Annotated in this window: 58 protein-coding genes and 1 pseudogene; 6 read left to right on the plus strand and 53 right to left on the minus strand. The window is 41.0% G+C overall.

The genetic code is table 11. The features are described 5' to 3' along the window. From L1765_RS10080 to L1765_RS10175, 20 genes and pseudogenes are all read right to left on the minus strand, one after another. Positions 1-309, minus strand: a pseudogene (locus L1765_RS10080) (RNA-guided endonuclease InsQ/TnpB family protein); the annotation flags it as partial. A 104-nt stretch (positions 310-413) separates the two neighbouring features. Beyond that, positions 414-773 (minus strand): ASCH domain-containing protein, encoded by a 360-nt coding sequence (locus L1765_RS10085; protein ID WP_236406858.1) that lies wholly within the window; start codon positions 771-773, stop codon positions 414-416. Between the two features lie 149 nt (positions 774-922). Beyond that, positions 923-1,504 (minus strand): hypothetical protein, encoded by a 582-nt coding sequence (locus tag L1765_RS10090; RefSeq protein ID WP_236406860.1) that lies wholly within the window; start codon positions 1,502-1,504, stop codon positions 923-925. Between the two features lie 77 nt (positions 1,505-1,581). After that, positions 1,582-2,055, minus strand: a complete 474-nt coding sequence (locus L1765_RS10095) for a DUF488 family protein, N3 subclade (protein ID WP_236406861.1) — start codon at positions 2,053-2,055, stop codon at positions 1,582-1,584. Positions 2,056-2,058: 3 nt separating this feature from the next. Then, on the minus strand, positions 2,059-2,415 hold the full coding sequence (locus L1765_RS10100) for a hypothetical protein (RefSeq protein WP_236406863.1): 357 nt from the start codon (positions 2,413-2,415) through the stop codon (positions 2,059-2,061). Then, positions 2,412-2,936 (minus strand): hypothetical protein, encoded by a 525-nt coding sequence (locus L1765_RS10105; protein ID WP_236406865.1) that lies wholly within the window; start codon positions 2,934-2,936, stop codon positions 2,412-2,414. Before L1765_RS10105 ends, L1765_RS10100 begins: the two co-directional genes overlap by 4 nt. Beyond that, on the minus strand, positions 2,937-3,842 hold the full coding sequence (locus tag L1765_RS10110; protein ID WP_236406867.1) for an AAA family ATPase: 906 nt from the start codon (positions 3,840-3,842) through the stop codon (positions 2,937-2,939). Continuing rightward, on the minus strand, positions 3,842-5,140 hold the full coding sequence (locus L1765_RS10115; protein WP_236406870.1) for a P-loop NTPase family protein: 1,299 nt from the start codon (positions 5,138-5,140) through the stop codon (positions 3,842-3,844). The genes L1765_RS10110 and L1765_RS10115 overlap by 1 nt, the downstream gene beginning before the upstream one ends. Positions 5,141-5,152: 12 nt before the next feature. Further along, complete coding sequence (locus L1765_RS10120) at positions 5,153-5,560, minus strand: hypothetical protein (RefSeq protein WP_236406872.1); 408 nt, start codon at positions 5,558-5,560, stop codon at positions 5,153-5,155. Beyond that, positions 5,547-7,391 (minus strand): peptidoglycan DD-metalloendopeptidase family protein, encoded by a 1,845-nt coding sequence (locus L1765_RS10125; protein ID WP_236406875.1) that lies wholly within the window; start codon positions 7,389-7,391, stop codon positions 5,547-5,549. Before L1765_RS10125 ends, L1765_RS10120 begins: the two co-directional genes overlap by 14 nt. A gap of 2 nt (positions 7,392-7,393) precedes the next feature. Beyond that, positions 7,394-9,865 (minus strand): hypothetical protein, encoded by a 2,472-nt coding sequence (locus tag L1765_RS10130; RefSeq protein WP_236406878.1) that lies wholly within the window; start codon positions 9,863-9,865, stop codon positions 7,394-7,396. Positions 9,866-9,869: 4 nt separating this feature from the next. After that, on the minus strand, positions 9,870-11,714 hold the full coding sequence (locus L1765_RS10135) for a VirB4 family type IV secretion system protein (protein WP_236406880.1): 1,845 nt from the start codon (positions 11,712-11,714) through the stop codon (positions 9,870-9,872). Further along, entirely contained in the window at positions 11,698-12,276 is a 579-nt protein-coding gene (locus tag L1765_RS10140) for a ubiquinone biosynthesis protein COQ9 (protein WP_236406882.1), read from the minus strand. Before L1765_RS10140 ends, L1765_RS10135 begins: the two co-directional genes overlap by 17 nt. A gap of 349 nt (positions 12,277-12,625) precedes the next feature. Next, on the minus strand, positions 12,626-13,006 hold the full coding sequence (locus tag L1765_RS10145) for a hypothetical protein (protein WP_236406885.1): 381 nt from the start codon (positions 13,004-13,006) through the stop codon (positions 12,626-12,628). Positions 13,007-13,133: 127 nt separating this feature from the next. Beyond that, positions 13,134-13,394: a stage V sporulation protein S gene (locus L1765_RS10150; protein ID WP_236406886.1), complete on the minus strand. Its 261-nt coding sequence runs from the start codon at positions 13,392-13,394 to the stop codon at positions 13,134-13,136. A 105-nt stretch (positions 13,395-13,499) separates the two neighbouring features. Then, the gene (locus L1765_RS10155; protein ID WP_236406888.1) at positions 13,500-13,955 is read right to left on the minus strand and encodes a metal-dependent hydrolase; all 456 of its coding nucleotides are present in this window, start codon (positions 13,953-13,955) and stop codon (positions 13,500-13,502) included. A 203-nt stretch (positions 13,956-14,158) separates the two neighbouring features. Further along, positions 14,159-15,178 (minus strand): RRXRR domain-containing protein, encoded by a 1,020-nt coding sequence (locus tag L1765_RS10160; protein ID WP_236406891.1) that lies wholly within the window; start codon positions 15,176-15,178, stop codon positions 14,159-14,161. Between the two features lie 207 nt (positions 15,179-15,385). After that, positions 15,386-15,823 carry a DUF5348 domain-containing protein gene (locus L1765_RS10165; RefSeq protein ID WP_236406894.1) on the minus strand — a complete coding sequence of 146 codons (438 nt, stop codon included), beginning with the start codon at positions 15,821-15,823 and terminating at the stop codon, positions 15,386-15,388. Positions 15,824-15,843: 20 nt separating this feature from the next. Further along, positions 15,844-16,677: an HNH endonuclease gene (locus tag L1765_RS10170; protein ID WP_236406897.1), complete on the minus strand. Its 834-nt coding sequence runs from the start codon at positions 16,675-16,677 to the stop codon at positions 15,844-15,846. Then, the gene (locus L1765_RS10175; protein ID WP_236406899.1) at positions 16,584-17,231 is read right to left on the minus strand and encodes an HD-GYP domain-containing protein; all 648 of its coding nucleotides are present in this window, start codon (positions 17,229-17,231) and stop codon (positions 16,584-16,586) included. The genes L1765_RS10170 and L1765_RS10175 overlap by 94 nt, the downstream gene beginning before the upstream one ends. A gap of 146 nt (positions 17,232-17,377) precedes the next feature. Here L1765_RS10175 and L1765_RS10180 point away from each other — a divergent pair, with 146 nt between their 5' ends. Then, a complete protein-coding gene (locus tag L1765_RS10180) occupies positions 17,378-17,890 on the plus strand; it encodes a hypothetical protein (RefSeq protein ID WP_236406902.1) in 513 nt (170 codons plus the stop codon). A gap of 74 nt (positions 17,891-17,964) precedes the next feature. On the opposite strand, the gene L1765_RS10185 is transcribed toward L1765_RS10180, so the two are convergent. The 9 genes from L1765_RS10185 to L1765_RS10225 all read right to left on the minus strand — a co-directional run bounded on the left by L1765_RS10185 (position 17,965) and on the right by L1765_RS10225 (position 24,410). Further along, on the minus strand, positions 17,965-18,366 hold the full coding sequence (locus tag L1765_RS10185) for a hypothetical protein (protein ID WP_236406904.1): 402 nt from the start codon (positions 18,364-18,366) through the stop codon (positions 17,965-17,967). A gap of 98 nt (positions 18,367-18,464) precedes the next feature. Next, entirely contained in the window at positions 18,465-19,046 is a 582-nt protein-coding gene (locus tag L1765_RS10190; RefSeq protein WP_236406905.1) for a MarR family transcriptional regulator, read from the minus strand. 332 nt (positions 19,047-19,378) lie between these two features. Further along, entirely contained in the window at positions 19,379-20,041 is a 663-nt protein-coding gene (locus tag L1765_RS10195) for a helix-turn-helix domain-containing protein (protein WP_236406908.1), read from the minus strand. Continuing rightward, the gene (gene recD2 / locus L1765_RS10200; RefSeq protein ID WP_236406910.1) at positions 20,019-22,244 is read right to left on the minus strand and encodes an SF1B family DNA helicase RecD2; all 2,226 of its coding nucleotides are present in this window, start codon (positions 22,242-22,244) and stop codon (positions 20,019-20,021) included. Before recD2 ends, L1765_RS10195 begins: the two co-directional genes overlap by 23 nt. Then, entirely contained in the window at positions 22,193-23,095 is a 903-nt protein-coding gene (locus L1765_RS10205) for a transcription termination/antitermination NusG family protein (protein WP_236406912.1), read from the minus strand. The genes recD2 and L1765_RS10205 overlap by 52 nt, the downstream gene beginning before the upstream one ends. A 73-nt stretch (positions 23,096-23,168) precedes the next feature. Next, positions 23,169-23,555 (minus strand): hypothetical protein, encoded by a 387-nt coding sequence (locus L1765_RS10210; RefSeq protein WP_236406914.1) that lies wholly within the window; start codon positions 23,553-23,555, stop codon positions 23,169-23,171. Between the two features lie 87 nt (positions 23,556-23,642). Then, positions 23,643-23,909 (minus strand): DUF771 domain-containing protein, encoded by a 267-nt coding sequence (locus tag L1765_RS10215; protein ID WP_236406916.1) that lies wholly within the window; start codon positions 23,907-23,909, stop codon positions 23,643-23,645. Between the two features lie 68 nt (positions 23,910-23,977). Further along, the gene (locus L1765_RS10220; RefSeq protein WP_236406919.1) at positions 23,978-24,148 is read right to left on the minus strand and encodes a hypothetical protein; all 171 of its coding nucleotides are present in this window, start codon (positions 24,146-24,148) and stop codon (positions 23,978-23,980) included. A 13-nt stretch (positions 24,149-24,161) separates the two neighbouring features. After that, a complete protein-coding gene (locus tag L1765_RS10225; protein WP_236406921.1) occupies positions 24,162-24,410 on the minus strand; it encodes a helix-turn-helix domain-containing protein in 249 nt (82 codons plus the stop codon). 152 nt (positions 24,411-24,562) lie between these two features. Here L1765_RS10225 and L1765_RS10230 point away from each other — a divergent pair, with 152 nt between their 5' ends. The 5 genes from L1765_RS10230 (at position 24,563) to L1765_RS10250 (ending at position 28,122) form a co-directional block, all read left to right on the plus strand. Further along, positions 24,563-24,913 carry a helix-turn-helix domain-containing protein gene (locus tag L1765_RS10230; RefSeq protein ID WP_236406924.1) on the plus strand — a complete coding sequence of 117 codons (351 nt, stop codon included), beginning with the start codon at positions 24,563-24,565 and terminating at the stop codon, positions 24,911-24,913. A 164-nt stretch (positions 24,914-25,077) separates the two neighbouring features. Continuing rightward, on the plus strand, positions 25,078-25,680 hold the full coding sequence (locus tag L1765_RS10235) for an ImmA/IrrE family metallo-endopeptidase (protein ID WP_236406926.1): 603 nt from the start codon (positions 25,078-25,080) through the stop codon (positions 25,678-25,680). Then, complete coding sequence (locus tag L1765_RS10240; protein WP_236406929.1) at positions 25,677-26,048, plus strand: hypothetical protein; 372 nt, start codon at positions 25,677-25,679, stop codon at positions 26,046-26,048. Before L1765_RS10235 ends, L1765_RS10240 begins: the two co-directional genes overlap by 4 nt. Then, entirely contained in the window at positions 26,045-27,667 is a 1,623-nt protein-coding gene (locus tag L1765_RS10245) for a recombinase family protein (protein ID WP_236406931.1), read from the plus strand. Before L1765_RS10240 ends, L1765_RS10245 begins: the two co-directional genes overlap by 4 nt. Before the next feature lie 62 nt (positions 27,668-27,729). After that, positions 27,730-28,122: a magnesium chelatase subunit ChlI family protein gene (locus tag L1765_RS10250; RefSeq protein WP_236406933.1), complete on the plus strand. Its 393-nt coding sequence runs from the start codon at positions 27,730-27,732 to the stop codon at positions 28,120-28,122. A 33-nt stretch (positions 28,123-28,155) separates the two neighbouring features. Here L1765_RS10250 and L1765_RS10255 read toward each other — a convergent pair whose 3' ends face one another. The 24 genes from L1765_RS10255 to fabG all read right to left on the minus strand — a co-directional run bounded on the left by L1765_RS10255 (position 28,156) and on the right by fabG (position 48,420). Further along, complete coding sequence (locus L1765_RS10255; RefSeq protein ID WP_236406934.1) at positions 28,156-28,530, minus strand: YraN family protein; 375 nt, start codon at positions 28,528-28,530, stop codon at positions 28,156-28,158. Beyond that, positions 28,520-28,798: an EscU/YscU/HrcU family type III secretion system export apparatus switch protein gene (locus tag L1765_RS10260; protein WP_236406936.1), complete on the minus strand. Its 279-nt coding sequence runs from the start codon at positions 28,796-28,798 to the stop codon at positions 28,520-28,522. Before L1765_RS10260 ends, L1765_RS10255 begins: the two co-directional genes overlap by 11 nt. Then, on the minus strand, positions 28,795-30,399 hold the full coding sequence (locus L1765_RS10265; RefSeq protein WP_236406938.1) for a hypothetical protein: 1,605 nt from the start codon (positions 30,397-30,399) through the stop codon (positions 28,795-28,797). Before L1765_RS10265 ends, L1765_RS10260 begins: the two co-directional genes overlap by 4 nt. A gap of 121 nt (positions 30,400-30,520) precedes the next feature. After that, positions 30,521-31,216: a ribonuclease HII gene (locus L1765_RS10270; RefSeq protein ID WP_236406941.1), complete on the minus strand. Its 696-nt coding sequence runs from the start codon at positions 31,214-31,216 to the stop codon at positions 30,521-30,523. Next, complete coding sequence (ylqF, locus tag L1765_RS10275) at positions 31,209-32,087, minus strand: ribosome biogenesis GTPase YlqF (protein ID WP_236406943.1); 879 nt, start codon at positions 32,085-32,087, stop codon at positions 31,209-31,211. Before ylqF ends, L1765_RS10270 begins: the two co-directional genes overlap by 8 nt. Positions 32,088-32,101: 14 nt before the next feature. After that, a complete protein-coding gene (lepB, locus tag L1765_RS10280; protein ID WP_236406946.1) occupies positions 32,102-32,725 on the minus strand; it encodes a signal peptidase I in 624 nt (207 codons plus the stop codon). Positions 32,726-32,785: 60 nt separating this feature from the next. Then, positions 32,786-33,133: a 50S ribosomal protein L19 gene (rplS, locus tag L1765_RS10285; RefSeq protein ID WP_236406949.1), complete on the minus strand. Its 348-nt coding sequence runs from the start codon at positions 33,131-33,133 to the stop codon at positions 32,786-32,788. Positions 33,134-33,383: 250 nt separating this feature from the next. Next, positions 33,384-34,127, minus strand: coding sequence for a tRNA (guanosine(37)-N1)-methyltransferase TrmD (gene trmD, locus L1765_RS10290; RefSeq protein WP_236406951.1), 744 nt, complete (start codon positions 34,125-34,127; stop codon positions 33,384-33,386). Between the two features lie 19 nt (positions 34,128-34,146). Continuing rightward, complete coding sequence (rimM, locus tag L1765_RS10295) at positions 34,147-34,662, minus strand: ribosome maturation factor RimM (RefSeq protein WP_236406953.1); 516 nt, start codon at positions 34,660-34,662, stop codon at positions 34,147-34,149. Between the two features lie 132 nt (positions 34,663-34,794). Then, positions 34,795-35,022 carry a KH domain-containing protein gene (locus L1765_RS10300; protein WP_236406955.1) on the minus strand — a complete coding sequence of 76 codons (228 nt, stop codon included), beginning with the start codon at positions 35,020-35,022 and terminating at the stop codon, positions 34,795-34,797. Positions 35,023-35,046: 24 nt separating this feature from the next. Next, positions 35,047-35,316, minus strand: a complete 270-nt coding sequence (rpsP, locus tag L1765_RS10305) for a 30S ribosomal protein S16 (RefSeq protein ID WP_236406956.1) — start codon at positions 35,314-35,316, stop codon at positions 35,047-35,049. 24 nt (positions 35,317-35,340) lie between these two features. After that, on the minus strand, positions 35,341-36,690 hold the full coding sequence (ffh, locus tag L1765_RS10310) for a signal recognition particle protein (protein WP_236406958.1): 1,350 nt from the start codon (positions 36,688-36,690) through the stop codon (positions 35,341-35,343). A gap of 13 nt (positions 36,691-36,703) precedes the next feature. Next, the gene (locus L1765_RS10315) at positions 36,704-37,036 is read right to left on the minus strand and encodes a putative DNA-binding protein (RefSeq protein ID WP_236406960.1); all 333 of its coding nucleotides are present in this window, start codon (positions 37,034-37,036) and stop codon (positions 36,704-36,706) included. Positions 37,037-37,121: 85 nt separating this feature from the next. Then, entirely contained in the window at positions 37,122-38,081 is a 960-nt protein-coding gene (ftsY, locus tag L1765_RS10320; RefSeq protein WP_236406961.1) for a signal recognition particle-docking protein FtsY, read from the minus strand. Positions 38,082-38,145: 64 nt separating this feature from the next. After that, entirely contained in the window at positions 38,146-41,712 is a 3,567-nt protein-coding gene (gene smc / locus L1765_RS10325; RefSeq protein ID WP_236406963.1) for a chromosome segregation protein SMC, read from the minus strand. A 69-nt stretch (positions 41,713-41,781) separates the two neighbouring features. Further along, positions 41,782-41,955 (minus strand): hypothetical protein, encoded by a 174-nt coding sequence (locus L1765_RS10330; protein ID WP_236406966.1) that lies wholly within the window; start codon positions 41,953-41,955, stop codon positions 41,782-41,784. Between the two features lie 31 nt (positions 41,956-41,986). Then, positions 41,987-42,490, minus strand: a complete 504-nt coding sequence (locus tag L1765_RS10335; protein WP_236406969.1) for an NUDIX hydrolase — start codon at positions 42,488-42,490, stop codon at positions 41,987-41,989. A gap of 38 nt (positions 42,491-42,528) precedes the next feature. Beyond that, positions 42,529-43,281, minus strand: a complete 753-nt coding sequence (locus tag L1765_RS10340) for a (S)-benzoin forming benzil reductase (RefSeq protein ID WP_236406972.1) — start codon at positions 43,279-43,281, stop codon at positions 42,529-42,531. Positions 43,282-43,495: 214 nt separating this feature from the next. Then, complete coding sequence (locus L1765_RS10345; protein WP_236406973.1) at positions 43,496-44,305, minus strand: ABC transporter permease; 810 nt, start codon at positions 44,303-44,305, stop codon at positions 43,496-43,498. Then, positions 44,302-44,946: an ABC transporter ATP-binding protein gene (locus L1765_RS10350; protein WP_236406986.1), complete on the minus strand. Its 645-nt coding sequence runs from the start codon at positions 44,944-44,946 to the stop codon at positions 44,302-44,304. Before L1765_RS10350 ends, L1765_RS10345 begins: the two co-directional genes overlap by 4 nt. Before the next feature lie 242 nt (positions 44,947-45,188). Next, a complete protein-coding gene (gene rnc / locus L1765_RS10355) occupies positions 45,189-45,896 on the minus strand; it encodes a ribonuclease III (protein WP_236406976.1) in 708 nt (235 codons plus the stop codon). Between the two features lie 133 nt (positions 45,897-46,029). Then, entirely contained in the window at positions 46,030-47,271 is a 1,242-nt protein-coding gene (fabF, locus tag L1765_RS10360) for a beta-ketoacyl-ACP synthase II (protein ID WP_236406978.1), read from the minus strand. Between the two features lie 104 nt (positions 47,272-47,375). Next, complete coding sequence (acpP, locus tag L1765_RS10365; RefSeq protein ID WP_236406980.1) at positions 47,376-47,609, minus strand: acyl carrier protein; 234 nt, start codon at positions 47,607-47,609, stop codon at positions 47,376-47,378. A gap of 70 nt (positions 47,610-47,679) precedes the next feature. Beyond that, on the minus strand, positions 47,680-48,420 hold the full coding sequence (fabG, locus tag L1765_RS10370) for a 3-oxoacyl-[acyl-carrier-protein] reductase (RefSeq protein ID WP_236406982.1): 741 nt from the start codon (positions 48,418-48,420) through the stop codon (positions 47,680-47,682). Positions 48,421-48,716 lie beyond the last annotated feature (296 nt).

Below are 48,716 nucleotides of genomic sequence, written 5' to 3' on the forward strand. Positions count from 1 at the left end.
GGGCTGAGGCATCGCTTTATACTTATTTGGGTTCTTCCTATAGTCTTCCAACGCTTTAAAATAGCTTTTCCAATTTTGTTCGAGAACTTTTAGACATTGTTGATAGGTATGCGAATGGAGATATTCCCTATGCCAATTGGATTTCAGTTCCCTTTCGAGCGCATGGTATGATTTATATTGGTTTTCACGGTTTTGATGGTTGGCAATGTTGTATAGTTTAGTGGTATGAAAGGATAATTCTTCGATGATTTGTTCTTGTTGACCGGTCCATCGTGGGTAGAATTTAAGCGTTAGTTTCAATCGTTTCACCTCCTCTTCCTATGATGATTATATCATAAGAAAAGGCGTTATGGAACATTTGTTTGTAATCAGTCAGCATTCATCTCCCACTTATAGAAGATGGGAGTCTTCTGCTAAGTATTGATAAACGATTGTGGAGCAAAATTGATACCAAAATCAGATAGTTTCACTGGTTCTTGGTATTTTTTTATTTCTCCTAATTTATATACTACCGCCTTATCTTTTCCCCGATAATACGAGTCAAAGAAAGTCTTATCTATACCAGAGTAATCCGCTGTCATTTTCCATACTTTTTCTGGTTCATCTTCAATGATACCTACTATTTCAGCCTCGCCAACAATCCTTTGAACTGGAGCAGTAGAATATATAATCATTTTCTCTACATCCGAACGGAAGCGGACCTTTCTGAATTCATATCGTTTTTTTCCGCTAAAGATTTTCTCGACATACTCTGGATTAATCGATATTAACATTTTGCACATCTATATCACCCATTTCTAAAATAGTTTAGAGATTATTTGTTTTTGTTCCACGAAAGGTCCCGGTGCATATTCGGTATAATTGACAGTCTCAAAATAGTACAAAAGACCGCCCATAAGCAATAACACCAAAAATATTTTCTTTAAAATTTTCCTCCCCCCCTGTCCAAATAATATGTCTCCCACTGTTTTGGCGGACTAAAACCGATCCTACCAGTGGTAGAAAAAGTGGCCGCCACCCATTGGAGCAGATTCATTTCTACCCAAGGATCAGCACAGTCATAGCTTGAAATGAATCGAAAATACGGTTTAGAAGTTTCTTCCCACAGTTTCGCCATCTTGGGATGAGTGGTGGTGAATATGAACACGTTTCGTTCTTTTGCCCAAGAATCCAATTTTTCGTAGTCCTCTTGTAATTCTTTTTTCATCTTTTCAATGATCTGTCGTTTCGGTTGGAAGGCATATTTGAATCCTGTGAGAAAACTTTGGGGCTGATGATGAAGTTCATAAGATTCATACCCCTCCTTTTGGATTAAATCACTTTCAAAAATGATAATTCGTCTCAAACCTATCTTTTCGGAAATCCTCTTTCCGTTTTGTCTCCATTTTTTAAAACGCCTTTCCGTCCAGATGGTGGCAAACAATGCAATTCCTCCGAATAACACAACAGACAATTTTAAGGTATTAAGAATAACAGACTCTTCTTTCAGCAAAGATAAAATCATGTAAAGTGCCTCCATTGTCAGAACGAAATAAATCAACGTATATATTCTCCTTTGATACTTATGCAAAACCGCACTGTTCACCCATAATTCCTCCCCTCGAACGCATCAAATATAGAAAGTTGTCCATCGGGAACAATGGCTCTTGCTTCCCGTTTTGGACGAATATCTCTCCCGTGAATGATCTCGATTCCAAAAGCAGAAATCCAATCGCCAACCAGGAGCTTATGACAATAATCTTCATCGTGGCAATAACATCCGACTGCCACGTTTTTTCCTTCCATTAACCGTTTCAAAAGTCCTTTCAGGTACCGTTCGGTTGATGGATTTTTAAGCCCCTGGATATATCTTTCTTTATACTCATTCCATTTCTTTCTTGGCCATAATTTCTCCCATTGCCATCTCAAAAAGTCGTTGTAAAGGGCTGGATCGGGGGCGAGTTCAGGCACATGTATCCAGCCAGGAAGGGTCTTTTGGGTTCGAGTGATTAAGAGATTTACATCCTGATTCGGCGGGTCCTTGTACACGTTGTAAAGAAACAGACTTCCAGCCAAATTCTACACCACCTGCTCCAATTTTTTCTCAATCACACTAAGTTCTTTTGAAAACTGCATGAATTCTTCTAACGAATCCGGCTTAACGCTACAAGTGAGAATAATTCGGTCATCCAGCCCTTCCAGGGACAAAAAGCGATAAAGCCGGTTCACCGTGAGTACAAACCGTTTGGTCTCCGGGTGATCTTTTTGAATCTTGTACTCTTTTATCATTTCGGCTGATATCGTCTGTCCAAACTGTGTTTTTAAGACATAGCGACCGTTCCAGTTGGCTAAAAGTCTCTTGATGTCTCGGTCTTCAAACTTCTTTTTCCCTTTTGCTTCACTTTGATTTTCACTTAATTTTTGAGATAAATTCACAAAGACGCACCCCCGCTTATCAGAAAGTAATAAAAAAGACTCCCAAGAGCAATTGTGATGGCTCCTGGAAATCTCTCAACAACCTTTTCATTGCTTAAAGGCAAACCTAAAACCATCGCCTTTAAGTTAAGAATTTGGCTTCTCAAAGCATATTTGAGTCCTTTCTTTTTTATCAGCGAAATATAAGAGAATACAAAGAAAAAAGACAAATGAAAAAGAACCACTCCCAATACCACCCGGTAAACCGATAGACTTGGGAAAATGGTCCCTATCCATATTGCACTGACGATCAGCATTTTTGTATCCCCTGGAGAGGAAAACTTCATCCCCTCAAAGATCAGTCCTAAAAGCAAAGTGATGATGGCTCCAACCCATGGCCGCCACCAGATGACGGAGGGCTGGAAGTAATATGCCCCCATTCCAATCAGAAGAAAGAGTAAATGCCACATGTTTTTCGTTTTTCGATATCTCACATCCGTCCACACATTAAACAGATGATACACTGCCAATCCGAAAATCAATTACCTCCCCCCAATCCAACTAAACAACCCTTTCCTTTTTGGGTATAAGGACAAGGGTTGATCCACTTTGGGAGAAATATCTTCTACCAACTCCAATAATGTTTTCACGTATGGATGGTTCTTCTTTTTTAAAGCAAGAAAAAAGCCTTTATCAGTCATTTCCGGCATTTTTTCGACGTACGGCAAAAAGGATATATTGGAGATCCCCGTCAGTCTTTGAACACTGTGATAAATTCCGTTGCTCTTTTTCTTCATTTTGTTGACAATGACATTGATTTTATGAGGGTCCCCATTCTTTTTTTTGAATTCTTCTTTTCCCCGGTATATGTTGTTTAGAGCAGGTTCATACAGCTCAGTGACAAAAAGGATATCTGTAGATAGCAACAATACTTCCAATGTCATTGGCTCCAGATTAGGTCCCGTATCTACCACGATCACATCAAATATTTTCAAATGGTCCATCAGCTTTCTCACAAATTCGGGACGATTCACTTTTTCTTGTTCCTCTATTGCCCGAATAGAGGGCAGTACTTTTAAATCATTTGCAGAGTTTAACAACAAATTATGAATCTGGTGCTCATTCAGATTTTTGGGCACTCCCACCCAATCCGTCAGACAACGCTCATCGGATAATTTCAGCATCGTTGCAATATCACCATGAGGAATATCCATGTCTACCAACACAGTACGTTGATTCCGCTCTTGAAAAAGCATTGCAAGTTGCACAGCTACTGTTGATTTCCCAGTCCCTCCTTTTCCGGAACTTGCGACCGCCACGATTTTCTTTCTGTTTCTACTATAGTTTTGGTGTGTTTTTGGCGGCTCAGCAAACTTTGGCAAATTTACTTCTTTTAGTTGGAAGGTTTGACTTTTTTGGGTATCCTGTAATCTAAACTTTACACTCATCAGGAAATTTCCTCCATTTCTAAATTATTTTCCTGCAATCTTTTATATACATTAATAAACACCGAATCTAATTCACTGTCTGACAAAGGACGGCCCTTCATCATCGCTTTGATATTTGACTCAAAATAAGGGATGGTCACAAAAGGACGGATGGGGATTTCCTCAATGTTCACTGCTTTTCCCCACATGTTCCCAATAAACAGCAATCTTCTTTCGCCAATCCGTTCAATGATATGATCAAGCGTTTGTTTTCTGTATTCCTGCGCTGCCAAAAACGCTGGATTCGGATGGGAAACAAGCCATACTTCATCACATTGCCGTAAAGTCGTTTGTGATACGACATCCCCCCAATCATGAGAAAGATCCACGAAAAGCAAAGGACTCTGCCTTGCCAAGTGGATCAATTCCCTGGCATGTTCAATGGTAAACGAATCCTTCTTGACTCCCTTGTGCGGGATAAAAAGCGTTTTTCCGATATACCAGTATTGCGGTTTCATAATGGCCTGCCCGTTTTGAACGGATTCATGCCAACTCATCCACTCTTCATGAGGCTTTTTTTCACGTTTTACGATGTGGTACCACGTTTCTTGATCATCCAACGATTCAAGAATTGCACTGGATAATTTTTGCTTGGATAACCACCTGGTGAAATTGTAGAGAAAAAAGCTTGAACCCGCTCCAGGATGCAAGCTTCCAACGGCGATGATTTTGGGCTGGACAAGGGTAGCGGGGGCATATTTGGCCAGTAAGTGAAATGGTATCTTAGGCATTGTGATCTTCGGCATAGATATATTTATTTTGGGCAATATTTTCTTCTTTTCTTCCTTCTGCTCTTCGATTTTTATTTCTTTTGCCCGGTATTTGTCATCAGACACTTGTTCTTTTTCCACGATTAAATGCTTGACATCTTTTCTTGTTCGGGGATTCCGTATAACTTCTTCAATTTCTTCAATGCTGACCGCCTCACCCATAATTAAATCAAACACTCCAAGGTTGATTAATTTTTCCAAAAAGGGGTGCCCAGTGGGCCTTTCATTCAGCAGCATGATCACCCGAATATGTTCATCCCGTAATTGCTCAATAACCTTTATGATGTTCGTTTCAGCCCCAACGTTTTTTTCTCCTTTTATTCTCGAGACCGGCAACGTTTCAGAATACATGACTGCTTCCGCTTTGGTTTCTTGCGCCAGCTTAGGGATCTGTTCGGCGTGGATCGCCTTTCCCGTGACTTCAATATCTTTAAATTCGCTTACCAGTTGGTCCAACTCTTCATAACCGGTAGCTAACAGCAGTCGCATTGAACTCCCCCCTTAAGACTGTATCCATTTAATAAAGGTTTGCAAAAGCGGTACTCCGTAAAAAGTGAGAAATACCCCCAAAGAGGCCAACGCTACCATCGAAAAAATAATTTTTAATATCTTCTTGGCTCCAATGGCAAACAAAATTAAGGATACAATCGTTAATGCCGGGCCACCAATGCCCAATAATTTCGGTGCTACAGTTGAAATAAACTCTTGCCCAAAAGCGGTTAGCTCCGTTAACTTTCTGTCTATCCACTTTAAAAAGTCGTCAGGTTTCACCTCTTGATTAAACAGCTCGGAAATATTCACTTGCGGTTTGATTTCTGTCCCACCTATATTACCTGTCCCTTCCGCATATACGCTTCCTGAAACTAACAGTAACAATAGAAAAACAACCAAAATGTTAATCCTCATCATCAATACTTCCTCCTTCAAACGTTCCTTGTTCACGGTAAATATCGATCACCCCGTCAGATTTAATCAACTCAATCCAATTCAGGGGATCTCTTGGTTCTCCGTCCACCCACACTTCCATGTGCATGTGGGGACCGGTACTTCTTCCGGTGCTTCCAACAAAGCCAACGATCTCCCCTTGGTTTACCCTGTCACCTTCTCTAACAGCAAGGGCTGACATGTGCAAATAGCGAACTTTGATGTCTACCTTCCTGTTTCCTTCTATCGCTTTGGTATCCAGCAGGATACGGACGAATTTCCCTGCTGTCTGTGAATTTCGTGAGACTTCGACAATCCCTGAATTGATCGACAAAATAGGAATGCCGATAGGAAGTCCCCAATCCTGTCCGGCATGAAATGATCTCTCTCCTGTAAAAGGGTCTTCTCTGTAACCAAATCCGCTGGTAACAGGCCAAGTGCTCCCGTCAAAAAAAATTTCCCCTGCTGTCTCCATTTGCGGCATCGGTACCTCATAATCGGGCGGGAAAATGTATGCCTCACTTTCGGCATACAGCGTTTGCCAAAACCGTCCAATCTCCACCTGGGCTTTTCTAAGCTTGTCAGGTTCATATTCGTCTGAATCTCCCATAAAGAGATAAACCACATCATCTTTGTTTGTTCCTACTACGGAATCATAAAACCAATCGGCTAGAGCCGGGAAAACAGAGATAAAACTGGCGATTTCTTCACCTGTTGAATCCTCAATGAGTCTATCTCGAATGTTTTCGCTATATTCTTCTACTACCCCATACCCATAGCCGGGGATATATAATTTCATTCCCAAATCAAGGCCATAAGGGTTATTTTTTGATACCGCCAAGGTCCCAAATCGGAAATTGCTCCCCCGGCGTGGTAGCGTTCCTATTTCTGTTCTGTCTTGATCGACTCTCCACGACTGGTCATAGGCTTGAATGTTCACGTTTAGTTTGTCGATATATCCTGTTGGCGTTTGCCGGGGCAACACCGCATATAAGTCAATGCGGCCTTCCAGGTTTCGTGGCGCAATCCCGAACGGCGACCGGGCTACCAGGCTCCACATGGATTTTGGGAGCAATGTTTTTACTTTCGGGTCCACAAGATTTTTATCCAGTGCGTACGCCTGAAAAATGACAATATCTACATTAGTTTCACTTTCCAAGCCATAATACTTCAATGCCTCTTTAACCTTGCTATAGTTCACGTCAGATTCAACTGTATCTAATACTTCCTTTTTTGTCGTTGTGTTCCCGGAAGTTTCAGTCATCCATTTGTAATAGTACTTGTATGTGCCAATATACGTTTCTGCACGGGTAATCAACCGGATCGTTTCGGTATCTGTTTCTGTAACCCTATTTCCCTGTTCGTCAGTTGTAACTGTTGTAGTCGTAATGGTTGAGTCTTTAAACTCAAATATTGGCTTAACAAACTCATATGTCCTATTTAGATATTCCTCTCTTTTGGATTCATCCTCAAAGTTATAGGCTAGCTTATCTATAGCCGCCGGGACTGCCCATGACAGATCATGGTTATATTGATAGACCTGTTCTATTTCTTCTTCTGTCAGCCCCTCCTTCCATTCGTCTGCCTTGACTACGTACATGTTCTTGATTTCCTGACCAATGGTGATATTGAAATTATCTCTGCCTGTGAAGTTCAATGCCCCAGTTTGATTAAACATAGAGTCAAGAATCAGGAAAACAAAAATAGAGAGAATAATAATTGGAATCATACTGCTGATTAGAACAAAAAACATACGGGCAATGTATCGCAAAAGTAATTTCGCAATCCATTGCCCAACTTTTTTTATTTGATCCATATTTATCCCTGCCATTTCTTCTGACCGGAAATATACAGGTGGGCTTCCCCCTTATTTTTGACTGTATTTGAAGGTATTCCCATGGTTTTCAATGTATAGGACTGTTTGTCTGTAACGGGATCGGAAAACCAGGCTGGGTCTATCTTTTGATTGCTTTTCTCTATAGAGTGTTCTTTGACCAAAGACTTTCTGTTACCTTTTTGTGTTTGTTGTTGATTCACTGGTGAATGGCTTTCCGAAGGAAGAAATACCGGTTCCAAACGATAGTTTTTGATGGGTACAGACTGGCGATTTACGCTTGGAATCTCTATTTTCCTTCCGACAATCTGCTCAACCTCTGTTTTCCTTTGGCTTAGATCAGCCTGTTTAACAGCAATCTGATGAAAGTCGCTGACGGCATCATTATAGGATTGCTCCAATTGTTCATAGGTTCCGTATCTTGATTCAGCCTCTTGAAGATGGAATTTTGCCTGTTTTACTTCAAAATCCGAATCCAAATACCGTCCGATCGGGGTGTGATATCGGTAGCCGTCCTTGGTCATGGCTTGCAACCCTTTATCCTGATAAACCTGATTCAAATTTTGTTTTTGTGCCTGCATCTCTTTATACGCCCCAACAAGTTGCTTTTTGGCCATCTGTTTTTCCGGTGCATGCTGAGGCAGAGCGTTATAGTTTTTTAAGCTTTTAGCATATTTGGCTTTTGCATCTCCGTACATGCTATGAGCATTTAAAAGAGTGGGTCTAACTCTTTTGTACGTTTCGCCATGTTTTTGCAGTATATCTTGGGCCTTCACTCTGTCGAACGCTTCTGTTGTATTTTCTGCTGCATCCAGGCGGCTTTTCGCTTGTGAGTATTCTTGCTTTGCTTTAAATACAGGATTTAAACGTCCATCCAAACTCCTAAGTTTAGCTACAGATTGTTCTTCATCCTTCTGTCCTTGGACAAACTGTTCAGGGAGACTTTGAAAGTCTTTAAACACCTTTGCCCTTTCCCTGTGGTAATCCTGGTTTAAAAAAGGTAATCTGGACAATGTTGTATGGACTTTTTCCTGGACAGCAGGGGAAGAGACCACTCCATCGATTTTTTTGGTTGCAAAATTAGCAAGTCCCTTTCCTGTCATAAGGCCTCCCTTTGCTCCAGACATTCCCCCAAGCCCTATTCCAGCCAATGCACCGACTGCCCCCGCACTAAAATTCAATCCTCTACGCAAAGTGGTTCCAAAACCCGATTGAGCGCCCGTTTGAGAATAGGCAAGATTGTTTGAGTATACATCTCTTGCCCCCTGAAAGGTATGCTTTGCTAATTTCCCGGTTGCCAGCATTCCTGTGATTCCGAGACCCCCAAGAAACATTGACTTTAACCAGCCTGCCCCTTCTTGGGCCATGCTGTATGATCCAAATACTTCCCTGACGATGGCTCCAGCCGGTATAACAGCTAGCAAGATGATGATTGAATAACCGATTTTTTCATTGTCGGAGGCGTTTGTAAGAAACAGAAATCCAAAACTGTACATGAACGCATGAACGGGCTGGATGAAGATATTGGCCAACATCTCCCGATTCCACATGCTGAATAGGTGGCGTTTTGACGGGAAGTTTTGAAGGGCTGCAATGATAGGAAACAACGAGAAGAGACTGAGAATAGCAACCGCCCGCATAAAGTAGATGAAGAATATCATCCCCATCTGGGAAAGTGCAATCAACTTCACAATTGCTTGAGTAAGTCCGTCTTGCAATTCATTTGCATACCCCAAAATTCCCATTCGTGCCAGCTCTGGATCAACCATATTCGCAAAAAGAGCGGTAAAAAACATGCTGATATCCGTGTATATTCCAATCAAATACGGGATAAAAAAGACAGCCAATCCCGTTAAGACGGCTGTAACAAGGACGCTTGTCGCAGTGATTCTATCCTGTACACCTCTTGGAAACATCAGATGGTTTGCTTGATATATGATGATGATGACTAAAGCCGACCAGAAAATAGCCATCATAAAATAATACGCAACCTTCATTTTTTCCCAAATGCTTTCCGGGAAAATATAAAACGCATATTGATCTTTTCCTTTGAATTCAGCGATCTGATTTCCCTCTGCATCATAGGTGGTTTTATAGTTATAAATCAACTCCTGTGGAGGGGGAATAATAAAACTTAAAAACCCTGCTACCCTTTCAAACACATATCCTAAACTGCTTCCTAAAAAGTTTGCATCATTGAAAAAGATATCCGCCCCTAAAAGTCCGATCGAACCCCACTTGGCGTATGGATATATTTTTTTCACTTTCTCCGACACAGTATTTCCTGTTTCCTTGACCTTCCCAAACCACCCCCCTTTAAATATTTTTCCGATACCGCCAATCTTGCCAAGAAAAGAAAAACCCCCGGCATCGGCTTTGTACACCCCAAAGGAGGCCAAGCCTGCTCCAGTAATCAAAGTGATCAATAGGGTCAACACAATCACCTTTTTTAGCATTCCGTCACCCCCCATGTTCAGGGAAAAAGATTTCTTGTTCCCATGGAGAGAATTGGGTCACACTTCTACAACTGTACTTCGGCTGCTTAATGATCGCATGATGTTCCGTCCCAAGGGATAAAAATTCAACCTCACCTTCTGTGAGATTGAACATCTCAGCACAGTATTTTAAATCACCCTCATGCTGCCCAAATATGATTTTCGTGTCGCTGTTTTGGACAATCGCACGGCCATGCTCATTCTCGTAAAACTTTTGAAAGTTTTGTGTAGCGGCAATGGGTCCGCCTTTACGTTTCCGAAAACGTCTAAAAAATGTTTCCAGGGCTTTGGCTGAATAAGGGTTATCCAAAAATTCCTGACACTCATCGGCGATGATTCTGAATAGGCTCCCTTCATCTTCCGACCGTTTCTTAATAAAGCGATTTTCCAGATACGTCATGACCACAATATTTGCAATGGGACGAAGGAGGGAATTTTTCAACTCTTTCATGCCAAATCCAATACAAGGGGCTTCTGCCAATTCAACATTTGTATAACAATCAAATAAGCCGAGAGTCCCGTCAGCAGTATATCGTTCCAAGGAAATCACTGTTCCTTTCAGCTCCGGGATACCTTCGGCCATTTCACAAAAGATATGATAAAAATCTGAAAAGCGAGGAGGAAGCTTTTTATTTCGCTTGATAAATTTCTTTGTATTCTCATCAAAAAAGCCTTCTTCATACAGGCTGTTTGGATCTTCGGTAATACCTTTTGCAGCGTATGCTTTTCTCCATGCCTTGTCGATGTAGGCTTCAATGATTTTGTCTTCTTTGTTGTCCGTCAGTCCAGCCATAAAGGAAGCAAGATTAGTCATATCCTCTATTTTTCCGTTTAGATCAACAATTGATTTTCCGTATTCATGGTTATATTCTTCTTCAATATCTGCTGGATTGAAACGCAAATCGGTGTGTCGGTTAATTGGAAGGTACACTCCCCCAAGTGTCTCGATGGCTTTGCGAAATTCATTATCCTGATCGAGTACCGCCTGAAATATATCGTATCGCACTTCTCCGGCCAAGATTTTTTTTAACATCGCACTTTTTCCTGTCCCCGATACCCCTATGATTGCAATGCCATAATTCTTGACATGCTCCTTGTTAAATCCATCAAACAAGATAGGGGAGCCCGTGTCATAGTTTAGTCCAATCAGGGGCCCTTTTTCATGGGGCCAATCGGAGATTGTGAAAGGATAGAGATTTGTCCCAGCATCCAGGTTCATCTCTTTCCAAGCATGTTTCGTTTTTATCCCTAGGGGGCTAACCGCCTTCCACATCAAATCATGCTCATCATCTGCCAGTTTCAAATGGTCTTTTGTTCCGCCGAATTTTGCCATGAGGCGATCAACTTTTTTCTCCAATTCATCAATAGATGGAGCCGCTATCGTAACAAAATTATCAAAATAGATTATCCTGTCACGGTTGTTTTCGATGTCTGCCCTCAGCTGGTCAAGGAGTGCCAATTCATCCCTTTTCGCTCGTACTCCACGGCTTGAAACCTGTTTTGCGCGTTCAATCAATTTCGACTCTATGCCCTCGATACGATCTGTCAGCCACCTGATCATTTTTTCTTTTTCCACTGGAGAAATATACTGGGCGAAGTCAATATCCCCGGCGAAGCTTACCAATGGATGAAGGTAGCCAAAATCAATTTCATAGGGCCAACCGTCAATATAGAGAGAACGGATATAACGGTCACCAATGCGAATATGCTTTGGATTACTCAAATCCCCTGTATTGGGAGCCAATGATTCGATAAATTCTGTTACAGGTCTATATTCGTCTTCACGCTTTTCTTTAGCCTTGAACAGCAAAATTGTTCCCTCCCCTTACCCAGAGATTTAAAAAGCCCTGCTCATACATATCTGCACCTGAAATGTACTTGCTTTGGGTCTTATTGCACCAGGCATGCAATATATCGTACACTTCCGGCGTTTTTAATACGTTGTATCTTCTCACAAATCGATGAATATATTGAAAAGACTCTTCTATTCTGTCTGTCAGAAAGTCTTCGGCTTTTTCAAAATTAAAAGAATGATCGTTTAAAAGAAAAATCAGGAAATTCCTCCGAACTGGCAAGTTCCTTGATTCCATCAATTCCAAATTGAAATTTTCTTGATGAATGAGAAATTCTTCTGTAACAGAACCTTGAGCATTATATTTTTTGATCATTGCGATACGGTTTTCCTTTTGCTCTTTCATGACAGCGTCCAGGTCTACCTGCCTGCTTTGAATATAGAGCATGATATCGGTTTCCAATGTGTTCAGAAATTCACGCCATCCAAAATAGACATTCTTCATTTCTTTCTCTGAACAATGGGTGAGCGGTATTGGGTGAATTTCTACATATTTTCGATATCCCCCATTTTTTAGCACAACCATTCCATTTTCAACATCCTCAATTTCAAAATACTCATCCCAATTGATGGTTTTACTTGAGCGTAAAATAACCTCTCACCTCTTTTCTGACGATTTTTTTAGGTCGAAATCTGAATTTTATTTTTCGCCACCATACAATCCATGGTCTTTCACCATTGATTTTCCTGAACATCAAATATCCCCCTGCTATGATAAACAGGGGGATGATCTCATAAAGTCCGCTAGAGGCAGAAATTAAGATACCGATGAAACTGACAATTGAAATAATCCATTGCTCATTCGATAGCCAAAACAATGGAATATCGTTTTTGATTCCTTTTGGGACCTTTGCACGCATGGGCAGCACCTAAAATTTAAGAGCGTTATATACAATTTTAACGATCGTAACCACGCTTGAAATCAGAATCAAACCAATTACAATTCCGCCACCCCAGCTTTTGGCCGTTTCCTTTGATCGTTGCCCGATTGCAACATTCAAAAACATCGCAAGGAGTGCACCGGATAGCACCGCTAATCCCAAGGTTATAACAATAATCCAGTTTAGTGATTTATTAAACCATGTTTCAAAATCAGCTTGGGTATCCCCCTCTGATATTCCAAAAGGGTCTATTTTCAACTCATCTTGGCTATTGTTATGTTCAGCAAAAACTGGAGACGTGAACATAAACATCATGAACAATGCAAACAACATTAATATTGTAATTGGTTTCTTTAGAGATACAGACATTCATTCTTTCCTCCCTAACATTTTTTTAATAGAAGAAGGGTCCGTTTTACCAACTTCAAGGGGAAACGGACCCTTTTTGACGCTCCGCAGGGCAAGCCAACAGGTTTTCTTGGCTAAAAATTTATAATTAGACCGCTTTGACCGTGAATTTCATCGCTGTGCGTTCGTCTTCGTCAATTTTGATGTCTACAAATCCCGGCGTGCAAATCAGGTCAACGCCGCTGGGGGCAATAAACCCACGAGCAATCGCCACTGCTTTGACTGCTTGATTAACTGCTCCAGCTCCAATGGCCTGAATTTCAGCGACTTTGCATTCCTTGATTACACCAACAATGGCACCAGCAACAGATTTAGGGTTAGATTTTGCAGAGACTTTCAGATTTTCCATGGTTTACTTCATCCTTTCATATTTTGATTTTTGTTTGATTATCAGCGACCGAACAACAGGACAGCATTAGGACAGCATTCCTGGTTAACTCATGAAATCACCACCTTAAAATAATCTTTCCAAGAAATCCTGCCAATTGAATGCAAAAAATACACCCATACCCATCAGAAGCAATGCTTCGATGAACACGGGCGGTATTCCCAGTGATATCACAGTCCTTTTTCGATACGGATAAAATAAAAAGACACCCCCTGTCAAAATATCAAGGACCAGGTGAGAAACATACCCGATAATAAACGGCATAAACAAGAATGGATACAGCCAATAAATGCCGATAGACAACAAGAGCACCATCCATATTGAATGGGTGAGCGTTCTGTGTCCAACCGTATTTTCGATTATACGGGGGAGTACAGGAACCGTCCTCCCAATCAGAGAGCTTTTGACATCTATGTCCGGTAGCAAAGATGATATCCCTGCAACAATAAGGGCTGAAGGTGATGTTTGACCGGCATATACTGTGACGGTAATGGCAACTACCAAATGAGTAGGTCCCGTCATGATTTTTTACCCTCTTTAAAGCAACTGATGCAAAGGCCTCTTTTTTCCTCGACCTCAAATGTGGTTAATCTGAGACCACATTCCTTGCATTTCTTTTCTGTCAAAACTAATACCATTTTTCTCACCTTAATCGGTGCAGGAGACTCCGATCCTCTATAGGTCGGAGAGGAATGCACCTTCTCTCCTTTCGTTTCCAAATTTGTCTAACTCACTTTCTTAACAAACCATGTCTGTTGAAATACCTTTTGGCATTCTTCCGGCTTGGCATTTTGCATTACTCGCTTGTTTTCAAAATCAAACGAATGCAAGCTTAATCTCTCTTTGGTTGTGCCACCTGTTCGGTATAGTTTGCCTTTGTACCAAACCACGGTGTTCTTTTTGAATCCCAATGCAAAACTGCCTCCGTATGGCTTGCGTACACCACTTTTTGCGGGTTGAAAGACATGAAGTTGCCGTCTTGCCATCTCTGGTCTACGCCATGCCATGAAGGTTGTAACAACTAGATTCTTTGTCCTCAACAACAACCAACACAACGCCAACCCATCTACCGCTTGGGACGAAAAAACAAGTTCACCCTTCTTGTGGGTCTTTTCCAATCTGTTGATCTCTCTTGCTTTTCTCGTATCCTCCGGGTCATACAAGCAGAGATTGCCACGGGACTTCAAAAAGGCATACAACTTGCTCTTTCCCAGCATCGTCCATGTGTAATACTGCCTACCTTGCTCCCCTTTCAACCGGTTACCGTCTACTTTCATGTCCTCTACGGCAAAATCGGTGATCGGGTAGATTTTTAGCAAGGATTCTATGAGTCGAATTCTCAACTCTACCTTTGCCTTGATCGAAGGCGGCAACCATCCTTCTTTACGAAGGCGATTGGTAAACCGCTTGGGTCTCCTTCTTGTTTTACGAAACCGCCGTGCTCTTCTCATATTTCGTCTTTGCTCCATCTTCTTGGCGATTCTGTTTTTGACCACCAACATCCCTGATAATTGCATTTGTTCTTTGGTAGCGATACAATAGCCGTCATAATGAGCACCGGGGTCTATTCCCATCGCCATTTGCTGTGTATGTTTGCTCGTAGGGGTAGTTAGCTGGATATAGAAAATTCCTGTTTTTGTCCACTTCTTGACCGCTGCTCCCTGTTTTAATAGTTTTCTTGCTTTTGCAGGAGAGCAGGGCATGAGTGGTGTTCCGTCTTGATGTACCACTGGTACTTTTTGCACGGTATTCGTGCCTCCTTTCAGAGTTTCGTGCCCTTCGACAATGCCTGACAGGCTTAGGCTTATAGCCGTGGCATTTAACGATTCTGCCGCATTTCCCCAGACTAGGGCGTGCATCCGGGAGGTGCTTGTAGCCCATCAGGGCGTAGGCTTTCGCCTTTGTCTAGTCAATGCTTTCGCCTGGTATCGTCATCCCAAGCCCCTACTTCTTTAAGTAGGGGTCATTGACCCCCTTTTTCGTACGTAGAGCCCAAGCATCGAAAGTTGAGGGAAATTAACCAAATAATAATCCTCACCGTCATGCTCGACTCTTGTTTTTACCCAATAATTTTCGCCATCGGCATCCTTAATAAGAACCTCAATGTCTGAACCACAAGTAAAGTAAGTGTACTCATCAAGCGCATATCTGCCAGCTTCATTTTTGAACAAAATTCCTTCAGCTGTAACAGACATGTTCACGTATTCCAGAATATGATGTAGAGTCCACAAACGATCTTTTATTTTCTTAATCTGGTTGAATTCAAATCGTTCGTCTGCTGAGAGTATGTTGTAATCCACGTCTTCAATTATTTCTAATTCCTCCAAGGCCGCAGTGAAAACAGACTCTAATTTTTTTATATGGCTTTTCAGTTCCTGAATCTCACTCATTTTTTTATCCCTCCTTTTTTTTACCGCACAAAAATAGCCTGCAACTGTTCTCTTAACCAGTGTGCAGACTCACCACCTTTTGCTATAAACTTTTCCACTTTCTCCAACAGTTTTTTTGCTTCGTTTTGGTCCTTATCTTCTTCGGATTGAGCAGTATCCAATTTTCCCTCATCTTCCAGTATCTTTTTTCTCATCTCTCTTGTTGATAATCCCTCATCATTTGCTATAGCAAGGTATTTTTCAGGGGCTGAAGAGTTGACTGCCACCCGATGATGATACCAGGACAATCCCGGTATGCGCATACCCTCGTTAGGAAACGCTCGATACACCTTGACCAATTCTCTAATTTGAGCTGTACTGATTCCAATTTGACTGGATAGCCAAGTAACTTTCGTCCCGGTATTCAGTACAGCATCCAAAAGCTGACCTTTCGCCCATCGGCATCCCTGTTCCTGCTCTTCCAGTTGTATGTATGCCTGAATTAATTGTTCAATGGGAGGCCGTTCCTCCATCGGTTTGATTTCTTCTGCCTTATCAGGCATCGGCAACTTTAACATATCGTAAATTTCTTCAACGGTTTTTCCCTCACGCTTTGCCACGATCTCTATCAGATGATGACGATCCAGATTGCCATCGTGAAACATTTGATGATGTTCGCCGCACAATTGAATAAGGTTCTCCCGGATATCGCTTCCTCCAGCCCCTCTTGTTCTGATATGATGAGGTTCCCCGGGGGCTTCTTTGTTACACCGCCCACCTGTTACTGGATCAATGTATTCACAAAGGTGTCCCGATTCATTGCGAATTCGTTGAATGACATTGCTGTCCTTGACTCTTTTTTCGATAACCAACATTTTTTACCACCACCTGCTAAACTTTGAATAAACAAACTTCCATATTCGCTGTCAAATTGGGTCCCAAGATTCTCCTCAATAATTTTTACAGCCTTTTCCGTTGACATCGGTCGTCTATATGGCCTATCCGAAGTCATGGCATCAAAGGCATCTGCAATAGACACTATTCTTGCAAGATGAGGTATTTCGTCCCTTTTCAAACCATAGGGATACCCCTTCCCATTCACCCTTTCGTGATGATACAAAATAATCTCTAATACTTCATTGGGCAAGTGAAATTCTTTTGCCATAGTGACACCCGTTTCCGGATGTTTCTTTACTATGCCATATTCTGCTTCTGTCAGTCCGCTGGGTTTTTCCAAGATCACTTTTGGAACAAACAATTTTCCAAGATCGTGAAGCATGGCACCGCATCTCAACAAACCTTGTTCTCTTGCAGACAATCTAACCAATTCTCCAATTTCGGCAGACACTTTGGTTACCCTTAGCGTGTGAAAGTAAGTTTCTGGATCAGTTTCTCTCAACATCTTCAACAGCTTTTTCAAGATTTCCATTTCAGGCACGTCTCCTTTCTAAAGTAAAGTAATTTGATTGATCTACTTCGATTTTTTTGGGGCTGAAGAAGGAATTGGGAATGCTCATGCCGAAAGTTCACAAAGTATGACTCTCTATTCCAGCCCCTAATGAGGAGTTGATGTTCGTGGATGAATCTAAATTTGTGATCGGATGTGTCTCGTGCAATGAGAAAAATTGCCATGTAGGACATAACAAATTCCCGGCTGAAACAGGATTTATTAAGAGCCAACTAACCGATTTCTTTGCCGGATACACATGTCCATTTTGTGGTTCCAGTTATGTTCCAACTGCTTCAATGATGAAAATGATATCTCGATTTTTAGATGGTTTCTCTCATGTTAGAACGACAAGAAAAGGAATTGAAGTTTACGGACGAGACGTAAAAATCAGTTTCCCTGCTGTACCTGAGAACGCTGTACCTCAAAACTTGGATTCAGAATTATACCAGCAATTTAAGAATTTCCTCTTCCAAAATTCTGATGAAGATTTACCAATTCTCCTTGAAGCAATGCAGGATATTGACTTAGACAAATGGTACATTCGAATCGAAAGTGCAAATAATCCTGAACCTCTTCTTCGTGATGACGTTTTGTGGACTGATATCCTTACAGGCGATGTGATAAACAAAGAGGACTAGGGGGCTGGGAAAGGAATAGGGTGACATTATTGCTAAGCACCGGATACCCCTCCCCCTTCCCCCTTCAGCCCCCTTTACACTACATGATGGGTATGCGCATACCTTTCACCAAGAGCACCAACAAACCTGTCAAAGTTATTAATATTAACAACCCCGTAATAGATCGTATCGTGATTGTTAATATGTCTCGAAGTTAGTGCCCCAACTTCCATGTTGTCGAGCCTAAGATCCTGAATCCTTTCAACAAACAATTCCAAATGTTTTTTTGATACCGTGCTCCAATCTGTTTTTTCTGCATCAACGAAAACGACTAATTTATCCTCGTCACAAATAAGCTCCCAAATACTCACATTCTGATCGCCGTTAATCCAAGAATCTTTGTATGGATTAACAACGATATACCCACGCCAACCTTTTTGCTTAAGTTGACTTTTGATCATGCGGAATTTTTCGAGCATCTCGGCAACATTTAGCATAAAAACCCTCCTTTCTTGTCTTGATTTTAGGCTGAAAAGGATTGGGGAGGATAAGGGTATCGAAATTCTACCCTTTTTCCCTCACTTTTAGCCCGACCTTATTTGTCTTTTCTTTTGCTTCTATGCACCAATTTCCCTAATCCTGTTTTTTTATCTAACTTTACTTTCCATACGAAATTGATCCCGTTTTTTTGGATAATATCGTTTTCTAAGAGAAGTTTTACAATAACGGGGTCGAATTTTTCAGCATCCTCTTCTTCACCGAAAAAGGCGATTTCAGGATTAAGAAAAAGAATTCGTTCCTTTCCTTCTTTTGATTGAAATATTATACCCTTCTCAATCAAATGGGTGATATTTCTGCCAGTATTACCTCGATCTTTGTTTAAAAAATTTGCAATATCTGTAACAGTAGCATTAGTTCCATCTTGATTTATGATTTTGTTTGTATGTTTCTCTAACATAAGCGATAAATATAATAATATTGCATATTCAGGAGTGGTTAAATATCTTGTTTTGATCAAAATATCGATGTTGGATGAGATCGCCTGAACTGCTGGACATATTTTTTCTTCCTCTTGAATCATCATCATAATTGGTGCAGGAGACTCCGATCCTCTACAGGTCGGAGAGGAATGCACCTTCTCCCCTTTCGTATGTGTATTAACTAATTTTCTTAACAAACCACGTCTGCTGAAACACTTTCTGACACTCTTCTTGCTTGGCATTCTGCGTCACTCGCCTGTTTTCAAAATCAAACGAATGCAGGCTTAATCTACCCTTCAGGTGGGGGTCATTGACTGACTGCCATTTTTATCACCTTCCAATTTTTGTTATTCGCTCTATATATAATAAGATAAAGAAGAGACTCCGCCCAAAAAAACAGCAGAAAACCTTTCCTATCAAGGGATTTAGGCGTTTTTTAAGCGTGATGATGTCGTCACAGTTGTGTGATGATTTCATCACACATAACCCAAACACTATCCCTACTTACTTAAAGGGTGTGATGTTTTTCCTACACATCCCCTTTAATTGGAATCATTTTTTTTAATTTCAAGTAAGTTTTTCGTTGGTATAATTGACCGTAGTTTGCTTTTGGTTTTATCCAGATTTTCCACGGTAGATAAATTTTGTTTTTTTCTAATTTATCTCTTTGAATAGCTATAACACTCATTGCGTGATTGATTTTGTTTCTGTCCCCAGCATACACAAGCTCTGGATTTAATATTAATATTCTTTCGGATACAACCCTGCCAAAAGTCAAAGTTTCTTCTGGATCTGCGTATTGATGAATTATCCCTTTTTTTATCAGTTGGTTAACGTTTCTGCTTGTTTGTTCACGACTTTTTCCAAATAATTCGGCAATATCAGATACGGACATCGGAACGTTATTATCATCCACAATAATATTGCTGTCATACCGTAAAAGATTTGCGATACTAAGCAGTAAATATCCTTCTGCCACTGTTAAATACTTACTTTTTAGCAAATGAATCATGTTTACGTTATTTAATATTGAGTGTCTAGCCTTGTTGTATTCGTTTCTTTTCACAAGGATATAGCCCGCTTTCTCCGCTTTATCTGCCTCTTTGTTGACTGTCTCTAAATCAACTCCTTTGTTTTGCTCTCTCGTTTTTGCTTTTAATTCCGCAATATTAAAGGCTTTTTCTAAGTTCACTTGCGACACCTGCCTTCTGTTGTTCAAACAAGGACATTATTTTCCTTAGACGATTTGACAACCTAGTATTTCGCTCCACTATCTTGTTATTACTGACCGCTATACTCAACGCTTTTTGCGTTCCAATCAGCACAACTTTTTGTTCGGCTCTCGTTATCCCGGTATAGACGAGATTCCTTGCAAGCATAATATAATGGCTGGTAGACACAGGCATGATGACGACAGGGGCTTGGCCGCCTTGGCTCTTATGGACTGTGATGGAATAAGCTAATTGCAGTTCTTTCAAATCATCTTTTGTATAGATGACCTCTCTCCCATTAAAAGAGCAATATAGCCCCTTCTCATTGGTTGGCTCCCCTTCTTCATCCAACAGGGTATCAATCCTGTTAATCACCCCGATGTCCCCATTGAACACTTCCTTGTTATAGTTATTTTTTGTCTGTATCACTTTATCTCCCACTCGAAAGATCGTCTTTCCGGCTGGTATTTCCTCTTTGTAGAGGGCTGGAGGATTAATCGTTTCTTGCAAGATACGATTCAGTTCCTGAGTGCCGATCTCTCCCTTTTTCATGGGGCTGAGGACAAGAATATCCGATGGTGTATACCCCAGTTGCAAGAATCGTAAAACGCTTTTCCGGATCGTTTCCGCTATCTCTTCCGGGCTTTCCCGATGGATGAAGTAGAAATCGTTTTTCTCAGGGTCAATGGCAAACATCTTCCCTTGATTAACCCGATGTGCATTCATCACAATTTGACTTTCTTGTGCTTGTCGGAATATTTCTGTTAATTTCACGTGGGCAACCCCGGCATCCAGCATATCCTTTAGCACATTCCCAGGATTAACTGACGGGAGTTGATCACTGTCCCCAACCAACAATACTTTGGTTTTGGGGGCAACCGCACTGAACAATAGATCGGCCAACTGGATGTCCATCATGGACACTTCATCTACGATGAGCAAATCGCACGGCAAAAAATTATTTTCATCGAAAACGGGATCTTCTCCAGGACGGAACCCTATCAACCTATGTATTGTACAAGCGTCCACCCCTGTTAATTCAGCTAACTTACGACTGGCTCGTCCGGTGGGGGCTGAAAGAGATATTTCAGCCTTTGGAAATCTCTCACGATATATCTCAATCATCGCTTTGATGACTGTGGTTTTTCCCGTACCAGGGCCCCCAGTAAGAATGAGCAAACTTTCGGTGAATAGCTTTCTGATCGCTTCCCGTTGCCCTTCAGCCAATACCATATTGTTCTTCCGCTGATAATCCCGGATTGCCGGCTCTACCAAAAAAGGCATGGCTTCGCCATTCCCGGAACCATTCAATTTCTTTGAAAGTTTCTGGGCCACTCTTTTTTCGTGTTTGTATAAAAAAGTTGGATAAATCACGCCGTCTTCTATGACAATTCGTTCATTAGCTTCTAGAGCAGCAATCCCCTGCTCCACTTCTGCCCGTGTTATTTGCTCCTTGGCATTGTGATTCAACACCCTTAATGTATCCGCAATCAGTTCATCCTCTGGCAGATAACAATGCCCTATGTTAAAGCATTTTTCTTTCAATACATAATCCACACATGCCTCAATCCGATATCCCGAAGCAGGCGAAATACCAATTCGCTTGGCAATCTCGTCAGCCTTTAGAAATCCTATCAGTTTTAAATTGGTCAACTGATAGGGATTTTTCAAGATGACTTCGGCTGTATTTGAACCGAACTCCTTGTAGGCTTTAACCACCATATTTGCCGTGATTCCGTATGGCAACAACCGCATCAGGATGTTCTGTATCTCAAACGTTAAACGAACACTCTCCACAATCTTGGCAGCCTTCTGTTGTCCAATTCCTTTGATGGGAAGCAGACAGCCTTCCCCATCCTTCATTATCCTGTTCAGCGAATCCTCCCCAAGATGCTGAACAATATCTTTTGCCCGTTTTTCTCCGCATCCCTTGATTAAGGGTGAAGCTAAAAAAGCGATAATCTGACTTTTTGTTTTCGGCAACGGCCGTTCCCAACGGGTGACTTCCAGTTGCTTCCCATACTGTGGATGAGTGACCCATTCCCCATCCACCGTAATTGTTTCCCCACTGTCCACCCCGTAAATTGATCCCTTGATAACATAATCCCCATCACTGGCCTCCAGTTTGGCAATCAGGAAATCCTCTTTTCGGTAAATGATCTTGGTGATTTTTCCGGTGAACATCTCCCCCACCCCCTTATCTCGTTTCGCAAATGTTCTCGTAAATGTTCGACTAAAACGGGGATGATGAAGGTCGGGGTTAGAATTTTTTTCCTTGGGATCGTTTTTCCGTCAGGGTCAATTTTCTTATACACTCTTTCAAAGAATGACATGGGGAACCGGAATGTTTCTTTCTTTCTCTTGTTAATAAAGGCCTGGCACTTTTCTATAAACGTCAGTTTTTCGTTGATTTCTGCTTTTTCATCTGTATTTGCAGTAGATTCTGTTTCAATGTGCTCCATTTGGTCTTGTAATTCTTCCCGAACTTCCTCCAATGTTTCTGCAACTTCTTCAGCTGTAGTTTTTTCTATCGCTTCATATTGCTTCAAATACTCTTTCATTTCTTTTTTGTCATTGGTCGTATTAGCTTTGTGCAAAAGTTCTTTGGCTTCCTTCTTCTGCTTTTCCACGCTGCCAGGGAGGGTAGACTCTATCGTTGCATCACAATCAATGCTTTTGGCAAATTCCCAGAACTCTTCCCCTGTCATTTCATCGTCCAAAATTCTCTGAACGAGCGGAACAGATTTAATGATGTGCCAGATTTTGAAAGGCACATCGGTGACCCTTCCCTTCGTCTTGACGAACTTAGGCTTGTAGTCTTCCGGTTTGTTCATCTCGACAAAAATGTATCCAGGGGTTAGACATCTCAATTGAGGGTCTTTCTCTCGACCTACCAGCTTTTGAGTAAAGCTGGCGATAATATGTACCGCTTTGATTCCAGTTTTCTGCCGTTTCATGAGGTATTCAAGCATCTCTTTCGCCCGAAATTCCATACCAGTCCGCACCTGAACAGTAAAAACTGCTGAATAGTACATTCCTTTTCCCCCTTTGAAATTCCTAATTTCCAGCACACAACTTCCTGCTAAAGAAGCTCTGGGCTGGAAACTGCTAAAATGATTGATCTAACATCGTTTCCAGCACTTTACGAATGGATCTTTCAAAATATTGTTTTGCCTCACTTCTTTGAAAGCCCGTATGCTCTTCTATCTCCTTAAAATTAAGCCTGTTCTGGTACCGCAACAGAAAAATTTCTTTCTCTATCGGCGATAACCGTTCAAGCCACCAAGCTTCTGGCTCTTCCCCTATTCTCATTCCAAGTTTGATATAGCTCTCCCGGCACAAGTTGATATATGTTCGGATTCTTTGATTTCTGAGTCGTTTTAATAGAGAGTTAGGATTTATTTTGTTTGCCAAAATACTTTCTTCTTCGATCATTGTTTGAAGCTGCCGTATATATGCCCGATAACTTGCATGTATCTCCAGCCATTTGGGCATTGCCTAATCGCTCCTTATTAACTAAATTTTCATCCTAATCGGCGCACGAGACCCCGATTCAAGGTGGGGGTTATTGACACGGTTTTATCAACGAGGGCGATGACTCAACCATTGCAATAGAAATTCTTTTGTTTCCTGAGCGGGAAAATACCACTTGTTCCCTACTTTGTACTTTGGGAATCTCGGGTCGAAGAAGAATTCTTTCTGTATCGTGTTCCAGCTCATACAGGTGCGGCGTTTTAATTCTGCAGCATCCCAAAACACCAATTCTGAATCGACTTCTTTGATTTTTTCCTTGAGTTTTTCTAAGTATAGTTGGCGAACCTCTTGCTGGTTAATTTGAATGTCAAGCATTATTCTCCACCTCCAAAAAAATTAAAGTATCAAAAAGGAATTAAGAGGAAAATATAGAATACAAATGATTACCCTGTTAATTTTTCTTTTATTGAATTTGTTTCTTCAGTTGTTGGCTTATCGCTTGAAGGATTGTACTCATGCAGTATCCGAAGAGCATTTACCATTTTTTCCATGTCAGGCTTATAAACAGCTCGGAAAACTATATTTTTTAGGTTTCTTAGTTGATGGTTTCTCACTTTGTAACACCCCCTAAGCTGATGTGGCGGTTTGCTCACTATTACCCGCGTTAACTTCGCGTATCGCATAGCGACTGGGTAAAAAAATTTCATCTTTTTTCTTGTTGTATAAATTAGCGATTTTTTCTGCGCGTTCTGCGCTGACTTGACGCTGACCGTTCTCGATTTGCGACAGATACCCTGCCGGGATGCCAAGCTTGCGTGCCGCTTCTTCGATGCTTAATCCTGTTGCAATACGGGCCTGTTTTGGTAAACTATTCATTTAATCACCTCCATACTTTTCGATATGCGTTGTTCTGACATTAATATACTATTCATTTTGCAAAGTGTCAATGCATTATGCAAAGTTTTTTTAATTTAACTTTTACTTTCGCATAGTGCAAAGTATAATGATGTGTAGAGGAGGTATTTAAGATGCGGATGTTCGGAAAAAGATTGCGCGAACTTAGAAAAAGAGAAGGACTAACCATGAAACAGTTAGGTGAAAAAATCAATCTAGCTGAATCAACCATTTCCGGTTATGAAAACGGAAATCGAAAACCGGATATGGATATAGTTGAACGGTTCGCAGATTTTTTCGGTGAATCCGTTGATTACCTTCTTGGTCGCATAGATAGTCAAAGAACTGAACACACTGAGGGGCTTGCGTTTTATGGTGGAGGAGAAAATTTAACTGAAGAAGAATTGGAGTATTTAAAAGAAAGCCTGGAATTATTCAGAAAGATGAAAGCCAGAAGCAAAGCCAAAGATAAAGCAGAAAAATAAAATGCAGCAAAAAAACGACACTAATTTAGGTTATAGTGTCGTTTTCTTTTTACAGACTGTTGTCGAAAAATGACGATTTATGACAATTATTGTTATATATATTGTAAAATTCGATTCCGAAATATAAAATAGAACATATATTCCTATTTTTACGGAGGTTTGCCATGGATTTTTCTCTATATAAAATGTCACCTTTGGAAGAGTGGATCTATCAAAAATATATGGAAAACGGGATTCAATATGCTTCAGACTTAGAATTAGACCGTATCTCATATATTTTTAATGCTGAAGTTATATGCACTAAAGCTCCGTCCCATGTTCAATGGGATGATGAGTATTGTTTAATATTTATTAATGATGCCTTAGACGAACCAAATAAAAGAGCAGTTTTTTTTCACGAACTTTGCCATCCCGTACTGCATCATGGGAATCAACGATTTATGCCCAGTGCTTTTCGAGAACTACAGGAAATACAGGCCAGCCACTTTCAGCTATATTCTGCAATGCCAATTTACATGTTAAAGCAGTTTCAGAATTTGTCGGCTCCTGCTATTGCTGAGGAGTTTAATTTACCCTTATCATTAGTACAAACAAGGCTTCAGCAAATACATGAGCGTATTCAGCATGAAAAATCCAACCGACAATTCATCGCTAAAATCAAATATTACAATAAAGAAACAAATTCTAAAAATTGGTCACCAGAAACAAAGAGGATTTTGGACAAGCTTTATAAGCAAATATTGAAGAAAGGAGCGGCAAATCAATGAAATACAAAGTTTATTACGATTATCATGAAGGTGAATTAGTACCCATATGGTTTGTAATTAGCTTAGATGGAATTTATTGGTCTGATGATTATCTCTATGTCCCTATTGAGGCTCCTTTTGAATCTTTTCCAGTTGATGAGTTCGATGAAAATATCATGAGCTTCTCTATCTTGATGTCCGACTTAACACGGGTTTACGATAAAACTAATGAGTTTGGTATTTATTTGCCCTATGTAAAGCAACGGGTTTTAGAATACGGTATTGATGTGACGGAGATTGAACAATTTATCATCCAGGTTGCTGATGTTGAGGATGTTCTTCAAATGAGTATTATTCGTGATTTCATACGGAGAGGTGAACAAACATGAGAGTAGCAGTTTATGCAAGGGTGTCATCAGAGGATCAAGCGGAGCGAAAAACAATAGAAAACCAGTTGGAATTTGCCCGCAAATACTGCGACTTGCATGAGTTCGTTCCGGTCGAGTGGTATAAAGACGATGGGGTAACCGGCACTATCCCACTAGAGATGCGTGAGGAAGGTAAACGGATACTTGAAGATGCTAAAGCAAAGCGTTTTGATGTACTTCTGATTTATCGTCTCGACCGATTAGGCCGGTCTGCACGGATTATCTTAAATGCAGTTTACGAGTTGGAACAGTATGGTGTGAAAATCCGTTCCATGACCGAACCATTCGACACCGGCGACCCTAATGGCCGATTTTTACTTACCATTTTAGCCGGAGTTGCCGATTTAGAGAGAGAAACTATCCTGGAACGGATGTGGTATGGAGCCAATAGAGCTGCTAGAGAAGGGAAATGGCTGGGCGGCATAGTGCCCTATGGGTACAGGATCAATGAAGAAGGATATCTGGAGATAAATGAAGATCATCTTCCTGGTATGGATATGAGTGAGGCTGATGTGATCAGATTAATATATCGCCTTATTGCAAATCAAGGTTATAGTACGATAAAAATAGCCGACTATCTTAATGCTTTAGGTGTCCCCCCCTCCTATACCAAAGATGGACGTCAGCTAAAAAGAGGAAAGCGGAAAGAAAATACCGCTGGTATCTGGAGACCTGGGCGAATTAGAAATATGATCATAAATACTACATACAAAGGTATCCATTACTATGGAAAAAGAACCAATAAAAAGCGCGAGCTGATACCACGTGAAGTCCCTGCAATTGTTTCTGAAGAAATTTGGGATAAAGCGCAACAAACTTTAAAAGAGAATCAGCTTGAAGCAACTAGAAATGCAAAAACACATTTTTTGTTACGGGGTCTAATCAAATGCGGATGTTGCGGGCTTAGTTATCACGGCAGATCTTACCCTGATAGAAACAATAAGCGAAAAGAATATTATGTTTGTGGGGGAAAAACGTCTTATAGAGGTCCTTTATATGGCAAATGTCGATCAAAAAATGTACCAAAGGCATGGATCGAAGACTATGTATGGAATGACATTTTAAACTTTGTTAATCATCCAGGAGAATCTATAAAAGAACTTGCAGCAACGATAAACAAAAGAGAATCCCAACGTGAAAACCTAGAAAGTGAAAAAGAGATGATTTCTAAAGCGATCATGGATAAAGAATCTGAAAAGCAATCGATACTTGATCTGTTCAGAAGAAAAATTATAACCAGTAAGGACGTTGAGGAGCAAATCCAAAAGATCACTCAGGAAAAACTAGCACTCCAACAAAGAATTTCAGCATTGGAACGTCAGATTTTAGAAGAAACAAGTTTAGAGCAACAATTTCAATCAGTAGAAGAGCTTTTAAAAGAGATTCGTTTGAAAATCAAGGACACCCCACCATTCGAAGTGAAAAGGGAAATTGTAAGAAGTCTTGTTAAACAGATTACAATAAAAACCGACATCGATAAAGATGGTCGTTCTTCCTCTACAGTTATAGCTGAGTATAATTTTTCAACAGTTGTTACCCACACGGATGTCCTTGCGGATACAGCTTTGAGTCAACCGTAGAACAACCGTGTACCTGTACGATTACTCAAATCCAAAAGTACAGAAATAAATTATCCGGTCCGATGTTGGATCGTATGGATATTCAACTGGAAATGCTAAGGGTACCGGTAGATTCATTTTGGAATACTTCCCATCAGGAAGAAAGTTCCGAAACCATTCGCAACCGGGTGTTGGGAGCAAGGGAAAGGCAAAATTATCGGTTTTCAAAAGAAAATATCGAATGGAATGGGGACATGGATGCCACTCAGGTAAAAAAATATGCCATTTTAACGAAAGAAGCCAATTCTTTTCTTAAAGAAGTATATAAAAAGCTGTCCTTAAGCGGAAGGGGATTGCACCGAATCATAAAACTGGCCAGAACCATCGCTGACTTAGCTCAAAAAGAAAAAATAGAAACAGAACATGTAGCTGAAGCTGTCCAGTATCGGGAACTGGACAGAAAGTTAAGGGTGTAATCTTTCATCAACAACGCATTCTGGGATAGATCATTACAAAGCATTCCGTATATGAACCACCTCAGGGATCATCTCAGGGGATTCATTAGAACGGGGAATAAAAATGGAGATCACATCAAATCGATAATGAACATGGTGCTGGAAATTCTGTGATAAAAAATATTGTCCAAGCTGAACTAATTTCCGTCTCTTAGCATAGGTGATGGATTCAAGTCCGGAACCGAAAGAGAGTGTTGACTTCGTCCTTACTTCCACAAAGATCAGTTCCTTTCCTTCTTTAGCAATAATGTCCAGTTCACCAAGGGGACAGCGGTAGTTTCTTTGAATAATTTTATATCCTTTTTTCAAAAGATATTGAACCGCCAATTCTTCTCCCAAGGCTCCCAGCTTTTTACGATCATGATACATCTCCCCGACACCCTTTATCCAATTGGTAAACAAACACCAAAATTTCTGCTACCACTTGATATAATTCAGGAGGGATTTCCTGATGAATATCAAGTTGGGACAACAATTCAACCAATGAGGAATCTTCCAGGATGGGAATTTGATGCTCTTTTGCCTTTTCAATGATGTTTTCTGCCACTCTTCCCTTCCCCTTGGCGATTACCTTTGGAGCCATATCCTTTTCCTGTTGATATGAAAGGGCTACCGATCTGATTTCATGTTGTTTCATATGCGAATATCCACTCCCCTGTATCTCCTTTGATAGGTCTTCATCTCTTTTTTTTCCTCCACTTTTTCTTCAGGAAAGCTGGACACCTTCATACTAGATAATCGATAGTTATATTTTTCCAGATTAATTGACAAAATCCCTTGAAAAAATTTTGCTACCTTAGTAACCATTGGGTGATTGGTATGAAGCTGAATTGAGATGAGTCGATTGAGAATATTTACGTCAAGTAATGTATCACCCAACTGATCCAATTGAAGAAAGAAAAGTATTCTGCAATTATCCGAGTCTATATGTTTGCCAACCGATGACTTTTTAAATTCCATTTGCAAATACAACGTTCGGTATTCTCCAGAAGCAGTGGAGAAAGGAATCTGAAACAAGTAGTTCACAAAGGGGTGATTTTGGTCATTCCTGGAAAGAATCTGTTGTCCATTTAAATTTTGAATCAATTTCACAGCGGCATCTTTTAGTTGCGTTGTCTCCCGGGGTTGTAATGTCTCGTGAATATCCGCCCGCTCCAGCACAGAAAAAAGTCGCAGAAGTTCTCCTTTTAATGTCTCAGGCACTTGAACAGCGTCAGGCTGGAAGAGAATCTGCTTTACATGTGACTCATAGGCTAAACCAAGTTTACGAATCATTTGTGGTAAAAAGGATTCTGACGGTTTAATCGCTTCAATTGCTGAATGGTTGTTATCCTGATCCATCCTTGGAAACCCTTTTATCAATTCTAACACCCTAATGAGCTGTTGAATCAGTTTATTCACTCCATCATTCACAGGTTTCTTCCCTCTTAGCTGGACGATCGCCTGTTCGATAAATTGAGACTGTTCAGAAAATGGAAATTGTTGGGATTGAACTTGTGACAGATTAGAAACTTGCGCCTGTTGCGGTTCAGCTTGTGACCGATTCATAACTTGTATCTGCTGAGATTGAGAGCTTGACTGATCAGCCGCTTGTTGAGATGGAATTTCTAAAACTTTAATGGCATTCATCAATTTATCAATTAAGCTTCCAATAGACGGACCGTTAATAATCATCTGAACGCTTTTTAGGGTTTCTTCAGTTAATGGAAGGTTTTTGTCCAAAATGATTTGTGCACTTTTATACCAGCTCTCTCTTAACGCTGCAGAAGAGAGCGGTTCCTTGCTTTCTGAAGCGATTTGGAAGGCATTCCGGAAAAACAGAATCATTTCTTTGGTTAATGGAAGACGGTTTTTTACAACATACTGAACAATTTCTTCACTATTTTTCGTTGGGGTTATTCCCAGGGAATCCAACAATTCACTCACTTTTATATGATTGGGTGAAGCATCATTTCCCATTTGATTCCCTGTGCGGTTTTGCCTTCCCGAAACCACCTTTAACGCAATGGGGTTGGACTGCGGTAGAACTTGCAGCCATGTTTCCTCATGGACAGACAGAGGGGTCTCCAATTTAGCCATGACCTGGGTCCCGCCAATACGAACCAATGCCATTTGGTCAGGGAACAGCTTTAACACTTTTCCTTTAAATATCTGTCCCGGTTTTATTTCAATGGCAGGCGATGGAGAAGAAAACATCATCCCTTGTAAAAGAGGTAACAAAAAGGGAGAAATGCTCATAAGACCACCCTCTTTCTTTTAAAAAGCATATTATATAAGCCTTTTCAACGATGTTGCTGTAAGAAAAAATTTGACTTATCGGTGAGCGATTTGATGTAAAAAAACTTCTTGAGATTGTTTTCTACAACTCTGCAAGAAGTTCCTTTATTGGCTTAAAACTTTTTCTATGGATCGGTGAAGGGCCATATTTATGTATTAGTCTGAGATGATCCGATGTTCCGTATCCTTTATGTTGATCAAATCCATATTGAGGATACAAGCTAGCATATTCAATCATGATTTGATCCCTGGTGGTTTTTGCCATAATTGATGCGGCAGCAATGGAGAAGCTTAATGAATCTCCCTTAATGATAGTCGTTTGATCTATCATTTTCATTTGAGAAGTTCTCAGTTCAGGTATTTTTACGCCATCTACCAAACAGTGTTCAGGTTTAACTTCAAGTGAAAGAACAGCCCTTCTCATGGCTTCATAGGTAGCCTGCAAAATATTATGTTCATCAATATATTCCACACCTACAATCCCAAGTCCAATGGCCAAAGCATTTTCCTGAATATATACGGCCAATTCCTTTCGTTTTCTTTCTGAAAGTTGCTTAGAATCCTTAATTTCACGGGGATCAAATCCAGGCGGTAAGATGACCGCTGAAGCAACCACAGGACCGGCCAGAGGACCCCTGCCTGCCTCATCAACGCCGGCGATCAACCGGATTCCCTGATTCCATAAGATCTTCTCATACTCCCACATCTTTTCCAACCGTTCTTTTTCTTCCAATTTCTTTTTTTGTTGAAATAAATGACCAGAATTCTTATTAATCATTCACTTCTACCTCTTCCAATGGTTGTGGGGGGAACTCAAGAGAAATCCTTCCCAGCTTACCGGAACGAAGTTCTCTTAAAACCAACTCAGAGGCCTTCTCAAAATCAATGATCCCCCCCGGCATCAAACACCCTCTGTTTTTTCCAATCTGTTCCAATACTTCTGCCGGATCATCGGACAAAGCATGAAGTCGATATCGTTTCATTAAATGATTAGGGTAATGTTTCATTAAGAACCTGCAAATATAGATAGCCACATCTTGATAATCAAGGATCTCGTCTTTTATGGCTCCACTTGCTGCCAAACGGTAACCCACTTCCTGGTCTTCAAACTTGGGCCAGAGAATACCAGGCGTATCCAGGAGTTCCATTGACTTTCCCACCTTTACCCATTGCTGACCCTTGGTCACTGCAGGTCTGTCACCGGTCTGGGCTACATTTCTCTTTGAAAGACGATTAATTAATGAAGATTTCCCCACATTGGGAATCCCTAATATCATGGTCCTTACCGCTCTGGGTTTCATCCCCTTCTCGCTGCGTTTAGCCATGATAGGCTGAGCCAAGCCTGAACAAAGAGCGGGAATTTTTGAAACGCCCTTGCCTGATAATGAATCAATCGGCAAGGCCATGAAACCTAGCCTTTTGGAAAAAAAATGCACCCATTCGTCTGTTACTTTCTTATCTGACAGGTCACTTTTATTTAACAAGATCAAACGGGGTTTATTTTTTATAATATCATCGATCATAGGATTCCGGCTTGATAGCGGAAGACGGGCATCCAGTAATTCAATCACGACATCGATGAGTCCTAACTTTTCAGTAATCTGTCTTCGTGCTTTAGCCATATGGCCAGGAAACCACTGAATCGACATAACATCTCCTCCAATTAATCAGTTTTGGGAATGGAGTTGAGGAATGTAAATTGTTCGATTGGCCAAAAAACGATATCTGCACGGCCTACCACCCTTTCCTTGGGAATAGGACCAATCATCCGACTATCCTTACTGTTTCGCCGATTATCTCCCATCACAAAAATACTTCCTTCCGGAACGAAAACGGGTCCAAAATCACCAGTCAGAGGGAATCCGTCTAATCGGGCTTGTTTTTTCTCAGGTTCTAAGTAGGGTTCATCCACTGGTTCGCCATTTACATACAGTTGGTCGTTTCTAACCTCTACTGTTTCTCCACCAAGGGCAATGACTCGTTTTATGTAATCCTTTTCAGGGGTTGCATGAAAAACAATAATATCCCCTTTTTTCGGTTCTCCAATAAGATAGATGAATTTATTGACAATTAATCGCTCTCTGTCCTTCAAAGTTGGCATCATCGATTCTCCATCGACGACAAAGGGAGCAAACAAAAAAGATCGAATCAGGATTGCGAGAACGACAGCAAAAGCCAATGCCTTCACCCATTCCCAGACTTCATTTTTAACTTTATTATTCCCTGCAACTTTAATTTCTTTTTTCTCTTCATTTTCATGATTATTTGCGGAAGTATAATCGTTCATAAACTTTCCTCCCAATGATATATGCAAAAAGGGACTTGTCTCCAAGCCCCCAATTGTTTCTTATCGACGCACTTCTTTAATACGCGCAGCCTTACCACGAAGATTCCGTAAATAGTACAGCTTCGCCCGGCGAACTTTCCCGTGTCGAACCACTTCAATTTTATCAATCTTGGGAGAGTGAAGTGGAAAAGTGCGCTCTACTCCCACACCGTAAGAGATCTTACGGACAATAAAAGTCTCGCTTAATCCGCTTCCTCTGCGACGAATCACCGTTCCTTCAAAAACCTGGATACGTTCGCGCTGTCCTTCAATAACCTTTACGTGAACACGAACAGTATCTCCAGGACGAAAGTCAGGAATATCCTTCTTTAACTGTTCCTGTCCAATTTGACGAATAATTTCTTGCATGAAGTTCCCTCCTTCCACACAAACGTTCATACCAATACGGATGCCAGAGATCAGAAGCCAAAGGTCAGCACAGGATATAAAATACTTCATCCTGACATATTTCCGGTTACATCGCCCTGATACACTGACTTCAGGTAAGGTAGAGGACCGTCGTTTTCACAGGCGAAATGCCACAAAAAGAATTCTATCATACATAATGGGTAAACTCAATATTTTTGGAAGCTTTTATTTGTATCGCATTTTTATCAGCTTATCTCTCGTTCTCCTCGTTTATAACTTCCTCTAAAAGTCTTGTCATTTCAGGGTCTAAATCTGCTTTTTGCAATAAATCAGGTCTTCTATGTAATGTTCGCCTTAAGGATTCCTTTTTTCTCCATCTATCAATTAACCCATGGTTGCCTGAGATCAGCACTTTCGGTACTACCCACCCTCTGAAATTATAGGGTCTGGTGTACTGGGGATACTCAAGGAATCCATGCTGAAAGGAATCGGTTAAAGCAGAATTTTCATTTCCCAGCACACCAGGTACTAGCCGAACGAGGCTGTCTATCACAACCATTGCGGGCAACTCTCCTCCAGTAAGGACATAATCTCCTATGGAGATTTCGTCGGTGACGAGATGCTGTCGTATCCGCTCATCATATCCCTCGTAATGTCCGCAGATAAAAATAAGATGCTTTTCTTTCGAAAGAATTTCCGCCTTTTTCTGAGAAAACATCTCTCCCTGGGGACACATCAAAATAACCCTGGGAGACGAAGTGGCATCCTCCAAAAGATGTTCAACTGCCCGAAAAATGGGATCAGGTTTTAATACCATTCCTCCCCCACCGCCATATGGGTAATCATCTACCGTTCTATGTTTATTCTCTGAAAAATCGCGGAAATTAGTAATGCGAAAAGAAACCAATCCCTTTTCCTCAGCCTTACCCAAGATGCTGGAACTCAATACACCAGCAAACATTTCGGGAAATAATGTCAGAATATCAATCTTCACAGTTTTCCACTCCAATAGATTAAATCAATCCTGGGATCAAATAAACTTTAATGACTTTCCGTTCCAAATCAACGTTCTTCACCACGTCATCGATATAGGGGATAAGGATATCTTTTCCCTTTTCCGGTTTGACAACCCAAACGTCGTTTGCCCCAGGAGTCAAAATTTCCTTCACCTGACCAAGATAAGCACCATCTGTGGTAAATACTTTGCAACCAATAATATCTTGAAAATAGTACTCACCTTCAGGCAATGGCTCTCTGTCTTCTTCAGATACTTTTAGAACGCCTCCTTTGAACCTTTCTACATCATTGATCGAGTTCAACTCTTTAAATTTGATAATATGGAACTGCTTATGTTCTCGATGGGAACTGACTTGAAGGGGAATAATTTCCTCTTTATCAGAAAATGTTAAAAAAAGGGTCTGCCCCTTTTTAAAACGCTTTTCAGGAAAATCTGTGGAGGATATGACCCTGACTTCTCCTTTGATCCCATGGGTGTTCACAACTTTTCCCACATTGTACATTTTTGACATCCTTAATCACTTCCCAAGTTGGTCTGTCGTTAAATGGATGACTCCTTACGTGTAATCAGATTTTCACTTATGTCGTTTAATTATACGATAGAGAGTAGATATGAGGGAAAAAGGTTGAGGAAATCCCCAACCTTAGCTAATTTCAACAATGACTTTTTTGTTTTCTTTTGCTGCTGCAGCACTGACAACGGTGCGGATCGCTTTTGCAATTCTCCCCTGTTTTCCGATCACCTTTCCCATGTCATCGGAATTTACGGAAAGTTCATAGACGATATAGCGATCCTTTTCTATTTCCTGTACACGAACATCCTCAGGGTGATCGACTAAAGATTTTGCAATCACTTCAACCAATTCTTTCATGGTATGGCCTCCTTTTAACGGGCACTATTTCTGCTTAGATTCGTGTACTTTTTTTAGTATACCAACTTGTCTAAACAAGCTGCGAACGGTATCGGAAGGCTGCGCACCATTTTGAATCCACTGAATGGCTTTTTCCTCATCGATGTGAACTTCTGCAGGTTGAGCTACCGGATTATAAGTTCCGATTTCATCGATGAAACGCCCATCCCTTGGAGAACGGGAATCAGCAACAACTACACGATAAAATGGATTTTTATGAGCTCCCATACGCTTTAAACGAATTTTTACTGCCATGTTGTATTCACCTCCTAACAAAATTTACGGCAAAAAGGGAAATTTAAACCCCTTTTTCTTTTTCTTTCCTTTTTGCGCCATTTGACCAAACTGCTTCATCATTTTTCGCATATCTTCAAATTGCTTCAAGAGACGATTCACATCTTGGATCGATGTTCCGCTCCCCTTCGCAATGCGGCGCCTTCTACTGGAATTAATGATTTCAGGCTTTTGCTTCTCTTCCTTGGTCATAGAACGGATGATTCCCTCTATTCTGGCAAGCTGTTTCTCATCAACCTGCATATCCTTTAAACCCTTTACCTTGTTCATACCGGGCATCATACCGAGCAGTTCATCCAGCGGTCCCATCTTTTTGACCTGTTCCATTTGATTTAAAAAATCTTCGAAAGTAAACTCGGCTTTGCGGATTTTGCGCTCCAATTCTTTTGCTTTTTCTGCGTCAATGTTGGCTTGGGCCTTCTCAATGAGGGTGAGGACATCACCCATCCCCAAAATCCGGGAAGCCATTCGATCGGGATAAAAGGGCTCCAGTGCATCCAGCTTTTCTCCCATTCCGGCAAATTTTATGGGAGTTCCTGTTACAGCTTTCACAGACAGTGCCGCTCCGCCACGGGTATCACCATCCAACTTCGTTAAAATCACTCCGGTGATTTCCAATTGATTGTTAAAGCTTTCTGCCACATTAACGGCATCCTGACCGGTCATGGCATCCACAACCAGCAGAATTTCGTCCGGTTTGGTTACTTCTTTAATCTGCTTCAATTCATCCATTAACGCTTCGTCTATATGAAGGCGGCCGGCGGTATCGATTAAGACGTAATCCAAATGTTGTGCCTTAGCATATTCAATGGCTCCCCTGGCTATATCCACAGGGCTTGTCTTATCACCCATGGTAAATACGGGTGCTTTTATTTGCTCCCCAAGGACTTGAAGCTGCTTTATGGCCGCGGGGCGATAAATGTCTCCTGCTACCAATAACGGATGGCGGTTTTGTTTCTGAAGATATTTAGCTAATTTTCCGGTAGTTGTGGTTTTCCCTGCACCCTGCAGCCCGACCATCATGACCACGGTAGGGGGCTTTGAAGAAAGGGCAATCTTGCTTTGTGTCCCTCCCATCAGCTGAGTCAATTCATCATTTACCACTTTAATAACTTGCTGTCCCGGGGTTAAACTCTTAAGGACTTCCTTTCCAATTGCCTTTTCCTTTACCTTATTCACAAAATCCTTTACTACTTTAAAATTAACGTCTGCTTCCAATAGGGCAAGGCGAACTTCCCTCATGGCTTCATTAACATCTGATTCGGACACTTTTCCTTTTCCACGAAGCTTATTAAAGGTTTCCTGCAGTCGACTTGATAATCCTTCAAAAGCCATTCTTGTTCACCCCCTACTCTAATTCCTTCAACTGGCTAAGCCATTCCATAGCGGGATTTTTTTCCCTAATATGTTTTGTCAAATATTGCTGCAACTGCTTTAGAATTTCTTGTCTTTTCTGCCCTTTAGCGAAAAGCTTCAGCTTATCCTCATATTCTTCAAGGACATGTTCCGCTTTCTTAATATGCTCATAAACTCCCTGACGGGTAATTTCAAATTCCTCGGCGATTTCACCTAAAGAATAATTGTCATGATAATACAATTCCAGAAAAAGCTTCTGCTTTTCAGTGAGAAGAGGGTGATAGTAATCATATAACAGATTGATTCGATTGGTTTTTTCCAGCATGGATATCACCCACTAAATAGGTGTAAAGGTAAATCACTTTACAGGAACATATATTATCTGATACGCAAGACATTGTCAAGTTGTTTTATTTTTGCTCTTGTTTCTGTTCCAGCAAATCTCCAAAAATAGCAAGTACAAATTGTTCAGGATCAAAGGGCTGAAGATCATCCATTTTCTCACCAAGCCCAACAAATTTAACCGGTATATTTAGTTCATTGCGGATGGCAATAACAATCCCGCCCTTTGCCGTACCATCCAGTTTTGTCAATATAATTCCTGTTAAACCGGCAGCTTCACTGAAAGCCTTTGCCTGGGAAAGGGCATTTTGTCCAGTGGTTGCATCCAAAACAAGCAAAACCTCATGGGGCCCGTCGGGAACCTCCCGTTTTATCACCCGATAAACCTTATTCAATTCTTCCATCAAATTCACTTTGTTTTGCAGACGACCGGCTGTATCACAAAGAAGAATATCGGCGTTTCTCGATTTGGCTGCCTGGATGGAATCGTAGACGACCGCTGCCGGATCAGCCCCTGACTGATGTCGAATCACATCAACTCCCACTCGGTTTCCCCATATCTCCAACTGTTCAATGGCGCCAGCTCTAAAAGTGTCCCCAGCGGCCAATAAAACTTTCTTTCCCTGCTGCTTAAACATATGGGCCATCTTGCCGATAGTGGTTGTTTTCCCAACACCATTTACTCCGACGAACATGATGAGCGTTAAACCGTTTGGATTGATATTGAGACTCAAATCCTCATCTTCTTTTTTTAGCAGCTGAATAATTTTCTCAGAAAGAATTGGTCTTAACTCAGAAGCATCCTCTAGTTTACGAGCCTTCACTTCCTGTCGAAGCTCGTCCACCAATTCCATGACAGTTTTTACCCCAACATCAGAGGCAATCAGAATTTCTTCCAATTCTTCATAAAATTCTTCATCAATTTTCTTGTAGCGGAAAACCAACTCCTCCACTTTTTCAACCAGTGCATTTCTTGTTTTGCTTAGTCCTTCTTTAAATTTTGAGGTGATTTTTTTGAAAAAACTCATTTCCATTCCTCCATCATAGGCTTTTAGGTATGATTAGGTTTACGTCATAAGTGTAAGCATTTTTTTATGCAGAGATAATTCTTTCCTTTTCCTCCAATTTAACCGATACCAGGGATGAAACACCGGACTCCTGCATGGTGACGCCATATAAAACATCCGCTTCCTCCATGGTCCCCTTTCGATGAGTAACAACAATAAATTGGGTTTGTCCGCTAAATTCCCTTAAATATTCAGCAAAACGGCTGACATTGGCTTCATCCAGGGCAGCTTCCACTTCATCCAATACACAAAAAGGAACGGGCTTCACCTTCAGGATGGCAAACAACAACGCAATTGCGGTTAACGCCCTCTCTCCACCTGACAGAAGGGCCAAGTTCTGAAGCTTCTTACCTGGAGGTTGGGCAACAATATCAATCCCGGTTTCCAATAAATTGTCGGGGTCAGATAGTAACAAATCCGCCGTACCGCCTCCAAAAAGCTGGGCAAAAACCTGTTGAAACTGCTCTTTGATCAGATAAAAGGTCTCCATAAACCTTTTTGACATTTCTTCATCTATTTCTCGAAGAACCTGATACAGCATTTTCTTCGCTTCCAATAGATCGTCCCTCTGGGTGGTAAGAAATTGATATCTTTCGCTTACCCTTTCAAATTCCTCAATGGCTCCCAAATTCACCTCTCCCAATTGCTGCAGTTCATATTTTAATTGAGATACCTTTTTTTTGGTCAATGCGACATCTTCAACTTTTGGGTATCTATTCTTAGCCATCTCATAAGTTAATCCATATTCTTCACGAAGGTTTTCCAATAGATTATCCAATTCCACTTCATATCGATTCGCTTTTACTTCGCTATCGTGAAGTTTTTCTTCTATTTTGCGCAATTCTCTTCTACAGCTCTTGACTTCCCCTTCTTCTCCGTCAATCTGACGCAGAATCGTAGTACGGGTTTGCTTTTGCTGATTTAATTCCTGTTCTATGTTCATTTTATGTTCTCTATCCTGCTTCAAATGGGTCTTTAATTCTTCAATCTGCTTTTCATGTTCCAAAATGGACCGTTTATATTTCTCGCTTACTTCCTTTGCTTCTCTCATTTCAGTTAAAATATGTTCCTTCTCCTGAAGCAAACGAGCATAATCGCTATCCAGCTGTTCCTTTACTTTAGCTGTTTCGGCATACTTAATTTTCAGATCGGTTATTTTTTCTTTTTTCTCCTCCAGTATGCCCTCAGACTCTTTCCGCTTTTCTTCCAGCATCTCGATATTTTTTTTAATTTGAACTTCTTCTTCTACTTTTTCCTGCAGTTGCCCTTCCAGTTGTTCTTTTCTTTTCAAAAGGTCATCCTTTTCCATGTGGAAGCCGTCAATCTCCATATGAAGAAGTTGAATCCGCTCTTGTACATTTTTAATGGAAATTTCAACTTCCCTTTGTTTGGAGATCTCATCCCTTTCCTTCATTCGCAGGGACTCACCTTCCGAGCGCAATTCTTCTTGCTGCTTTTCTTTTTCGGAAAGGAGTTGGGATAACTGCAGGATTGCATGGCCTAATTCTATTTCTTCTTCTTCGAGACCCTTCAACTCTGCCTGGATCTGTTCAATTTCCCTTTTTCTTCCCAATAGATTGACCGATTTTTGTTTGGAAAAACCTCCGGTCATGGAACCACCAGGATTGACTACATCTCCATCCAAAGTCACGATACGGAAACGATAACCGGTTTTCCAGGCCAACCTGTTCGCATCTTCCAAGGTTTTCGTAACCAGAACTAACCCAAGTAAATGGGTGATCACATCGTGATAGATTTCTTTATATTTGATCAAGTGGCTGGCTATGCCTACAAATCCGGGCTCGTCCTTCAATTTCCTGTATTGTTCCTGAGGCATTTCTCTCCCTTTCATTACATCCATGGGCAAAAAGGTAGCCCGTCCGAACTGATTCTTCTTTAGAAAGGATATGGCCTCTCTTCCTGCCGCCTCATCGATTACGACAATATGTTGAAGGGCTCCGCCAAGGGCAGTTTCTATCGCTGTTTCATAAGGTTTCGGCACATGAATCAGTTCGGCAATGGCGCCTTCAATACCACTCAGTGGATGATTCCGGGCTTTCAGTACTTCCTTGACTCCCTGGAAGAACCCGGAGAAATCTGCTTCCATCTCTTCCAATACTTCTTTCCGGGAACGAAGGGTATGAATCCGTTGCTGCACTCTCTTTAGTTCTGTTCTTTTTTCCTCCAGGGTCATGGTAATCTCTCTGGCGTGGGCAACAATCTTTTTGTATTGATCAATACACTGTTCCAACTGGGCTGAAAGGGCCTTGATCTGAAAGTCTACTTCCTTTGCCTGTTTCTCCAGGGAAGCTGCCTCTCCATTTAGATGATGGATATCCTGGCTAATTTTCTCTTCCTTTCTTTCGATTGAGGCAACCTGCTGCTCACAGTTGCGAATATCATTGCGGGTTGAGGCAATAGTATTCAAGCATTCGATGTAGTTGGTTTTTAATTCTTCCAATTCTCCCGTCAGGTTGCTTGTATAGGAATGAAGAAGTTCTTCTTCATGCTGCATTCGTTTATTTAACTGTTCCAGATCATCTTTAACTCTTTCGCTTGCATCCTGCGTCTCTTTTGTTTTCATCTCAGCAGCGGAAAGCTGATCGGTCAATCGTAAAATACGTTGGCTTACTTCCTCAATTTGTCGGGAATAATGCTTGATTCCCTCCTTAAATACTTCCTGCTGTCCTTCTTTTTTTTCTACCCATTGGCTGATTTCCAGCAATTTTTTTTGATTCTCTTCCACCTGATTTTCCAGCTTTTGCAATTCATGGCGAAGGGATTCCACATGAGCCTCTTTTTGCTGAAGTTGGGTGGATTTCAATATTTGTTCTTCCTGCAGAAGAGAAACAGCCTTTGTTGACTGTTCCAATTTTTGGTTGACATCTTCAATCATATAAACATAGAGGGAAATATCTTTTTCAGTCAGTTCCTTTTTTATGCTTTTATATGTTTGAGCTTCTTCTGCCTGAATCTGCAAGGGCTCTATCTGTTCCTCAAGGTCTGCGATAATATCCAGGATACGCAACAGATTTTGCTCCGTATCTTCCAGTTTTCGCAGGGCTTCTTTTTTCCGGGTTTTAAATTTTACAATCCCCGCCGCTTCTTCAAAAATTCCCCGGCGATCCTCAGATTTCGTGCTTAATATTTCTTCGATCCGTCCCTGTCCTATGATGGAATAGGCTTCTTTTCCCACTCCTGTATCCATAAACAGCTCGGTGATATCCTTTAATCGACAGGTTTGGCGATTAATCATATATTCGCTTTCTCCAGAGCGATAAACCCTTCTGGTTACCGTCACTTCAGTGTAGTCCACATCCAAGGATTGATCGGTATTATCCAGAGTCAGGGATACTTCACAATAGTTCACCGGCTTCCGTTGCTCACTTCCGGCAAAAATAACGTCTTCCATTTTGGACCCGCGAAGGGATTTTGCACTTTGTTCTCCCAAAACCCAGCGAATGCCATCGGAGATATTGCTCTTGCCGCTGCCGTTGGGGCCTACCACAGCCGTGATCCCTGGAACAAACTCTAATTCTGTTCGATCTGCAAATGATTTAAAGCCAAATAACTCAATACGCTTGAGGTACAAGTTGAGGCCACCTCCTTAACACAATCCATTATAACTGAATCAACCTGATGATGGTAATCAAAAAAGAAGCTAAGCCAATAACTGCACCATTAGCTTCCTATGAGTTGCACCGATGATAAATAGAACAGCCCCAATAATTCCTTCCCGATCATACTTATTGATCCAGTCAGCAAACTCTTTAGCTGTTATATAGTGGTTATCCTCGCAGTTTGATCTTCCGTGTCTGATAAGTATAATTTCCAAGTTTGACTCCTCCGTGAAAATAAAGGATTCTCTATACTCTATTAATGTTTTTTCCGAACCACTGTATATTCCCACATCGTTCGCACATTAAGGTATCTGCAGACCTGTTAGCAAAATCAAGATTGAAAAAGGTTAGTAAAGCCGTGTTTAATTGGGCTTTTCCGAGTTTGAATCTATCATGATTACAATGTGGACAGACTACTTTAATGCCTTCAGCTTCATATTGTCCTGGCCCCAAGGACTCTTTTAGATTTTTGGAAAATAGCTTAAAAAATCTTTTAGTGTTTGACATACAACCATTCCTTATTTTATTGATTTCGTGATCCTTAGGAAAGAATTGACCTTTTTTTGTTTCCATACCACTCGTTGCTGATCCGCCAATAATCTCACACCGAATAAATATCTTATATACATGATAGGGCGACGGTAGATGGCTTTCTTGAACCATTAGTACTTTATTTTCGTTGGAAACTACACCTCTTACATCTATCTTTGTCGTTTGGTATCCTGTTTCATTGGCAAAGAGGTTTTTCATTTATAAACCTTTGAAGTCATACATATTCGAGAGTCTTTTTATTGTAGATCCCGTATATCAATGACTCCACCCTGTTCAAAATCCTCTTCTAAAAACCGAACAATTTTTTCAGCCACAAACTCAGGTGACATTAGCATCCCTTCTTCTTTGTAGGAAATAAAACGTTTTAGATCCACGAAATCTTCCTTATTTGATGCCCGAATATCTTTCTGCATATCCGTATCTACTATTCCAGGTGCAATCGACAAGATTTTTACCGGATAATCTTTATTTTGCTGTTCAACACCCACACATCGGGTAAACAAGTCTAATCCTGCCTTCGAAGTGCAGTAACAGCTCCAACCATAATATGGCTTTTTTCCGGCTCCAGATGAGATATTTATAACTCTCTTGTCTACTTTAAACCCTTCCGTATATCTAATAAACAAAGAAGTGAGCAGCATTGGTGCCAATAAGTTCACGTTTATATTATTGATAATTTCATCACTTTCACACTTCTCAAGCGGTTTTATAGGCTTAACAACCCCGGCATTATTCACTAAAGCAATAGAGTGAACCTTAGTATCATCCAGTTTTTGAAAAATATTGTTCATTACATTCTCTATATTTTCTAAGGAGCCGAGGTCAAACTCATAATAATCTAAGGAAACCTCGTTTTTATTGGCTTTAGTTATTAACTCCTCATTTTTCTTTCTGGAAATGCAAAACAAGTGATTTTCAGGAACCAGTAACTTTCTTGTTATAGCCTCTCCCAATCCTCTGGATGCACCTGTGATGATGATATGATTCATTTAATTCAACCTCCTGTTTTCCATCGTATCACGCACAACTTCACTTTCATTCGGAAAAAACTAAAACAATTACTGCTAGATAGCCATTAGTTCTTAGCTGATTACTAGGTATTTGCTATCTACCATTTCAATATCTGGGGATTCATTTTGAGAATGATCTTTAATATGATCACCGTATTGTGAAAGGAGCCTGCTTGGTTAATCGATATTGATTTTAATTTCTTTTATGATTACCAATAGATATCTTCATCTGACTGCGGGAATTAAAGAATGTTTTATAGCCAAACTGAACAAAAACAAGCACTGTCAAAGAAACGCTTCCGACGATCCCCAGCATCACTGCAATCTGATACTCAATCGCTACAATCGGCGAAGCACCACCAAGAATTTGACCGGTCATCATCCCCGGCAAAAAAACGATTCCCATTCCTACCATTGAATTAATCGTTGGCAGCATCGCAGCATCAAATGCTTGATTCACTATTTGTTTGGAAGCAGCCTTTGGTGTGGCTCCGAGCATCAAAGCAGACTCCACTAAATGTTTATTGGATGTCATCCCTTCCAGAAGGGTATTAACGCCAAGGGAGATACCCGTCATGGCATTGCCGATGATCATCCCGGCAATCGGGATGACATACCTGGGCTCGTACCAGGGAAACACTTGCAGAACGACAAGAATAAAATAAGTCAAACTGGCCAAGATGCCCGCTGCCATGGAGAGGGCAATGATTCTTTTTATCTCGACAGATAGCGGCGATTTGGTCCGTTTAAAAATATTATAGATTGCAAAGATGAGCATGATGGCGATAATAATTATGGTATAAAAGGGATGCCTTTGATCAAAAACATAGGCAAGGATATAACCTACGAGCACCAATTGAATCGTCATCCGAATGGAAGAAATCAAGATTTCCTTTTCCCTCTCAATTCCTTTGATCCGAACGATCACGATCAGCAACAGAATAAAAATATAAGCCGCAGCTAATTGCCAAAGTTGAAGATCGATACTTCCAACTCCGTTCATCCACTGCACCCCCTTATTCCCACAATCCTACCCTTGTGTATTTCGACGACATGATCAGCAAAAGATTGAACGACTGCCTTAGAATGGGTAACCATAACCATTGTTTTTTGCTGGGTCTTAACGTATCCCGCCAGTTGCTGCATCACAAAATTAGTAGTATCTTCATCCAATGCAGAAGAGGGTTCATCCAGCAACAGAACAAGGGGGGTCATCAGCAACACCCTAGCTAAGGCCAATCGCTGTTTTTCTCCTCCGGACAAAGAGTCCGCATCCTGGTCCAGTTCTTTATGAAGGCGAACTTTCTCCAAAACTTCCGATAATTGAACATCCTGAACCGACGGTTTCTCAGAAAATATTAGCCCAATCAGCAAATTATCCCTTACTGTTCCTTTAAATATAGCTGGGGTTTGCGGCAACATGACGACGCTCCGCCTTAGTTCAATCGGATCCCATTGAGATATGGGTATATTATCCACCCAAATCTCGCCTTCATCGCAGCTAATCAGATGATTCAACAGCTTTAACAGCGTTGTTTTTCCACTTCCGCTTTCCCCGACAATGCAGGTAATGCGGTGGGACGGAATAACCAGTTGATCGATATCCAGAATTCCCTTGACTTTTACATGATTTAATTTAAACATCGTTTCCATCTTCTCCAATTTTATTTGCCATTAAATTTTTCTGAACCTCGACTTTAAGAGATACAATTTCTCCACAATGTAAACAGACAGTCGATCAAAATTAGTGTAGAATTCCGTGCAATACTAACATTAGATAAATTTCCACAAAAATCCTTCTATAATATCCAAAATTTTCTTTGAACATTTTTTATTTTTTCTTCTAAGAACGTCATGACAATAGAGGGCACTAATACAGAAAGCCGCTACATTTTTTGTAACGGCTTCCTCAACGCATGCAGTTCATGAAGGGCCATTTCGGCGGCCTTTTGCTCGGCCTCCTTTTTAGAGCGTCCGACACCACGACCCAATGCTTTATCACTTAGCAGAACTTCCGCAACAAATTCCCGGTGGTGGGCAGGTCCCCTTTCCTGAATAATACGGTAATTCAGCTCTCCCAAACTGTCATGCTGAACATATTCCTGGAGCATGCTTTTGAAATCGGTTGGTTGAGTAAAATCCCCATGTTCAATTTTGGGGAAAACATATTTATCCAAAAACTGAAAAACACTTTCCAACCCTTGATCCAGATACAAGGCTCCGATAAATGCTTCAAAGACGTCAGCCAATAAAGCAGGTCGCTCACGTCCTCCGGTCAATTCTTCTCCTTTGCCCAACAATACAAGATCACCGAAGTGAAGTTGCTCGGCAAAGGAGACCAATGACGGTTCACATACGATAGCTGCCCGAAGCTTTGTCATTTCACCTTCACTCATCCTGGGATAATGGGAATAAAGGAACTGGGAGATTGTCAGTTCCAACACTGCATCTCCCAAAAATTCCAATCGTTCATTATCTTGCAATGATTTATGTCTGTGCTCATTAACATAAGATGAGTGAGTAAATGCCTGCCTCAACAATTTCTCATTGTAAAAAAATATCCCGATTTCTTGTTGAAATTCCGAAAAACCCACCAGTACTCACTCCTAAGTTTGATTAGAAAAACTTGGCTTATCGCCAAGTCCTTGATAGCGAAAGCCTTAGTTTTTCTTATACTTTATTCCTTTTAAGAAGTTAACCTTCTTAAATGTAAAAATGAATCCATCATTACTCCTCATACTTCTTTAATATAATCGTTGCATTATGACCGCCAAATCCAAAGGAGTTGGATAGAGCCACCCTAACATTACTTTTTCTTGCTTCATTTGGAACATAATCTAGATCACATTCCGGATCTGGTGTTTCATAATTAATCGTTGGCGGTATCACTTGATCCATCAGGGTCTTGGCACAAACAATAGCTTCAATTCCTCCAGTAGCGCCAAGCAGATGTCCGGTCATAGATTTTGTGGAACTAACCGCCAGCCTATAAGCATGGTCTCCAAATACCGTTTTGATCGCTAATGTCTCAAATTTATCGTTATACTCAGTGGAAGTTCCATGGGCATTAATATAATCAACATCCTCAGGATTCAATCCTGCATCCACGATGGCCTCTTTCATCGCACGGGCAGCACCCTCCCCTTCCGGGGCAGGGGCAGTTAAATGATACGCGTCACCGCTCATGCCATAGCCCACAACCTCGGCATAGATCTTGGCACCCCGTTTCTTAGCATGTTCCAAAGACTCAAGAATCAATACACCTGCCCCTTCACCCATTACAAATCCATCCCGATTCTTGTCAAAGGGACGGCTCGCTTTGGTTGGTTCATCGTTTCGGGTAGACATGGCCCTTGCCGCACAAAAACCAGCCAATGCCATGGGACGAATGGTGGCTTCAGAACCACCTGCAATCATCACGTCAGCCTGACCCCGCTGAATTATTTTAAAGGCATCTCCAACAGCATGGGTTCCTGTGGCACAGGCAGAAATTGGAGAACTGTTTGGTCCTTTTGCACCAAACATAATGGATACCTGCCCGGAAGCCATGTTGGCAATCATCATTGGTATAAAAAATGGACTGACTCTTCTCGGCCCCTTTTCCATCAGGATTTGATGTTGTTCTTCCCATGTACCAAGTCCACCGATTCCAGAACCGATATACACCCCGACTTTATCGGGATTCACCTCATCCATGGAAAGACGGGCATCCTCCATCGCCGTTTTCGTTGCAGCAACGGCAAATTGAGCAAAGCGATCCATCCTTCTGGCATCTTTCTTGTCCATGTAGTCTTCAGGATTAAAATCCTTGATTTCTGCTGCGATTTGGGTGGGATATTCACTTACATCAAAAGAAGTGATTCGGTCAATACCCGATTTGCCAGATAACAAGGAACCCCAGAATTCATCTAAGGTTTTCCCAAGGGAAGTCATCACACCCATTCCAGTAATGACAACTCGATTGGTCATAACATTCACCTCAAAAGGTTATTATTAAATCTATTTTAAGTCACTCACTAAAGTGAACGAGCAGATGAGGAGAGAAGTCCCGTAAATACGGGACTTGGCAAATTCTACTTTTGGGATTCTATGTACGCCACTACTTCTCCAACAGTAGAAATCTTCTCAGCTTCTTCGTCGGAAATTTCCAAATCAAACTCATCTTCCAATTCCATCACCAGTTCAACGACATCGAGAGAATCGGCTCCCAGATCATCCTTAAAGGAAGCTTCCATGGTGACCTCGGATTCTTCAACTCCTAGGCGATCTACGATGATTTTTTTTACTTTCTCAAAGGTATCTGCCATTACACCTTCACCTCCTCTCACGTATTATACGAAAACCTTAAAAGAAAAGCTACCTTAAAGAGGTTGAAATTCACATCACCATTCCGCCATCCACATGAAGGGTTTGCCCTGTTATGTAGTTGGACTTGTCTGAGCATAGAAATAACACCACTTGTGCAATATCATCCGGTTGCCCCAAACGGTTTAAGGGTATCTGGGACAGTAAATTCTTTCTTACTTCTTCGCCAAGCTTTGCTGTCATATCCGTTTCAATAAACCCTGGAGCCACTGCATTTACGGTGATATTGCGTGAAGCCAACTCCCTCGCCAAGGTTTTTGTTAATCCGATCACTCCTGCTTTAGCAGCCACATAATTGGCCTGTCCCGGATTTCCCAAGACTCCAACCACAGAGGAAATATTGATAATTTTGCCATATCGCTGCTTCATCATCGGTTTAGCTGCAGCTTTAGATGTAAGAAACACACCCTTCAGATTAGTATCCAGCACCTGATCCCACTCTTCTTCTTTCATTCTTATGAGCAGGTTGTCCCTGGTTATACCTGCATTATTCACTAAAATATCCAGGCGTCCAAAGGTTTGAACCGCTTGATCCACCATCTTCTGAACCTGATCAGAATCAGAGATATTGGCCTGAATCGAAATGGATTTTCTTCCCAAACTTTCAATTTCCTTTACTACTTCTTCTGCAGCCTGTTGATTTCCTGCATAATTGACAAGAACATTGGCACCTTCTTGGGCCAAAGCCAATGCAATGGCTCTTCCTATCCCACGGCTTCCTCCAGTCACTAAAGCCACTTTTCCCTGCAACAACATTACCCCTCCTTCAATATTTATCCGATAACCACGCCACTAAGACTCTCAATGAACTTAAACATCCATCCAAATATTTGGGAGATAATTGACACTAAACCCCTGAATAAGTTCAACTATGATCCAGTCCACGTGATGTTTGACAAGTTTACAATAAATTATTCAGAAACTATCCTGAAAATTAACTCGTTGCACGAACCAAAAAAAACAATACAAAACTAACCCTAGGCCTTACAAAATATGGTTAGGGTTGAAGAGCGATGATTCCTATCGTTTGTGTCAAGATGCTTCTGATT

Source organism: Microaerobacter geothermalis, assembly GCF_021608135.1.
GTDB lineage: Bacteria > Bacillota > Bacilli > DSM-22679 > DSM-22679 > Microaerobacter > Microaerobacter geothermalis.

What these genes read in the sequence shown, in the direction of transcription:
- L1765_RS10335 (WP_236406969.1), bottom strand. Translation starts at nt 42,490, where the DNA reads ATGAAAAACCTCTTTGCCAATGAAACAGGATACCAAACGACAAAGATA.
- L1765_RS10340 (WP_236406972.1), bottom strand. Translation starts at nt 43,281, where the DNA reads ATGAATCATATCATCATCACAGGTGCATCCAGAGGATTGGGAGAGGCT.
- L1765_RS10130 (WP_236406878.1), bottom strand. Translation starts at nt 9,865, where the DNA reads ATGCTAAAAAAGGTGATTGTGTTGACCCTATTGATCACTTTGATTACT.
- L1765_RS10300 (WP_236406955.1), bottom strand. Translation starts at nt 35,022, where the DNA reads ATGAAAGAATTGGTTGAAGTGATTGCAAAATCTTTAGTCGATCACCCT.
- L1765_RS10125 (WP_236406875.1), bottom strand. Translation starts at nt 7,391, where the DNA reads ATGGATCAAATAAAAAAAGTTGGGCAATGGATTGCGAAATTACTTTTG.
- rimM (WP_236406953.1), bottom strand. Translation starts at nt 34,662, where the DNA reads ATGTCAAAAATGTACAATGTGGGAAAAGTTGTGAACACCCATGGGATC.
- L1765_RS10235 (WP_236406926.1), top strand. Translation starts at nt 25,078, where the DNA reads ATGGATTTTTCTCTATATAAAATGTCACCTTTGGAAGAGTGGATCTAT.
- L1765_RS10170 (WP_236406897.1), bottom strand. Translation starts at nt 16,677, where the DNA reads ATGTTGGTTATCGAAAAAAGAGTCAAGGACAGCAATGTCATTCAACGA.
- L1765_RS10250 (WP_236406933.1), top strand. Translation starts at nt 27,730, where the DNA reads ATGTTGGATCGTATGGATATTCAACTGGAAATGCTAAGGGTACCGGTA.
- L1765_RS10205 (WP_236406912.1), bottom strand. Translation starts at nt 23,095, where the DNA reads ATGTACTATTCAGCAGTTTTTACTGTTCAGGTGCGGACTGGTATGGAA.
- L1765_RS10255 (WP_236406934.1), bottom strand. Translation starts at nt 28,530, where the DNA reads ATGTATCATGATCGTAAAAAGCTGGGAGCCTTGGGAGAAGAATTGGCG.
- ftsY (WP_236406961.1), bottom strand. Translation starts at nt 38,081, where the DNA reads ATGAGTTTTTTCAAAAAAATCACCTCAAAATTTAAAGAAGGACTAAGC.
- L1765_RS10090 (WP_236406860.1), bottom strand. Translation starts at nt 1,504, where the DNA reads ATGATTTTATCTTTGCTGAAAGAAGAGTCTGTTATTCTTAATACCTTA.
- L1765_RS10175 (WP_236406899.1), bottom strand. Translation starts at nt 17,231, where the DNA reads ATGGAAATCTTGAAAAAGCTGTTGAAGATGTTGAGAGAAACTGATCCA.
- L1765_RS10315 (WP_236406960.1), bottom strand. Translation starts at nt 37,036, where the DNA reads ATGCTGGAAAAAACCAATCGAATCAATCTGTTATATGATTACTATCAC.
- L1765_RS10215 (WP_236406916.1), bottom strand. Translation starts at nt 23,909, where the DNA reads ATGCTTGACATTCAAATTAACCAGCAAGAGGTTCGCCAACTATACTTA.
- rpsP (WP_236406956.1), bottom strand. Translation starts at nt 35,316, where the DNA reads ATGGCAGTAAAAATTCGTTTAAAGCGTATGGGAGCTCATAAAAATCCA.
- L1765_RS10085 (WP_236406858.1), bottom strand. Translation starts at nt 773, where the DNA reads ATGTTAATATCGATTAATCCAGAGTATGTCGAGAAAATCTTTAGCGGA.
- L1765_RS10350 (WP_236406986.1), bottom strand. Translation starts at nt 44,946, where the DNA reads ATGTTTAAATTAAATCATGTAAAAGTCAAGGGAATTCTGGATATCGAT.
- recD2 (WP_236406910.1), bottom strand. Translation starts at nt 22,244, where the DNA reads ATGTTCACCGGAAAAATCACCAAGATCATTTACCGAAAAGAGGATTTC.
- L1765_RS10185 (WP_236406904.1), bottom strand. Translation starts at nt 18,366, where the DNA reads ATGCTAAATGTTGCCGAGATGCTCGAAAAATTCCGCATGATCAAAAGT.
- fabF (WP_236406978.1), bottom strand. Translation starts at nt 47,271, where the DNA reads ATGACCAATCGAGTTGTCATTACTGGAATGGGTGTGATGACTTCCCTT.
- L1765_RS10345 (WP_236406973.1), bottom strand. Translation starts at nt 44,305, where the DNA reads ATGAACGGAGTTGGAAGTATCGATCTTCAACTTTGGCAATTAGCTGCG.
- L1765_RS10245 (WP_236406931.1), top strand. Translation starts at nt 26,045, where the DNA reads ATGAGAGTAGCAGTTTATGCAAGGGTGTCATCAGAGGATCAAGCGGAG.
- L1765_RS10145 (WP_236406885.1), bottom strand. Translation starts at nt 13,006, where the DNA reads ATGTCTGTATCTCTAAAGAAACCAATTACAATATTAATGTTGTTTGCA.
- L1765_RS10260 (WP_236406936.1), bottom strand. Translation starts at nt 28,798, where the DNA reads ATGAAACAACATGAAATCAGATCGGTAGCCCTTTCATATCAACAGGAA.
- lepB (WP_236406946.1), bottom strand. Translation starts at nt 32,725, where the DNA reads ATGAACGATTATACTTCCGCAAATAATCATGAAAATGAAGAGAAAAAA.
- L1765_RS10165 (WP_236406894.1), bottom strand. Translation starts at nt 15,823, where the DNA reads ATGAGTGAGATTCAGGAACTGAAAAGCCATATAAAAAAATTAGAGTCT.
- L1765_RS10120 (WP_236406872.1), bottom strand. Translation starts at nt 5,560, where the DNA reads ATGATGAGGATTAACATTTTGGTTGTTTTTCTATTGTTACTGTTAGTT.
- ylqF (WP_236406943.1), bottom strand. Translation starts at nt 32,087, where the DNA reads ATGTCGATTCAGTGGTTTCCTGGCCATATGGCTAAAGCACGAAGACAG.
- L1765_RS10230 (WP_236406924.1), top strand. Translation starts at nt 24,563, where the DNA reads ATGCGGATGTTCGGAAAAAGATTGCGCGAACTTAGAAAAAGAGAAGGA.
- L1765_RS10150 (WP_236406886.1), bottom strand. Translation starts at nt 13,394, where the DNA reads ATGGAAAATCTGAAAGTCTCTGCAAAATCTAACCCTAAATCTGTTGCT.
- L1765_RS10155 (WP_236406888.1), bottom strand. Translation starts at nt 13,955, where the DNA reads ATGACGGGACCTACTCATTTGGTAGTTGCCATTACCGTCACAGTATAT.
- L1765_RS10210 (WP_236406914.1), bottom strand. Translation starts at nt 23,555, where the DNA reads ATGCCCAAATGGCTGGAGATACATGCAAGTTATCGGGCATATATACGG.
- L1765_RS10270 (WP_236406941.1), bottom strand. Translation starts at nt 31,216, where the DNA reads ATGATTAATAAGAATTCTGGTCATTTATTTCAACAAAAAAAGAAATTG.
- L1765_RS10265 (WP_236406938.1), bottom strand. Translation starts at nt 30,399, where the DNA reads ATGAGCATTTCTCCCTTTTTGTTACCTCTTTTACAAGGGATGATGTTT.
- acpP (WP_236406980.1), bottom strand. Translation starts at nt 47,609, where the DNA reads ATGGCAGATACCTTTGAGAAAGTAAAAAAAATCATCGTAGATCGCCTA.
- L1765_RS10110 (WP_236406867.1), bottom strand. Translation starts at nt 3,842, where the DNA reads ATGAGTGTAAAGTTTAGATTACAGGATACCCAAAAAAGTCAAACCTTC.
- L1765_RS10225 (WP_236406921.1), bottom strand. Translation starts at nt 24,410, where the DNA reads ATGAATAGTTTACCAAAACAGGCCCGTATTGCAACAGGATTAAGCATC.
- L1765_RS10240 (WP_236406929.1), top strand. Translation starts at nt 25,677, where the DNA reads ATGAAATACAAAGTTTATTACGATTATCATGAAGGTGAATTAGTACCC.
- L1765_RS10115 (WP_236406870.1), bottom strand. Translation starts at nt 5,140, where the DNA reads ATGCGACTGCTGTTAGCTACCGGTTATGAAGAGTTGGACCAACTGGTA.
- ffh (WP_236406958.1), bottom strand. Translation starts at nt 36,690, where the DNA reads ATGGCTTTTGAAGGATTATCAAGTCGACTGCAGGAAACCTTTAATAAG.
- rplS (WP_236406949.1), bottom strand. Translation starts at nt 33,133, where the DNA reads ATGCAAGAAATTATTCGTCAAATTGGACAGGAACAGTTAAAGAAGGAT.